This is a genomic window from Spirosoma montaniterrae (genome assembly GCF_001988955.1).
Taxonomy (GTDB): Bacteria; Bacteroidota; Bacteroidia; order Cytophagales; family Spirosomataceae; genus Spirosoma; species Spirosoma montaniterrae.
In genome coordinates, this window is record NZ_CP014263.1 from 5,176,201 (window position 1) to 5,233,871 (window position 57,671).

44 protein-coding genes and 1 pseudogene (1 of these 45 running past the window's edge) are annotated in these 57,671 nt (G+C 53.6%); 33 read left to right on the plus strand and 12 right to left on the minus strand.

The window, feature by feature from the left end; all coding sequences use genetic code 11:
* The 3 genes from AWR27_RS22275 to AWR27_RS22285 all read right to left on the minus strand — a co-directional run.
* Nucleotides 1-397 carry the 5' portion of a 3'-5' exonuclease gene (locus AWR27_RS22275; protein ID WP_077133230.1) on the minus strand. 131 nt of this gene lie to the left of the window's left edge, so 397 of the gene's 528 nt are visible here — the first part of the coding sequence; it begins with the start codon at nucleotides 395-397; its stop codon lies beyond the left edge, outside the window.
* 77 nt (nucleotides 398-474) lie between these two features.
* The gene (locus AWR27_RS22280; RefSeq protein WP_077133231.1) at nucleotides 475-1,968 is read right to left on the minus strand and encodes a S41 family peptidase; all 1,494 of its coding nucleotides are present in this window, start codon (nucleotides 1,966-1,968) and stop codon (nucleotides 475-477) included.
* A 163-nt stretch (nucleotides 1,969-2,131) separates the two neighbouring features.
* Nucleotides 2,132-2,338, minus strand: a complete 207-nt coding sequence (locus AWR27_RS22285) for a hypothetical protein (RefSeq protein WP_077133232.1) — start codon at nucleotides 2,336-2,338, stop codon at nucleotides 2,132-2,134.
* A 170-nt stretch (nucleotides 2,339-2,508) separates the two neighbouring features.
* Between AWR27_RS22285 and AWR27_RS22290 the strand changes: the two genes are divergently transcribed.
* The 9 genes from AWR27_RS22290 (at nucleotide 2,509) to AWR27_RS22330 (ending at nucleotide 10,731) form a co-directional block, all read left to right on the plus strand.
* The gene (locus AWR27_RS22290) at nucleotides 2,509-3,060 is read left to right on the plus strand and encodes a YceD family protein (protein WP_077134150.1); all 552 of its coding nucleotides are present in this window, start codon (nucleotides 2,509-2,511) and stop codon (nucleotides 3,058-3,060) included.
* A 98-nt stretch (nucleotides 3,061-3,158) separates the two neighbouring features.
* Complete coding sequence (rpmF, locus tag AWR27_RS22295; protein ID WP_077133233.1) at nucleotides 3,159-3,353, plus strand: 50S ribosomal protein L32; 195 nt, start codon at nucleotides 3,159-3,161, stop codon at nucleotides 3,351-3,353.
* A 149-nt stretch (nucleotides 3,354-3,502) separates the two neighbouring features.
* A complete protein-coding gene (gene plsX, locus AWR27_RS22300) occupies nucleotides 3,503-4,444 on the plus strand; it encodes a phosphate acyltransferase PlsX (RefSeq protein WP_077133234.1) in 942 nt (313 codons plus the stop codon).
* 95 nt (nucleotides 4,445-4,539) lie between these two features.
* Nucleotides 4,540-5,523 (plus strand): beta-ketoacyl-ACP synthase III, encoded by a 984-nt coding sequence (locus AWR27_RS22305; protein ID WP_077133235.1) that lies wholly within the window; start codon nucleotides 4,540-4,542, stop codon nucleotides 5,521-5,523.
* 155 nt (nucleotides 5,524-5,678) lie between these two features.
* Nucleotides 5,679-6,242 carry an elongation factor P gene (gene efp / locus AWR27_RS22310; RefSeq protein WP_077133236.1) on the plus strand — a complete coding sequence of 188 codons (564 nt, stop codon included), beginning with the start codon at nucleotides 5,679-5,681 and terminating at the stop codon, nucleotides 6,240-6,242.
* 78 nt (nucleotides 6,243-6,320) lie between these two features.
* Nucleotides 6,321-6,806, plus strand: a complete 486-nt coding sequence (gene accB / locus AWR27_RS22315) for an acetyl-CoA carboxylase biotin carboxyl carrier protein (protein ID WP_077133237.1) — start codon at nucleotides 6,321-6,323, stop codon at nucleotides 6,804-6,806.
* A gap of 130 nt (nucleotides 6,807-6,936) precedes the next feature.
* Nucleotides 6,937-8,280: an acetyl-CoA carboxylase biotin carboxylase subunit gene (gene accC / locus AWR27_RS22320; RefSeq protein ID WP_077133238.1), complete on the plus strand. Its 1,344-nt coding sequence runs from the start codon at nucleotides 6,937-6,939 to the stop codon at nucleotides 8,278-8,280.
* A 114-nt stretch (nucleotides 8,281-8,394) separates the two neighbouring features.
* On the plus strand, nucleotides 8,395-9,255 hold the full coding sequence (locus AWR27_RS22325) for an inositol oxygenase family protein (RefSeq protein ID WP_077133239.1): 861 nt from the start codon (nucleotides 8,395-8,397) through the stop codon (nucleotides 9,253-9,255).
* Between the two features lie 96 nt (nucleotides 9,256-9,351).
* Nucleotides 9,352-10,731: a high affinity choline transporter 1 gene (locus AWR27_RS22330; protein WP_077133240.1), complete on the plus strand. Its 1,380-nt coding sequence runs from the start codon at nucleotides 9,352-9,354 to the stop codon at nucleotides 10,729-10,731.
* 8 nt (nucleotides 10,732-10,739) lie between these two features.
* On the opposite strand, the gene AWR27_RS22335 is transcribed toward AWR27_RS22330, so the two are convergent.
* The 4 genes from AWR27_RS22335 to cobA all read right to left on the minus strand — a co-directional run bounded on the left by AWR27_RS22335 (nucleotide 10,740) and on the right by cobA (nucleotide 14,630).
* Entirely contained in the window at nucleotides 10,740-11,198 is a 459-nt protein-coding gene (locus AWR27_RS22335) for an NUDIX domain-containing protein (RefSeq protein ID WP_077133241.1), read from the minus strand.
* Nucleotides 11,199-11,208: 10 nt separating this feature from the next.
* Nucleotides 11,209-12,405, minus strand: a complete 1,197-nt coding sequence (gene lhgO / locus AWR27_RS22340; protein ID WP_077133242.1) for an L-2-hydroxyglutarate oxidase — start codon at nucleotides 12,403-12,405, stop codon at nucleotides 11,209-11,211.
* A 103-nt stretch (nucleotides 12,406-12,508) separates the two neighbouring features.
* A complete protein-coding gene (locus AWR27_RS22345; protein WP_232325903.1) occupies nucleotides 12,509-13,801 on the minus strand; it encodes an anthranilate phosphoribosyltransferase in 1,293 nt (430 codons plus the stop codon).
* Between the two features lie 31 nt (nucleotides 13,802-13,832).
* On the minus strand, nucleotides 13,833-14,630 hold the full coding sequence (cobA, locus tag AWR27_RS22350; protein WP_077133244.1) for a uroporphyrinogen-III C-methyltransferase: 798 nt from the start codon (nucleotides 14,628-14,630) through the stop codon (nucleotides 13,833-13,835).
* A gap of 203 nt (nucleotides 14,631-14,833) precedes the next feature.
* Here cobA and nirB point away from each other — a divergent pair, with 203 nt between their 5' ends.
* From nirB to AWR27_RS22425, 15 genes are all read left to right on the plus strand, one after another.
* Nucleotides 14,834-17,359 (plus strand): nitrite reductase large subunit NirB, encoded by a 2,526-nt coding sequence (nirB, locus tag AWR27_RS22355; RefSeq protein WP_077133245.1) that lies wholly within the window; start codon nucleotides 14,834-14,836, stop codon nucleotides 17,357-17,359.
* Between the two features lie 137 nt (nucleotides 17,360-17,496).
* Entirely contained in the window at nucleotides 17,497-17,841 is a 345-nt protein-coding gene (nirD, locus tag AWR27_RS22360; protein WP_077133246.1) for a nitrite reductase small subunit NirD, read from the plus strand.
* Complete coding sequence (locus tag AWR27_RS22365; protein ID WP_077133247.1) at nucleotides 17,835-19,283, plus strand: ATP-binding protein; 1,449 nt, start codon at nucleotides 17,835-17,837, stop codon at nucleotides 19,281-19,283. The genes nirD and AWR27_RS22365 overlap by 7 nt, the downstream gene beginning before the upstream one ends.
* Before the next feature lie 362 nt (nucleotides 19,284-19,645).
* The gene (locus AWR27_RS22370; protein ID WP_083732942.1) at nucleotides 19,646-21,016 is read left to right on the plus strand and encodes an alginate export family protein; all 1,371 of its coding nucleotides are present in this window, start codon (nucleotides 19,646-19,648) and stop codon (nucleotides 21,014-21,016) included.
* Between the two features lie 5 nt (nucleotides 21,017-21,021).
* Nucleotides 21,022-22,365 carry an MFS transporter gene (locus AWR27_RS22375; RefSeq protein ID WP_083732943.1) on the plus strand — a complete coding sequence of 448 codons (1,344 nt, stop codon included), beginning with the start codon at nucleotides 21,022-21,024 and terminating at the stop codon, nucleotides 22,363-22,365.
* Nucleotides 22,366-22,445: 80 nt separating this feature from the next.
* Complete coding sequence (locus tag AWR27_RS22380) at nucleotides 22,446-25,958, plus strand: nitrate reductase (protein ID WP_077133248.1); 3,513 nt, start codon at nucleotides 22,446-22,448, stop codon at nucleotides 25,956-25,958.
* Nucleotides 25,959-26,006: 48 nt separating this feature from the next.
* Nucleotides 26,007-26,318 carry a type II toxin-antitoxin system HigB family toxin gene (locus tag AWR27_RS22385; protein ID WP_077133249.1) on the plus strand — a complete coding sequence of 104 codons (312 nt, stop codon included), beginning with the start codon at nucleotides 26,007-26,009 and terminating at the stop codon, nucleotides 26,316-26,318.
* Nucleotides 26,315-26,668, plus strand: a complete 354-nt coding sequence (locus tag AWR27_RS22390) for a helix-turn-helix domain-containing protein (protein ID WP_077133250.1) — start codon at nucleotides 26,315-26,317, stop codon at nucleotides 26,666-26,668. Before AWR27_RS22385 ends, AWR27_RS22390 begins: the two co-directional genes overlap by 4 nt.
* Before the next feature lie 141 nt (nucleotides 26,669-26,809).
* The gene (locus AWR27_RS22395; protein WP_077133251.1) at nucleotides 26,810-28,246 is read left to right on the plus strand and encodes a rubredoxin; all 1,437 of its coding nucleotides are present in this window, start codon (nucleotides 26,810-26,812) and stop codon (nucleotides 28,244-28,246) included.
* Nucleotides 28,247-28,274: 28 nt separating this feature from the next.
* Entirely contained in the window at nucleotides 28,275-28,865 is a 591-nt protein-coding gene (locus AWR27_RS22400) for a Crp/Fnr family transcriptional regulator (RefSeq protein WP_077133252.1), read from the plus strand.
* A 64-nt stretch (nucleotides 28,866-28,929) separates the two neighbouring features.
* A complete protein-coding gene (locus tag AWR27_RS22405) occupies nucleotides 28,930-30,006 on the plus strand; it encodes a DUF418 domain-containing protein (protein WP_077134152.1) in 1,077 nt (358 codons plus the stop codon).
* Nucleotides 30,007-30,072: 66 nt separating this feature from the next.
* Nucleotides 30,073-33,075: a PVC-type heme-binding CxxCH protein gene (locus AWR27_RS22410; protein WP_077133253.1), complete on the plus strand. Its 3,003-nt coding sequence runs from the start codon at nucleotides 30,073-30,075 to the stop codon at nucleotides 33,073-33,075.
* A gap of 103 nt (nucleotides 33,076-33,178) precedes the next feature.
* Entirely contained in the window at nucleotides 33,179-36,748 is a 3,570-nt protein-coding gene (locus AWR27_RS22415; RefSeq protein ID WP_077133254.1) for a DEAD/DEAH box helicase, read from the plus strand.
* Nucleotides 36,749-36,765: 17 nt separating this feature from the next.
* Nucleotides 36,766-37,110, plus strand: a complete 345-nt coding sequence (locus tag AWR27_RS22420) for a DUF433 domain-containing protein (RefSeq protein WP_077133255.1) — start codon at nucleotides 36,766-36,768, stop codon at nucleotides 37,108-37,110.
* A gap of 96 nt (nucleotides 37,111-37,206) precedes the next feature.
* Complete coding sequence (locus tag AWR27_RS22425) at nucleotides 37,207-38,334, plus strand: ATP-binding protein (protein WP_077133256.1); 1,128 nt, start codon at nucleotides 37,207-37,209, stop codon at nucleotides 38,332-38,334.
* Between the two features lie 15 nt (nucleotides 38,335-38,349).
* On the opposite strand, the gene AWR27_RS22430 is transcribed toward AWR27_RS22425, so the two are convergent.
* Nucleotides 38,350-40,140 carry an ABC transporter ATP-binding protein gene (locus tag AWR27_RS22430; protein WP_077133257.1) on the minus strand — a complete coding sequence of 597 codons (1,791 nt, stop codon included), beginning with the start codon at nucleotides 40,138-40,140 and terminating at the stop codon, nucleotides 38,350-38,352.
* A gap of 249 nt (nucleotides 40,141-40,389) precedes the next feature.
* On the opposite strand from AWR27_RS22430, the gene fusA reads away from it, so the two are divergent.
* The 4 genes from fusA to AWR27_RS22455 all read left to right on the plus strand — a co-directional run bounded on the left by fusA (nucleotide 40,390) and on the right by AWR27_RS22455 (nucleotide 47,171).
* On the plus strand, nucleotides 40,390-42,510 hold the full coding sequence (fusA, locus tag AWR27_RS22435) for an elongation factor G (protein ID WP_077133258.1): 2,121 nt from the start codon (nucleotides 40,390-40,392) through the stop codon (nucleotides 42,508-42,510).
* A 123-nt stretch (nucleotides 42,511-42,633) separates the two neighbouring features.
* On the plus strand, nucleotides 42,634-43,980 hold the full coding sequence (locus AWR27_RS22440) for a transposase (RefSeq protein ID WP_077130382.1): 1,347 nt from the start codon (nucleotides 42,634-42,636) through the stop codon (nucleotides 43,978-43,980).
* A 66-nt stretch (nucleotides 43,981-44,046) separates the two neighbouring features.
* Entirely contained in the window at nucleotides 44,047-44,292 is a 246-nt protein-coding gene (locus AWR27_RS22445; RefSeq protein WP_077133259.1) for a hypothetical protein, read from the plus strand.
* Nucleotides 44,293-44,720: 428 nt separating this feature from the next.
* The gene (locus AWR27_RS22455; RefSeq protein ID WP_077133261.1) at nucleotides 44,721-47,171 is read left to right on the plus strand and encodes a TonB-dependent receptor domain-containing protein; all 2,451 of its coding nucleotides are present in this window, start codon (nucleotides 44,721-44,723) and stop codon (nucleotides 47,169-47,171) included.
* Nucleotides 47,172-47,211: 40 nt separating this feature from the next.
* Here AWR27_RS22455 and AWR27_RS22460 read toward each other — a convergent pair whose 3' ends face one another.
* From AWR27_RS22460 to AWR27_RS22475, 4 genes are all read right to left on the minus strand, one after another.
* Nucleotides 47,212-48,177, minus strand: a complete 966-nt coding sequence (locus AWR27_RS22460) for a nucleoside hydrolase (RefSeq protein ID WP_077133262.1) — start codon at nucleotides 48,175-48,177, stop codon at nucleotides 47,212-47,214.
* Between the two features lie 75 nt (nucleotides 48,178-48,252).
* Nucleotides 48,253-49,275, minus strand: coding sequence for a phosphotransferase (locus AWR27_RS22465; protein WP_232325904.1), 1,023 nt, complete (start codon nucleotides 49,273-49,275; stop codon nucleotides 48,253-48,255).
* Nucleotides 49,276-49,319: 44 nt separating this feature from the next.
* Nucleotides 49,320-51,608, minus strand: coding sequence for a type IX secretion system anionic LPS delivery protein PorZ (gene porZ, locus AWR27_RS22470; protein ID WP_077133264.1), 2,289 nt, complete (start codon nucleotides 51,606-51,608; stop codon nucleotides 49,320-49,322).
* A 4-nt stretch (nucleotides 51,609-51,612) separates the two neighbouring features.
* Nucleotides 51,613-52,251, minus strand: coding sequence for a thymidine kinase (locus AWR27_RS22475; RefSeq protein WP_077133265.1), 639 nt, complete (start codon nucleotides 52,249-52,251; stop codon nucleotides 51,613-51,615).
* Between the two features lie 124 nt (nucleotides 52,252-52,375).
* On the opposite strand from AWR27_RS22475, the gene AWR27_RS22480 reads away from it, so the two are divergent.
* From AWR27_RS22480 to AWR27_RS22495, 5 genes and pseudogenes are all read left to right on the plus strand, one after another.
* Nucleotides 52,376-53,560, plus strand: coding sequence for a hypothetical protein (locus AWR27_RS22480; protein WP_077133266.1), 1,185 nt, complete (start codon nucleotides 52,376-52,378; stop codon nucleotides 53,558-53,560).
* 111 nt (nucleotides 53,561-53,671) lie between these two features.
* Complete coding sequence (locus tag AWR27_RS22485; protein ID WP_077133267.1) at nucleotides 53,672-55,744, plus strand: ComEA family DNA-binding protein; 2,073 nt, start codon at nucleotides 53,672-53,674, stop codon at nucleotides 55,742-55,744.
* Nucleotides 55,745-55,795: 51 nt separating this feature from the next.
* The gene (locus tag AWR27_RS25865) at nucleotides 55,796-55,963 is read left to right on the plus strand and encodes a hypothetical protein (protein WP_157579289.1); all 168 of its coding nucleotides are present in this window, start codon (nucleotides 55,796-55,798) and stop codon (nucleotides 55,961-55,963) included.
* Nucleotides 55,964-55,971: 8 nt separating this feature from the next.
* A complete protein-coding gene (locus AWR27_RS22490) occupies nucleotides 55,972-56,499 on the plus strand; it encodes a putative polyvalent protein kinase domain-containing protein (RefSeq protein WP_257788529.1) in 528 nt (175 codons plus the stop codon).
* A gap of 69 nt (nucleotides 56,500-56,568) precedes the next feature.
* Nucleotides 56,569-57,650: pseudogene (locus AWR27_RS22495) on the plus strand (AAA family ATPase).
* Nucleotides 57,651-57,671 lie beyond the last annotated feature (21 nt).

A 57,671-nucleotide genomic window follows, 5' to 3' on the forward strand; every position in this document is an offset into this window, starting at 1 on the left:
ACAGCTTGCCTAAACTATACGACGGATAGCCGGGAATCAGCTTCCGGCTGGTGCGAACCGTACACAGCGTTCGACGGTAGAACTCGTGACCGGCCCAGCCTAATTCTTTCTTGATAAAATTGAAGTCGAAGCCAACGTTGTGCGCCACAAACACGGCTCCCTCGCTCAGGCGTAGTACGTCGGGCGCAATATCGGCAAACACGGGCGCATCGGCTACCATCTCGTCAGTAATACCGGTGAGGTGGCGAATAAAAGGCGGAATGGGGCAACCGGGGTTCAGCAGCGAATGAAACGAATCAATCACCTGTTGCCCATCGTGGCGGAACATGGCAATCTCGGTCAGCCGGGTGGGGCCGTTTACGCCCCCAGTAGTTTCAACGTCAACAATACAATACAAAACAGAGAACGGTTATCAGCCAGCAGCCAACAGTTATTTACAATACAAAATAAGCAAAGATTTAGGTTCAATGCTGGTTAATTGCTGATTGCTGACTGCTGACTGTTCGTAGTTGCACGTACTGCTACACCCTGCCGAATAAGCCGGAGGGCATATTCCAGTACATAATCGCGGTTCGTCATCAGGTCGTCGTGTGTGCGCGTAACCACAAAATCCGGCTCGACCGTAAAGCCATTGGCGCGTTCGGCCAGCACGGCATGGGTGAGTTTCTTGAGCGGAATCCGAACCTGAATGCGCGAATTTGGAAGCGTAACGGTTTTGAAATGACCCGCAAAATCGCCCCAGAACGCGCTCCCACTGGCTTCACCCACAAACGTACCTATGCCCGCATCGAGCGTTTTTGCCAGCACCGACGTCGAAGCCGAAAAGGAAGCCCCGTTCATCAGAAAGTACAAATTACCCTGAAAAGCCGTGCGGCTGCGCGGCTGATACTGCCGCCGTCCCGACCGGCTCGCGAAACCACTCGACCCCACCGGCTTATATTGCAGACTAAAATTCAGGGCCGACAATGGATTCCAGCGCGTAATGAGTTCGGCACGGGCGGCTCGTTTCATCTCTTCGTGCTGCATGATTGAAAACCGCTCCGGCATCCAGTAGCGCAGCAGCCGGGCCGAATTGATGACCGCACCCCCGCCATTGCCCTGTACGTCGACAATCAGATTCTGAACGTTTTCGGCTCTCAGTTGCCGAAACGCCCGCCGAAGCCGACGATTGAACGACCACTGAAACAGATCGGTTTTTTTCGGTCCCATAAACGACGATATACGCAGCACGGCGGTGTGGGTCAGCGTATCGACAAGCCGAACCGACAAGTTGGGACGGGTGTCGCGTTCCGTTCCGTAACGGCGGTACATTGTAGTCCGAAAACCATCGAGCGTAGGGCAGCGCAGGCGGGCAGCGTGCGTAGTTGTATCGCCCGGTCGGCGGAAGGTGATAGCAATAGAATCGACAGAACCGTGCCAGGCGGCATAATAATCGGCAAACTGTACCAGACTCCACTGCCGTCGCCCTGTCTGATTGTCGCCGTCTGAGCCGGAGTGATCGACGTTCATAAAATGCTGGTGCAGGTCAGCCACCGTCCGGCCATTAATGGTTAGCAGTTCGGTGCCACGCCGGAGGCTCGTATCGGCAGATACGTTGTGGCTTATGTAATAGCGGTTCTCAACGAGCCGGATATAAAATGGAATAAAGCGCGTGTTTCGGGAGATATAATTTTTCCGGTGGTTCAGGTTCGTATGTCCATCCTTGAGTGCCGAAACGAGTGGGCTGAGGTGGCGGAAAAACGCCAGATAGTCCATCGAAGCCGTCAGTCGGTTATACAGTGAATCGTATAACTGCTCCATCTGAGGCTGTGGCGTATAGTAGCCCATGCCGGGGTGGAGCAAATCAAGCTTACGTTTCAGGAACGTCAGGTCAGTACGGGCCTGCTGAGGGGTCAGGGGTTGGGTCAATGCCGGACAGCGCAGCCCACAAAGCAACAGAAAAACGAGGACGGTTCGGTTAAAATACATTGCTATCAGTCACGGTAAAAAGACTAAACCGGTAGGAATAGCCTTGATTTCGTGAATATAGCATTGGGCGTAACTTAAATCAAGCCAAAATGTTTTACGCAGTCCGAAAATTTTGTAATCGGTAGCACAAGCCGACTATTGTTCAGGTTGTGTAGAGCAAGTTTCATTCGTCTTTCCGATGCGGGATAACCGTCCAGTTTTCTGCGTTGCCGGCGTGTTCTTTAGCTATAGCGGCTGCCACCTCCTCCAGATTCTCTTCATTGGTTGTGAAAAATAAGCTGTGTGGCTGCTCTGTTTGGGTGGTACGCAGTTCATAATATTCGTTGTGGTGCTGAATTGCGTGTTTCTCAACAAGTTGATACTGTGCCATAGAGATACGTGAAGACTAAAAAGTGAACAATGAATAATCAACAATTTTGGCAGGAAAATGGCTACTGTTGCTCATAAGAAGCATTAACTTTTCACTAATTTCCGAATTGCACTTTCCTGATTGACAAACCTTTCGTACCTTTGCGGTCTTATTTTGGAGAGGAATCGATTGTGAACGCGTTACGGGCATACAACATCCATATTGCCGGGCTGGAAAACAAGCAGTACGACTACAGTTTCGAGTCGGGCGATGCGTTTTTTGCGGCTCTGGAGCAGGATTTGATCGAGAAAGGCAACGTACACACGCGGCTGACGCTCGACAAATCGGAAACGATGATCCGGCTCGATTTTCACATTACCGGCACCGTTGAACAAACCTGCGACCGCAGTTTAGACTTGTACGACGAGCCGATTGATACGCGGCAGATGATGTTGCTTAAGTTCAGCGACCACAACGAAGAACTAAGCGACGAAATCGAGCTGATCGAGCGGAACACGGCCACCATCAACGTGGCACGGTATATTTTCGAGTTCATAGGGCTGTCGTTACCGATGAAGCGGCTACACCCGCGTTTTCGCGACGACGAAGCAGAATTCGACAACGACGAACAAAACGGTCGGGTCGTGTACAGTTCGGGCGGTAGTCTGGACGATGTAAACGACGACAAATCGCAGGAAGCAGACCCCCGCTGGGCCGCCCTGCGAAAATTAAGTGATAACTAAGGAAGTTATAGAGTTATAACGTTGTAAGGTTATAAAGTTTCTGGCCGCTACAACAAACTCTACAACGATAGAACTGTACAACTTTACAACTTAAAAAAATGGCACATCCCAAACGGCGTCACTCGAGCACCCGGCGCGACAAACGCAGAACGCACTATAAAGCAACAGCAGTAACGCTCTCGACCGATACCCAAACCGGCGAAGTACATCAGCGGCACCATGCCCACGTTTTCGAAGGGAATCTGTTTTATAAAGGACAGATGATTGTCGAGAATTACGTCAAGACGGTCTAAAAAACAGCGAGTTGTTTAAAGTATTTCGCAAGCGTCTTTTCGGAGATGAACGCGAAATACTTTTTTATTGCCCGTCACCTCTCTATTTTTACGCTTTGTAGTCGCCAGTCAGCCCTGACGGGCGTGAATTGAACACATAGAGTTGATCGATGAAGATTGCAGTAGACGCGATGGGGGGCGATTACGCACCAGATGCAATTGTCGAGGGTGTTGTAATGGCCGCTGCCGGGTTGCCGGAACAAGTGACGATTGTGCTGGTGGGCCGGCAATCTATTGTGCAGGCATTGTTAACTAAGTATGGTGCCGATGCCCGAACGAATATTGAATGCGTTCAGGCTGAAGACATTATCGATATGGGCGAACACCCCACTAAGGCCCTCTCGCAGAAGCCCAATTCCAGTATTGGAGTTGGGTTTAAATTATTGAAAGACAGGCAGGTTCAGGCTTTTTGCAGTGCCGGCAATACCGGTGCCATGCATGTGGGAGCCCTGTTCAGCGTTAAAGCGATTGAGGGCGTTATCCGACCCTGCATCGCCGGATTTGTGCCGCAGATTACCGGGGGTCATGCTGTTATGCTCGACATTGGTGCCAATGCCGACTGCAAACCCGAAATGCTGGCTCAGTTCGGCGAAATCGGGTCAATCTACGCGCAGTATACGTTCGGTATCGACCGGCCCCGCGTGGCTCTGATGAACATCGGCCATGAAGAACAAAAAGGGTCGTTGGTAGCGCAGGCAGCTCATCAGCTTCTTAAAGACAATCGTCGGATTAACTTTATCGGTAATATTGAAGGGGGCGATTTTTTCGCCGGAAAAACCGACGTAATTGTTACGGACGGGTTCACCGGTAACACGCTGTTCAAACTCGGCGAATCGTTTTACGGCCTGGCGAAGGAGCGCGGCATTACCGACGCGTTTATCGATCAAACAAATTACGAGTCTGTTGGCGGAAGCCCCATTCTGGGTGTACATGGCAACGTTATTATAGCCCACGGCATTTCATCACCACTGGCTATTAGAAATATGATCAGTCTGGCGATTCGTCAGGTTGAATCAGACGCATATACCAAAATTGCACAGGCACTGAGTTGACAGTGAACAGGTAGCAACCAACAGCCAACAGTGCATACTGACGCTAATTAACTGTTGGTTGCTCACTGTTCACTGAAAAAAGTACCACCGAAACTATGAGTAAAGCTGCGATCACTGGAGTTCATGGATACGTGCCAGACTACGTGCTGACCAACGCTGAGTTGGAGCGCATGGTAGACACAAACGATGAATGGATTACAACCCGTACTGGCATTAAAGAACGACACATTCTGAAAGGCGAGGGCATGGGGTCGTCGCACATGGGAGCGAAAGCAGTGGCCGGCTTACTCGAAAAGACCAATACACGGGCCGACGAAATCGATCTGCTCATCTGTGCCACCACTACGCCCGATTACGTGTTCCCCTGCACCGCTAATCTGATTTGCGATATGGTTGGCATTCGTAATGTTGGCAGTTTCGATATTCAGGCGGCCTGTTCGGGATTTTTGTATGCGCTGACAGTGGGTTCGCAGTTTGTCGAAACCGGAAAATGCCGTAAAGTGGTTATTGTTGGGGCCGATAAGATGTCGGCTATCGTTGATTATACTGACCGCACAACCTGCATATTGTTTGGCGACGGAGCCGGGGCCGTATTACTCGAATCTGCCGAAGACGGCTACGGCATCATCGACTCACTCATCAAGTCGGACGGCGTTGGGCAGAATCACCTCTTTCAGAAAGCCGGAGGAAGCCGCTATCCGCCTACGCACGAGACTGTTGAAAAACGCTGGCACTACGTCTATCAGGATGGGCCATCGGTGTTCAAATTCGCCGTTAAAAACATGGCCGACGTTTCGGCGGAAATCATGGAACGTAATCAGCTTACGGGCAGTGAGGTAGCCTGGTTAGTGCCGCATCAGGCCAACAAGCGCATTATCGATGCCACTGCCAACCGCATGGGCATTGAGTCTGATAAGGTAATGATGAATATTCATAAGTACGGCAATACCACAGCCGCCACCATTCCGCTATGCCTATACGACTATGAGCCGCAACTGAAAAAGGGCGACAACCTCGTATTGGCCGCATTTGGCGGTGGCTTCACGTGGGGTGCCGCCTACGTGAAGTGGGCTTATTAGTCAGAACCGGGATTAGCCATGATTAACAAGATTAAGCAGGAGCGAGCTGCGCTCGTGACAAATCCTGCTTAATTCTGTAAATCCAGGCTAATCTTGGTTCAGATAACCTTGTTTAATCCTGTTAATGCTGGTAAATCCAGGTTCAGAAACATTTTATGGCAACAACTGCAGACATCCGCAACGGATTAGTCATCAACTACAACAACGATCTTTTTCAGATTACTGAATTTCAGCACGTAAAACCCGGTAAGGGCGCGGCTTTTGTGCGAACAAAACTCAAAAGTCTGACCACAGGCCGGGTTATCGACAATACCTTCAACTCCGGTGTCACGATCTTCCCCGTGCGGGTCGAACGCCGGAAGTTTCAGTTTCTCTACAAAGACGAAGCCGGTTACAACTTCATGGATCAGGAAACTTTCGATCAGATTAACCTCGATGAGAAGCTGGTGGAAGGTGCCGACCTGATGAAAGAAGGGCAGGAAGTAGAAATCGTAATCAACGCCGATACCGAAACGCCCCTCTCGTGCGAATTGCCGCCCTTCGTGGAGTTGGAAGTGACCTATGCCGAGCCGGGCATTAAAGGCGACACTGCCAACAGCCCCAAAAAGCGGGTCGAAGTAGAGTCTGGAGCCAAAATTATGGTGCCCCTATTCATCGACTCGGGCCAGAAAATCCGCGTCGATACCCGCACCCGCGAATACGTAGAACGAGTTAAATAAGTGAAGAATGAAAAGTGAAAAACAAACAGTATGCCTATTCCCACTTTTCACTTTTCACTCTTCATTTTTCACTAAGATATGAGCACACAGGAAATTCAGCAACTAATCGACTTTATCTCGCAGTCGGGTTTAGACGAGGTGAACATTGAAACGACTGATCTGAAAATCAGCGTGAAACGCTACGGTATAGGTGCGCCTGCTGTTGCCCCTGCCGCAACACCCGGTGCGGTCGCTCCAATGCCGGCAGCACCAGCACCTGTTGCACCAGCTCCGCAATCGACAGCCCCGGCAACGCCCGCTCCGACTCCGGCGGCAGCCTCGAACTACGTGACCATTAAATCGCCAATGATTGGTACGTTCTACCGATCATCGAACCCCGAAACGCCATCGTTCGTGGAAGTGGGCGACAATGTTAGCGAAGGTAAGGTGGTGTGTATCATCGAAGCCATGAAACTATTCAACGAAATCGAGTCGGAAGTATCGGGCCGTATCGTGAAAGTGCTGGTCGAAAATGCCACCCCCGTCGAGTACGATCAGCCGCTCTTCCTTGTTGAACCCATCTAACCAATGGTTGAGTGATTGAATGGTTGAATGATTGAATGGTTGAGTGATTGAATGAGTAATGTACGGCCCTCATTCGATCATTCAACCATTCAATCATTCAACCATTCAATCACTCAACCATTCAACTTTTATGTTTAAGAAAATCCTCATCGCTAACCGGGGCGAAATTGCGCTGCGGATTATTCGGACCTGCCGCGAAATGGGCATCCGAACCGTAGCCGTATACTCGACCGCCGACCGCGACAGCCTGCACGTGCGCTTCGCCGACGAGGCTGTTTGTATTGGCCCGCCACCAAGTCGGCAATCGTATCTGAGCATTCCCAGCATTATTTCAGCAGCAGAAGTAACCGGTGCCGATGCCATTCATCCTGGCTACGGTTTTTTGTCGGAAAACGCCGAATTCTCGCAAATCTGTGCTGATTACGGTATTAAGTTTATTGGTGCTACTGCCGAGCAAATTAACGGTATGGGCGACAAGGCTACGGCCAAAGCCACCATGCGGGCTGCGGGTGTTCCGGTTATCCCCGGCTCCGACGGGTTGCTCGAATCGGTTGAACAGGGTAAAAAGCTATCCGCCGAAATGGGCTACCCCGTCATTGTGAAAGCCACGGCGGGCGGGGGCGGTCGAGGCATGCGCATTATTCGCTCGGAAGACGAATTTGAAAAAGCCTGGAACGACGCCCGAACCGAAGCCGGTGCTGCTTTTGGTAATGACGGTCTGTACCTCGAAAAATTCGTAGAAGAGCCGCGTCACATCGAAATCCAGATTGTCGGCGACCAATACGGGCGCGTATGCCACCTCTCGGAACGTGACTGTTCGATTCAGCGTCGGCATCAGAAATTGGTAGAAGAAACGCCTTCGCCGATTGTGTCGGATGCGCTGCGGCAGGAAATGGGCGAAGCAGCTATCAAAGGAGCGCAGGCCATTGGCTATGAAGGTGCAGGAACCATCGAATTTCTGGTCGATAAACACGGGAAGTTCTATTTCATGGAGATGAACACCCGGATTCAGGTTGAACACCCGATTACGGAAGAAGTAACGGATTTTGACCTGATTAAAGAGCAGATTAAAGTAGCGGCTGGCGTTGAGATTTCGGGCCGGAACTACCTGCCCAAAGTGTATGCGATGGAGTGCCGAATCAACGCTGAAGACCCGGCCAACGGCTTCCGGCCATCGCCTGGTAAGATTACGGTATTACACCTGCCCGGCGGTCACGGCGTTCGGATCGACAGCCACGTGTATGCAGGTTACACCATTCCGCCGAATTACGACTCCATGATTGCCAAGATCATTGTGTCGGGCCAATCGCGCGAAGAAGTCATCACACGTATGAAGCGGGCCTTGCAGGAGTTCGTGATCGAAGGCATTAAAACCACGATTCCGTTTCACATCCGGCTTATGGACGACCCTAAATTCAAATCAGGTAAATTCACAACCGCGTTCCTCGATACGTTCGATTTTTCGGGGCTTTAAACGCTGAGAAACAGAGGTCGCGCTGAGAACGCAGAGTTTTGCGCCCGGTACGGTAGAAATCGTATCGGGCTACTTTTTTTGTAGGTTTACGACACGAAACTAAAACGGCTCACTATGAACACGTTCCCTGTTCAAAATCCACTCACCAGCCTCGACGTTTGGGAAGACGACCTGCTGACGCGCTACCCGCAGCCGGAGCATAAGGCGAAGGAAGATTATCGCAACTACGATAACCCGGAGCGCGACACGGTGCGGGAATTCTACCGGCTCAATCATACCTACCAAACGTATGACTTCGTGCGTGAGAAAGAGCGCGAGTTTCTGGCGTTTAACAAGAAAGAACTACCGGTTTGGGGCGCAATGGAGTTCCTGAATACGCTCGTGGACGACTCCGACCCCGATACCGACCTCGACCAGCTACAGCACTTGCTGCAAACCGCCGAAGCCATCCGCGCCGACGGCCATCCCGACTGGTTTGTGCTGACCGGGTTTCTGCACGACATGGGCAAAGTGCTGTGTTTGTTCGGCGAACCGCAGTGGGCCGTTGTGGGCGATACGTTCCCGGTCGGGTGCGCGCATTCGGATAAGATCGTGTACCCCGAATACTTCGCCAATAATCCCGACACCTACGACGAGCGGTATAATACCAAATACGGCGTATATGAGCCAAACTGCGGTCTTCGTAACGTACACATGTCGTGGGGCCACGATGAATATCTGTACCAGATTATGAAGGATTACCTCCCCGAACCGGCTCTGTACATGATGCGTTACCACTCGTTCTACGCCCAGCACCGCGAAGAAGCTTACGACCATCTGATGGACGACCATGACCGGGCCATGTTTGCGTGGGTGCGCAAGTTCAACCCCTACGATTTGTACTCCAAAAGCCCCAAACCGCCCGTAGTGAGCGAGTTGAAACCGTATTACGAAGACCTGATTGCCAAGTATTTACCTGCTACGTTGCGGTTATAAATTTTTAAACGCAGCGGGGCGGAGATTGCGCTGAGACCGCTGAGAAAAAACTCTGTGTTCTCTGTATAACCTCCGCTTCTCTGCGTTTAAAAAGTTATGCTCCTTACTTTTATTGCCCTATACCTGCTCTCAAACATTGCCGTTGGTGTGTGGGCCGCCCGGCGCGTAACGACGTCGCAGGATTTTGTGCTGGCGGGTCGGCAGTTGCCGCTGCTGCTGGCGGCATCGGTCACGTTTGCTACGTGGTTCGGTTCCGAAACGCTGATGGGTGCCCCGGCCATGTTCGTAGAGGGCGGCATTCAGGCAGTGATTGAAGAGCCGTTTGGCTCGGCCTTGTGCCTGTTTCTGGTGGGCGCGTTTTTTACCCGACCACTCTACCGCATGGGCATCACCACCTTCTGCGATTACTTCCGCATCCGGTTTGGGCGGTCGGCAGAGTTGCTGTCGGCGGTGATGGTGATTCCATCGTATTTTAGCTGGATTGCGGCCCAGCTCATTGCTATCGGCATCGTACTGAGCGTTGTTACCGAGGTGCCGCGTGAGTACTGTATTCTGTTCAGTGCGGTGGTCGTGATGGTTTATACATTGCTGGGTGGCATGTGGTCGATTTCCATAACCGACTTTTTCCACAACCTGATTATCGTGCTGGCTCTGGTAGTACTGGGCGTGGGATTGTGGCAGGACGTAGGCGGCTGGGAAACCATTCAGCAGCGCACCCGACCCGGCTTTTTCCGGTTTCTGCCCGAAACCACGCCCAAAGCATGGGTTGAGTACTTCGCGGCCTGGTTCACGATTGGGCTGGGCAGCATTCCGCAACAGGATATTTTTCAGCGCGTGATGGCGGCTAAAACCGAAGATACGTCGGTGAGGGCGTCGTTCCTGGCATCGGGACTATACCTGACCATTGCTATGCTGCCGCTGTTTATTGCCCTGATTGCTACAATGTTGCACCCCGATTTGCCGAAAGATAAGCAGATGATTATTCCGAATATGGTGATGCAGCACGGCAGTTTGCCGCTCCAGATTTTATTTTTCGGTGCCGTATCGTCGGCGATTCTGAGCGTATCGAGCGGGGCGATTCTGGCTCCTGCCACGGTTTTTGGCGAAAATATCGTGAAGTTTTTTCGGCCCGACATTGACGATCCAACGTTGCTACGGACTATCCGCTGGGCTATCGTTGTCATCACAGCCATTTGCGTCTGGATGAGCACCACGCGTGATACCAACATTTTCGACCTCGTGGGTGAATCGTCGGCATTCAGTTTGGTCTCATTGTTTGTGCCGCTTACGGCGGGTATTTACTGGAAACGCGCCAACCTGACCGGTTGCCTGTGGTCAATGGCTGTTGGCTTAAGCGTTTGGCTGCTGTGTATCTGGCTCGATACAGAATATCCGCCGATGATGTGGGGTTTTGCTGCCAGCGCACTGGCGATGGTAGGGGGGAGTTTGGTGGCCGGCGAAAGAGTGAAAGAGTGAAAGAGTTTTCACCCAAAATGCTGCTGCTCAATGCGCCCGACGTAGCCAATGGGTGCAGCACTCCATAAAAACGCAAATCTTTTGATGTGATCCCCCACGTTCGGGTACAGATTCAAACGTTCCAGCCTCTCAGCATTTATCCACTCAATAGCCAAGGCCGAGGTTTCGGCAGGATTTAGCACGGGCGTTCCTTCGCTGATGTCGGCGGCAAAAATCACGTGTAATACGTCTTCTTTCCGTTCTGACAGGAGCATCTCGCCGAAAAAAAGGGCATCCTGAACTGTCACCTCAATCCCCAACTCTTCGCGCAGTTCACGCCTGATGGTTTCGGGCAGAGTTTCACCCCGGTCGCAGTTGCCGCCGGGCAGGGCGTACACGTCATGACCGCCATACTGGTAGTGCATCAGCAAAACTTCGGTCTGGCCGTTGGTAGTGCGCGTGATAAGGGCTGCTGGACGAACTTTCATTGTTTGCCAATCAAAATCTGGCTAAAACTTTCTCAGAAACCGTTTGCCCGATAGATAGCGACGAGGTAGCGGCTGGTGAGGGGGCATTTACGACGTTGATAGCTTTGTCGGATTCGAGAATGGCGAAATCGTCGAGCAGGCCGCCGGTGCGGTCGCAGGCTTGCGCCCGAACGCCCGCGCCCCCGTCTTCGAGGTCGGCTTCCTGAATATCGGGAATCAGTTCCTGCAAGGCTTTCGTAAAAGCGGCTTTTGAGAACGAGCGGTACATCTCGCCCAAGCCCGTTTGCCAGTATTTGGCCGCCACTTTCTGAAAACCCGGCCACGATAACGTCTCGTACATTTCCTTCAGATTGATGTCAGATTTGGTGTAGCCTTCCCGCGCAAAGGCCAGCACGGCGTTCGGGCCAGCTTCTATGCCCCCGTGAATCATACGGGTGAAATGAACGCCCAAAAATGGAAAATTCGGGTCGGGAACGGGATAAATCAGGTTTCTGACCAGATGCTGTTTGTGAGGTTTGATCTTGTAATATTCACCCCGGAATGGCACAATCCTGACGTCGATAGCGTCGCGCTGCGTCAGTTGCGCTATTTTGTCGGAGTACAACCCGGCGCAGTTGACCACAAGCTTTGTTTCGTACCGGTCTTTGTTCGTTACCACAATACTCAGGCTATTGCCCGCCGTAACCTGTTCTACACGTTCGCCGAGCCGCAGTTCGCCACCTGATGCCTGAAATTTCACAGCTATTTTTTCGCAGACCTGCTTATAGTCGATGATGCCCGTTTGCGGCACGAACAAACCCGCCACGCCGTTGACATGCGGCTCGATCTCACGCATTTCGGCCAGCGAAATCCTGCGAATGCCCAACAGCCCGTTGAGTTGGCCACGTTCAAACAGCGTTTCTAACTGTGGTAGCTGATCGGGCTTCGTGGCAACCACAATTTTGCCGCAGCGTTCGTAAGAAATACCCTCTTCGTTGCAAAAATCGAGGAGCATCTGATAGCCCCGAATGCAATTGGTTGCTTTAAGTGAGCCGGGTTTATAGTACAGCCCGGAGTGAATCACGCCCGAATTATGACCGGTTTGGTGGCGGGCAACGGCGGGTTCTTTTTCGATCAGCACCACGCGCAGGGCCGGGCGTTGCTGTTGAAGGTGCAGGGCGGTGGCAAGACCAACAATACCGCCCCCAATAATCACTACGTCTGTCATACGCGGGTTATATACAGGGCAAAAATACGGCTTTCTGTGCGAAGTGCGTTCAACGGTATAAGTAGAAGCAATCGGTTAAGGCCAGTTCACGATTTATCGCCAGTTATTTCAACTGCCCTTCAATCCAGGCTAAGCCACGGCCATAGAGGGCGTGAGCAAACCGAACGCGGTTGTCGAAATCGGCGTCGGGCGTTTCGCCGTAGGTCCAGAACTCGCGGATGAGTTTGGCATTTTGGGCGGCTGTGGGCTGGTGATGCAGCGCGTCGGCGTCGGAGCGGTAGGGGGCAAACGCGGGTAGGTCGCTGTCGAAATGCTGAAAAAACAGGTGCCCACGCGGGGTTCTGACCCCACACAGGATGCCACTCGCCCGGCTGGTCGATGGAGCCAAACTGCCTTCCAGCCCGCGTTTCAGCACCATCACGGCGTCGAAACCAGCCAGCATTGCCAGTTCGGCCATTTTCATCTGGTACGTGATATGAAACACTGACGTCACTAAAATCTGCGCGTGACACGGGTTGAGCACTTTTTCGAGCGTTGCCAGAAAAGGCCGTTTCAGGATAATGCGTCGCCGGTCGACCCAGCGGCTCAGTGCGGGCGACAGTGCTTTCTGGTCGAGTACCCAGCCGTAATTTTCGAGCGGAACGCCCATCTCCTGATTCCCCAGCAAGAATTCGCAGTTCAGGTGCATGTATACGTCCAGCGCGTTGAGCGTAAATTTCGGCCCCCCCGACACGCCCACCAACGACACCGGCCCGTAGCCTTTCTGTAGAAAAAACTTCGCCAGCAGGGGTGTTATCATGTAACTGTTTTCAACGCCATCAAATGGTTCGGTAAGCTGTATCAGCGGGCGGTCGGCACAGCTAATGGTACGGAACGAAGGCGTAAACGTGCGTTCGGCAGCTCGCATAAGCCCCTGATACTCTTCGTTTGTTTCGTGCCGAACGCGCAAAATACTGGCTGCCAGCCCCCGAAATGTCTCGCATGGGCCATTGCCAAACAAATAATCGCCCAATTGCTCGGCTTCACTGACTTGCAGGTTATGACCCCGTACCAGCTTGGTAGCAATAGGATGCATACCCATTGGCAGGTCGGGGCATACTTTATTGATAAAAAACGTAGGATGCGAGAACGCACCTTTGCCAATCACTTCTTCCAGTGTATATTCTTCGGGAGTGGGGCCTTTTGCCAGCAGTGCACCCAGAAACACGCCCCGTTGCAGGGGGTGTGTTTCTGGGGCGGTCAGGGCTTTACGACACTCGGCTAACAGGGCGGGCGGCAGCGGTTTACTGCCGTGCTTGCCAATACCGATGTGTTGGATGCCCCGGCCTAATGGCGTATGAGCAGGCGCGTCTGAAGTCGGGCTGGCGATGGACATGGCAGCAGGTTGAGGGCGCATGAGTATGCATATAAAAGTACGGAAACAATTGCTACCTACTGATAAGCAAGGGAGATGAAATAGCTGCGCCCGAAGCCACTTCAGTTTCCGAGTGCCAGTCAGGGTGCAGACGTACAACTTCGCCAATGACAATAATGGCCGGATTCGTTAGTTTGTGGTTTTCAACAGTCTCAACAACACGATGAGCCGGTGCCAGGGCTACGCGTTCGTCGGCCCAGCTTCCGTTCTGAATTACGGCCACCGGTACATTGGCGCGACCTTGTTCAGTCAACGCAGCCACAATGTCGGGGAGGTGTTTCATACCCATCAGCACCACCAGGGTTGCCGTCGATTGCACCGCCGTGCCAATATCACCCGAAAGCTGATGGTCTTTGGTGGTGCCCGTCAGCACCCAGAACGACTCGCTGATACCCCGGCACGTAAGCGGAATGCCCGCCAACGCCGGCACGGCATAGCTGCTCGATAACCCCGGCACTACGTCGACCGCAACGCCACAATCCTGTGCAAAGGCTAATTCCTCAAAACCCCGCCCAAATACAAAGGGGTCGCCCCCTTTCAGCCGTACTACGTGGCCGTGGCTATGGGCGTACTGCACAATCAGGTGGTTGATGTCAGCTTGGGCAAACTCGCATCGCCCGCGACGCTTGCCCACAAATACGCGTTCGGCAGAGGCAGGCGCGTGTTGGAGCAGGTCGGGATGCACGAGCGCGTCGTATAGTACTACATCCGCTGTTTGCAGGGCACGAACGCCTTTCAGCGTAATTAGCTCCGGGTCGCCAGGACCGGCACCAACCAGCGTAAGCCGGGGATTATCAGAAAAGTTATTCATAGCCTGTTATGAATAGCATGAGTATAAATACTTAAAAAATTTGTTTTATTTGTCAATATTACCAAATAATAAAATAGTTTTACGATGAATTTTGATAATTAAGTTCTGTAAATAGTACTTTTTACAGAATATTATAAAAGTTGCTTGAATAGTGCAAATTGATTGAGCGAATAGTTGTGTTTCACCTGTAATTTTTCCTGACCATGACAAATATCGTGGTAGTGGGCAACGGAATGGTAGGCTACAAGTTCTGTGCCTCGTTGCTGAAACAGACGCAGGAGCAACAGCCCGATGGCGGTCGGCTGCGGCTTACGGTCTTTGGCGAAGAGCCGCGTCCTGCCTACGACCGGGTGCATCTGAGCCGTTATTTTTCGGGAACGCCTGCCGACGAACTGGCGATGGCCCCGGCCACCTGGTATGCCGACAACGGCATCGACCTGCGCACCAGCACGTGCATTACACACATCGACCGCGAAGCCCGCACCGTGACAACGCATACGGGCGAGGTGGTGAATTACGATGCACTCGTGCTGGCAACGGGTTCTGCTCCGTTTGTGCCGCCCGTGACCGGGGTGCAGAAAGACGGTATCTTCGTATACCGAACCATTGAAGACCTCGAAGCTATGACAGCCTGGGGTAATCGTGCAACAAAAGCCGTGGTAATTGGCGGTGGTTTACTGGGGCTTGAAGCCGCCAAAGCCGCGCTCGATATGGGTCTGGAAACGCACGTAGTAGAGTTTGCCCCCCGGCTTATGCCCCGCCAACTCGATGCCGCCGGGGGCGAAATGCTCCGACGCAAAATAGAATCCCTTGGTATCGGTATCCATCTCAATAAAAATACCGCCGAGTTCTTAGGTTATGATTGCGTAACGGGCCTGCGCTTTGCCGATGACAGTGTGCTGGAAACCGACATGGTTGTTATTTCGGCGGGCATCAAACCCCGCGACGAACTGGCCCGACAAAGCGGCCTGGCCGTTGGTCCGCGCGGGGGCATCGTTGTGAACGATTACCTGCAAACGTCAGACCCCAACATTTTCGCCATTGGCGAGTGCGCCCTGCACAACAGCATGATTTACGGGCTGGTAGCACCGGGCTACGACATGGCGACTGTGGTGGCAAGGCAGTTGACATCAGGCCGGGGTGGAGTGAAATTTACCGGCTTTGATCTCTCGACCAAACTCAAGCTTATCGGCGTTGACGTGGCAAGCTTCGGCGATCCATTCTGCGAACAGACGCCCCACCGAACGCTGTTGTTCGAGGATATGCTGACGGGCGTTTACAAACGACTGAACATCAGCCCCGACGGAAAACAGTTGCTGGGTGGTATTCTGGTGGGCGAAGCGGAGTCATACAATATGCTGTTGCAAGCCTGCAAAAACCGCGTGGTTTTGCCCGAAACGCCCGAAGACCTGTTGATGCCACCGCGCAAAGGCGATAGCACCCCGGCGTTGGCGGGGGTAATGAGCCTGCCCGATGAAGCCATTATCTGCTCGTGCGAAGGTATATCGAAAGCTATCGTCTGTACCGCCGTGACCGGGCAGGAACTGACCGACGTGGCCGCTCTAAAAAAATGTACGAAGGCCGGAACCGGCTGCGGGGGCTGCATACCAATGCTCAACGACCTGATTTCGGAAACGCTGAAAGAACAGGGCAAATTTGTGCGGAAGGTACTCTGCGAACACTTCGACCACACCCGGCAGGAACTCTACGACCTCGTTCGTATCAACGGCGAAACGACCTACGCCGACGTATTGGCCCACTACGGCCACGGAACCGGCTGCGAGGTGTGCAAGCCCGCCGTAGCCTCAATTCTGGCGAGCATTCACAACGATTTGATTGCCCGACAGGCAACTGTTCAGGATACCAACGACCGCTTTCTGGCGAATATTCAGCGGGGTGGCACGTATTCGGTGGTGCCGCGCGTGGCCGGGGGCGAAATCACCGCCGATAAGCTCATTGCGCTGGGCGTAGTTGCCAGGAAATATGACCTGTATTGCAAAATCACGGGTGGGCAGCGCATCGATTTATTCGGGGCGCGGGTCGATCAGTTACCGCTGATTTGGGACGAACTGATTGCTGCTGGTTTCGAGAGCGGTCATGCCTACGGAAAAGCCCTGCGAACGGTGAAAAGCTGCGTGGGTAGCGCGTGGTGCCGGTTCGGTGTGCAGGATTCGGTTGGGTTTGCCATCGAAATCGAAGAGCGGTACAAAGGGCTGCGGGCACCGCACAAGCTGAAAGGGGGCGTGTCGGGGTGTGTGCGCGAATGTGCCGAAGCGCAGAGCAAAGATTTCGGCATTATCGCCACCGAAAAAGGTTGGAATTTGTATGTCTGCGGCAATGGTGGGGCCAAACCTCAGCACGCCCAACTGCTGGCGTCGGACATTGACCGCGAAACCTGCATCCGCTACCTCGACTGTTTTCTGATGTTCTATGTCAAAACCGCCGAACCGTTGACCCGCACCGCCACCTGGCTCAACAAACTCGAAGGCGGTATGGCCTACCTCAAAAGCGTGGTCATCGACGATGTGCTGGGCCTGAACGCGCAGTTTGAGGCCGACATGCAGCACGTCGTGAATACGTACCAATGCGAATGGAAATCAGTAGTGGACAACGACACCCTGCGGAGCCAATACCGCCACTTCGTCAACACCAGCGATACCGACGACACCCTTGCCTTCGTGACCAACGAACGCGGACAAAAGCAACCCACAAACTGGTTGAATGATTGAATGATAGAATGATTGAATGATTGAATGGGGTGCTGAGGTAGTAGCCCTCATTCAATCATTCTATCACTCAACCACTCAATCACTCAATCACTCAATCATTCAATCACTCAATCATTCAATCACTCAACCTCCCGGCCATGATTACTTCTCAAACACTCACTTGGCACGCGGCTGCGCCGGTGGCTTCGTTTCCTGCCGATGGCGGGGCTTGCGTGAAAATTGGACACCGGCAAATTGCGGTGTTCAATTTTGCGGCAACGGGCGCGTGGTATGCGTGCCAGAATCAGTGTCCGCATAGGATGCAGATGATTCTGTCGCGTGGGCTGACCGGCGACCATAAAGGCGAGCCAAAAGTGGCCTGTCCGTATCACAAAAAGACGTTTTCGCTCTGTACCGGCGAAAACCTCAACGGCGACGATTATCAAATTGAGGTCTATCCGGTAAAAATTGAGAACGGAATGGTGTATATTGGGTTATGCTAACCCGTCGCTATACACAACGGTACATTTTGGCCCTCTCGCTGGTGGCGGGGCTGACTATTTTTGGGCAGGTGCTGGTGCAGAGACAATTGCGCGATCAGACCAGCGACTCGTATTTGGTGAACTATGCCGGGCGACAACGGTTCCAGAGCCAGCAGATTGTAAAGACTGTACTGTTGCTGACCGATGGGAGCGGCTTGAGACCAGCGTCGGCTGTGCGGGCCGAACTGACACCTGTGCTGGCCCGGTGGGAACGATACCATCGGGAATTGAAAAGCGGCAACCTGACCGACCTGGGCCTTCGGCGAACGAACAGCGACAGCATCCGGGCCATGTTTGCCCGACTCGACCCGCATTTCAGATTGATTCAACAACATACGCATCGGCTGCTGCATCTGACCGACCAACCGGCAGGGGCAGCCGATGCCGTGCGGGCGAGTGTGCGGGTCATACTGGCGAACGAACAGCCATTTCTGCTAAAAATGGACGCCATTGTGCGCCAGTACGCCCACGAAGCCGAAACAAAAGTAGAGCGGCTGCGGGGCATTGAACTGGTACTTATGATTGTTACACTGTTTGTGTTGTTGCTTGAAGCGTTGCTGATTTTTTTGCCAGGCGTTCGGATTTTACGCTCAACTATTGGTCAACTCACGGATTCTGAGCGCGAAACCCGGCGCGTGAACGACGAACTGCGTTACGCCAATGAGTATTTGCAGGTGACGCAGAAACAGTTGTTGCAGGAAACGGACCTGCGGCATCAGCAGCGGCTCAACGAGCAGCGCATTCGGCTGGCATCGGTGGTTCAGGGGCAGGAAAACGAACGTAAACGACTCTCGCGCGAACTTCATGATGGCATCGGGCAGATGCTCACAGGACTGAAACTATTAGTCGAGAATATTCGCTCCATCGATCAACTGACTGATAAAGATCAAAGTACGTTTGCGAACCTGAAAACATTGCTGGTACGTACTATTCAGGAAACGCGTACCGTCTCCAATAACCTTATGCCGCCCGTGCTGAGCGATTTTGGACTGGTGTCGGCTTTGCGGTTGTTGATCGACCAGCAGTGTGAGCAAACGCCGGCCACGGTTCAGCTCGATACTACCCTGACGACTGAACGGTATGGTCCCGCCGTTGAAATCGGCCTGTACCGAATTGTGCAGGAAGCCGTGAATAACGCGGTAAAGCACGCAAATGCCAGCTACATCAGCGTGCGGCTCGATCAACGGAATGGTCGGCTGTCGCTACGAATTACTGACGATGGCTGTGGTCTGGGCAAACACACGTCTACAGACGCCACGCAGGGTATGCACAACATGCGCGAACGCGCCCGGCTGCTCGATGGTACGTTCCGCATTACCAGTCAGGCCGGAACACGTATAGTTGTCAGCGTTCCAATTCGTAGTTTGTCGACCAGTAATGTAGCAACGCAGGTAATGATGTAATAAACCTACTTTTTATAAAATCACAATATTTTTTGAATTATACCTACATTTTAAATCCTATTTTCAGGAATTTGCCAATTTATCTTCTGAAATAAGGTAAAAAAGCAAGCTTTTTTTTGGTAAATAAGAATTTATACTTAATTTTATATCGTTAGAAAATGAGTAATAATACTCAGTAATATTACTCGGATGAATGCATTGATTGCCCGGTTATTTGCATTGGCGGATGCAGAGTAATTGGTAATAGTGACTGTAGTTCGGCTGGCGGGTTGGGCTATAGAAACAAAAAGTCCCGACAGGATGGCGGTCCCGGCGGGGCAGGTTCAAGTTCATTGTGTTTCACCTTAAACCATGTCAAATGTATGAATTTTTTCATACGGCGCAAAACGTTTCTAAGGTTTTGCGCCTTAGCGGTTCTTTATTCGACTGCCGCTGAAGCACAAGTCTCGTTGAGCGGGCAACTCCGAACCCGCACCGAATACCGTAATGGGCAGGGTACTTTGCTGGCGAACGACGCTCCATCTGCCTTTTTTACCTCCCAGCGAACGCGAATTAGTGCAGCTTATGCGGCCTATCGAATCAAGGCATTTGTTACTGTGCAGGACGTGCGCGTATGGGGGCAGGATGCCTCAACCATCAATCGCACCACCAACGCCGATCTGAACGGCCTGATGCTGCACGAAGCCTGGGGCGAAATCAGTCTGCTCGACACCAATCAGACCAAGTCTGGCAACGAGTTTTTGCTGAAAATAGGTCGGCAGGAATTGGTGTACGACGATGTTCGGCTGCTCGGTAATCTCGACTGGCTGCAACAGGCCCGGCGGCACGACATGGCCCTGCTCAAGTATGCCGCAAAAGGCTGGATGCTCCACGCGGGCATAGCGTATAATCAGAACCGTGAGCAAAAGTCCGGCACCATTTACAACGGCGTTCCGGCGGCTTATCCGGCTGGCACCAACGGCATCGGCACGGCCTACAAATCGCTTCAATTTGTATATCTGGGCCGTAAGTTCAACGGAGGTACAGCGTCGTTTCTGGTCATCAAGGACGATTTCAACCAGTTTACCACCAGCCCCGCATCGGGAACCGTAGCGGCTACGAAAACCTACACCGATGGTGTCTGGAGCCGGGTTACGCTGGGCAGCTACGTGAACGCTACGCTGAAGAAACTGACGCTGAAAGGTGAAGCGTACTACCAAACGGGCCGCGACCCAGCCGGGCGTATGCTGTCGGCCTATCTGCTGTCGGGGGCATTGACCTACGCAACGGGCCGGAAAACAGCGATTACCATTGGTGAAGACTACACAAGCGGCAATGAACCGGGCGTTGCTACGGCTACCAATCGCCGTTTCGACCCGCTTTATGGTACGCCACACAAACACTGGGGGCTGATGGATTACTTCTACGTAGCCGATGGGTTTGGCATCGGCGGTTTGTCGGATTTTTACGTTAAAGGTCGCTGGAAACCGCTCGATAAACTGACCGTAACGGCTGATTTTCATCAGTTTGCCAGTACCAATACCGTTTTGGCCGCCGACAAAACGCCGTTGAATAAACCCTCGTTCGGGCAGGAGTTCGACCTCGTGGGTCAGTACGCGCTCACGAAACAAATCGGGCTGGAGGGCGGATACTGCGTCTTTAACGCGACCGACGCCCTGGCTGCTGCCAAAGCCATCTCGAACGCTCAGAAAATGAATACGTGGGGTTACCTGATGGTGAATCTAAAATTCTAACAACCATGAAACTTGCTAAACTCGATATTTTCTCATTTCAGGGCGTACAGATGCGCACCTTCCACGTTACGTGGCTCACGTTTTTTGTTTGCTTCTTTGGCTGGTTTGGCATTGCGCCCCTGATGCCGGTCATCCGCGAAGACCTCGGCCTGACCAAGCCGCAGATTGGCAACGCCATTATTGCGGCTGTATCGATGACCGTATTTGCGCGGCTGCTGATTGGGCGGCTTTGCGACACCATCGGCCCGCGCCTGACCTACACCTGGCTGCTGGTATTGGGTGCCATTCCGGTGATGGGTATTGGACTGGTACACAGCTACGAGGGGTTTCTGTGGTTCCGGCTGGCAATTGGCGTTATCGGCGCGTCGTTCGTGATTACGCAGTTTCACACCTCGGCCATGTTTGCCGACAACATCAAAGGTACGGCCAACGCCGTGGCAGGGGGCTGGGGCAACCTCGGCGGGGGCATTACCAACATGGTTATGCCGCTGATTCTGGCGGGCATTGTGGGCCTGGGCTACACCAAACCCGAAGCCTGGCGGCTGGCAATGCTGGTGCCGGGCCTGCTGATGCTCGCGATGGCTTATGTGTATTTCCGGTACACGAAAGATACGCCCGAAGGCAATTATGGCGAAAACGGAGTAGAAGCACCCGCAAACAGTAAATCGAACGTGTCGTTCTGGAAAGCCGCTGCCGACTGGCGGGTGTGGGCCTTATTTCTGGCCTACGGAGCCTGCTTCGGTATCGAAATCACCTTCGACGGCGTGGCCGCGCTGTACTTCACCGATATGTTTAAGCTCGACCTGAAAACGGCGGGTCTGTTGGCTGGAATCTTCGGTTTTATGAACATTTTCGCCCGTGCCGTTGGGGGTATCGTAGCCGACAAAGTTGGGGCCACATACGGAATGCGTGGTAAAGGAATTCTGTTGGCGGGCGTGTTACTGCTCGAGGGGCTGGGCATTATGCTGTTCTCACAAACGGGCAGCATCGCACTGGCGATTGTGGCTATGCTGGGTTTCGCCATGTTCCTGAAAATGGCAAACGGAGCCACATACGCCATTGTGCCGTTCATCAACCGCAAAGCCGTAGGTGTGGTCAGTGGCATCGTAGGCGCAGGCGGCAACGTAGGTGGAGTGCTGGCCGGATTCCTGTTCAAATCCGAAAGCATCAGCTACGGGCAGGCATTTCTGTACATCGGCATTGCCGTTTCGGTGGTAGCCTGTGTAGTAGCCCTAACAGGTTTTGAAACCCACGTAGAGACGCAAGATTTTGCGTCTCCTGACCGGATGGCTCTTGACCGGATGGCCCCAGATGTTGCGTCTCCCGACCGGATGGCAATGACTGAATAACCCGGTTGTATTACCGCGATTGAGACGCAAAGGATTGCTGCGATTGAGACGCAAAATCTTGCGTCTCTACACATAAAAAAATGACAACCAAATCAACCTGTTCGTATTGTGGTGTTGGCTGTGGGGTGCTGGTGCATCGGGAAAAAAGCGGCCAATTGCGCGTGGAGGGCGATCCGGCTCATCCCGGTAGCAAGGGTATGCTTTGCTCGAAAGGCATGAACCTGCACTATACCGTGATGGACCAGACCGACCGGCTGCTGTATCCGCAGATGCGCTACAGCCGCAGTATGCCCCTCGAACGGGTATCATGGAACGACGCGCTCGACCGGGCGGCTGCCGTGTTCCGGTCGCTCATCACCAAATATGGACCCGATTCGGTGGGGTTTTATGCGTCGGGGCAGTGTTTGACCGAAGAATATTACGTTATCAACAAGCTTGTAAAGGGCTTTTTGGGAACGAATAATGTAGATACCAACTCGCGGCTGTGCATGTCGTCGGCGGTAGTGGGCTACAAACAGGCGTTGGGCGAAGATTCGGTGCCATGCAGCTACGACGACATCGATCTGGCCGATACGCTCTTAGTCGCGGGTGCGAATCCGGCCTGGTGCCACCCCATCATTTTTCGGCGGGTAGAAGCCCGCAAAGCCTCGTTTCCTGATTTCAAACTGATCGTAGTTGACCCGCGCCGGACGCAAACAGCGGCCATGGCCGATCTGCATCTGCAAATCAAACCCGGCACCGACAGTACGCTCTATCACGCCATCGCACGCGGCCTGATTGACCGGGGGCTGATTGACCGCGATTTCATTGAGAATCATACCGAAGGCTTCGCTGCGTTCGACGCGCAGGTACACAAACGGACGCTGAAAGAAGCGGCTCAGCTATGCGGCATTTCGCCCGATGATCTGCGCTGGACTATCGAATACATTGGCCGCTCGAAAGGATTCATGAGCATGTGGGCGATGGGCCTGAATCAGAGCGTAGTGGGCGTAAACAAGAACCTTTCTCTTTTAAACCTTTCCCTGATTACGGGGCAGATTGGCAGGCCCGGCGCGGGGCCACTTTCGCTTACGGGGCAACCTAACGCGATGGGCGGTCGTGAAACGGGCGGCATGGCAAACCTGCTGCCCGCCCACCGCGACCTGAACAATCCGCAGCACCGGCAGGAAGTAGCCGATTTTTGGAAAGTAGAAAGCCTTTCGGCGAAACCCGGCTATGCGGCTACGGAAATGTTCGACGCGCTCCGCGATGGACGTATGAAAGCGGTCTGGATCGTGACGACAAATCCGATGGTGAGCCTGCCCAATTCGAGAGCCGTAGAAGAAGCACTCCAAAACGCCCGGTTCGTGGTGGTGCAGGACATTTCGGGCCGGAGCGATACCGTAGCCTATGCCGACCTGGTGCTGCCTGCGGCTATGTGGGGCGAAAAAGCGGGTACGATGACCAATTCTGAACGGCGCATTTCGTATCTGAACAAATTTGCTGAACCACCCGGCGAAGCCCGCCCCGACGCCGACATTATCATCGACTTTGCCCGGCGCATGGGCTTTGGCGAAGCGTTCGCGTACCAGAACGTTGCAGAAATCTACGACGAACACGTTCGGCTAACGAAAGGCACCCGCATCGACATATCGGGCCTCAGTCATGCCCGGTTGCAGTCGGAAGGTACGTTTCAGTGGCCCGTGCCGACGCCCGACTCGATGGGTACGAAACGCCTGTTTGCCGACAGTCAGTTTTACACGCCAAGCCGCAAAGCCCAGATTAAAACCGTGCCCGACGAAAATGGCTCGGAGCCAACCACGCCCGATTTTCCATTGGTTCTGACAACGGGCCGCATCCGCGACCAATGGCATACGATGACTCGCACGGGCAAGGTCGCTAAATTGAACAACCATATTCCTAAACCCTTTTTAGAAATTCACCCGAAAGATGCCGAAGAACGCGGCATTGCTGAAAACGACCCCGTTGTAGTGACAGGTCGCCGGGGAGAGCGGTCCGTCGATACGGTACGCGTAAACGCCAAACTCACCAAAGACATTCGGCGGGGCGTGGTGTTTCTGCCCATGCACTGGGGCAAACTGTTGGGCCAAACCAATGCCCGCGCCAACAACCTGACCCAATCGCTCATCGACCCCGTCTCGAAAGAACCTGACTTTAAATTTTCGGCGGTGCAGGTAGCGCGGGCCGAGCAGCCGCCCCGTAAAATCGTGGTGATAGGAGCCGGAGCGGCTGCCACACGGTTTGTACAGATGTATCGAGGGGTAGGGTCGGTTCACGTCTTCAGCAAGGAAGTTACGCCGTTCTACAACCGCGTGTTGCTGCCCGATTACGTCAGTGGCGTAAAAACGTGGGAAAATCTAATCAAACTAACCCCCGAAGCCGCTATTGATCTTGGCGTTCATCTCCATGCAGGTGTCACAATCACCGCTATCGACCGCGACGCCAGAACCGTTACCGACGACCGGGGCCTAACGCATTCGTATGATGTGCTGCTGCTGACCCCCGGCTCGCGGGCATTTATGCCGCGCGAATACCAAACTAAGCTCGCAGGCGTGCTAACCATGCGTACCCGGCAGGATGCCGATGCACTGCTGCGAAGACTTCAGCCGGGCGACCCCTGCGTAATTGTGGGCGGGGGGCTGCTGGGGCTTGAACTGGCTGCGTCGCTGCGGGAGATTAGTGTAGGTGTGCTAGTGATTCAGCGTGAAAACCGACTGATGACAAGACAGTTAGACGAAGTGGCGTCAGAATTGTTGCACCAGGAACTGACCGACCGGGGCGTGGAGATTCTGTACAACGAAAGCATCCGGTATTACGTCGATAATGGCACAGACGTTACCGGCGTTCACCTTGCCAACGGGCAAACCATTCCGGCACGGGCGGTGGTGTTTGCCATTGGTACACAGCCCAATACCGAATTAGCGCGGGCCTGCGGCCTGACCGTAAACCGGGGCGTGGTGGTAAACGAGTTTCTGCAAACGTCGGATCCAGACATTTTCGCGGCTGGCGAAGTGGCCGAACTAAACGGCAATCTGTGGGGTATTACCGCAGCCGCCGAAGAACAGGCCGACGTTATTGCCCGCTACCTTCAAGGCGACCGCGTAACGGCCTATACCGGCTCACTGTCGATGAATATTTTGAAGATGGAAGGGCTACATCTGTGTTCGCTGGGCCTGCCCGAAGCCCCTCAAACCGCCAATGCAGGCGAATACGAAGAGGTTGTATTTATTGATAAAGCCAAACGGTATTATAAAAAATGTATTATCTACCGCGACCGGCTGGTGGGGGCCATCCTGATGGGCGACAAAGCCGAGTTTCTCGAATACAAAGACCTGATTCAGAGCCGCACCGAACTCTCAGACCGGCGGTTGTCGTTGCTGCGGTCGGGGGCTGCACCGAAGCCGGTTCTGGGGAAATTAGTGTGCTCGTGCAACGGCGTGGGTGAGGGCAATTTGCAGGAAGCCATCCGCGCCGGAGTCAACGAATTGGGTAAGCTATGCCAGAGCACTGGCGCAGGCACCGGCTGCGGAAGCTGCCGCCCCGAAGTGAAGGCTATTTTGGAGCGGGCGGGGAGAAAAGTAGCCGTGTTATGATTGTCAAAACAAAAAGTTTACTTTTGGTAAACTTGCTTAATTGGATTGATGTTTAACATTATTACCCGTCGTACACTGAATGAGTACAGAACGCAGTACCCAGAAGCTGCACAAGCATTACAAAAATGGTATGTTGATATGAAAGCTGCACGCTTTGGTTCCATGAATGAATTAAAAGCCGTTTATGGAAACGCGAGTGTGATTGCTGATAACCGGGTGGTGTTTAATATTCATGGAAACAAGTATAGGCTGATAGTGCGTATCAATTTTCAGTTCAAAGGGGTGCAAATAAAATGGTTTGGGCCGCATGCTGAGTATGATATGATTGATGCCGCAACCATAAGCTATAAAGACCAATGACGATTAAAATAATTAAGAACGAGGCAGAATACGACCAGGCACTTGATCGGGCTGATGCCATTTTCGACGCTCGTCCCGGTACGCCCGAAGGCGACGAACTGGAACTACTACTACTGGTGATCAAAGCTTACGAAGATGAACATCACCCGGTTCCGCCACCCGACCCTATCGACGCTATCAAGCTGACAATGGAAGAACAGGGCATCAAAGCGGCTGAACTGACGCAGCGAATGGGCGTGAGCAAAAGTTACGTGTCGCAGCTACTCAGCCGTCGTAAACCCCTCACAGCGTCGATGATGCGCTTGTTACACAGGCAATTAGGTATTCCGGCTGAGATTTTGTTGGGCTAATTAGGTAATTATGTCATCGTTCCTGCTCCGATACCCCGTTCAATTGTTTGTGTCTCTGGCTGGAGTAATCGTGCTGACCGAGTGGCTCATCATACAGAGTCAGGCATTTGCGCGGAGGCCCACAGTTAAGTGCTCACTGATATGCTTCAACTCTTAACCCACGGCGGCCACATAGCCCCCAACGACCTTCGGCAAGTGGCGGGCTGGGCGGCAGCCTACGGCCTGACGAGCGTAGAAATCAGCAACCGGCAAAGCGTGTTGCTGGGGCCACTCGAACCAATTGGCAAAGAAGACCTGAATCAGCAGATTCAGACGCTCGGTTTGGCAACTGACCTGACGCAGCCGCAGGCACACAACATCGTGTCGTCATTGCCTGCCACCGACGTGTTTCCTGATACGCCCTGGCTTACGGCGGGCGTTTATCTCGACGTGCTGGCGCAGTTCAGCACCCCACCCCACCTGAAAGTAAACCTCATCGACCCGGCGCAGTCGCTGGTGTCGCCGTTTACGGGTAACATCAATTTTGTGGCCTCGCCGGAGCCAAACTTCTGGTATGCATTTTTGCGACCTTCGGGCAGCGTTCGGCGGTATCAATGGCCTATTCTGATTGATAGTGAATCGATTGGAGCGTTTGTGCAGGTTGTTGAACAACATTATTTTGCCCACACTGCCGATACGGGCGCACGGGCCACGCTCGACACGTTTTACCGGGCTGTGATGGCTGATTTTCAGGGCCGAACGCGCCGGGTCACGCACGATCTTGCCCTGCCCGATGCCCACACGCCCGTGTACGAAGGCTTTCACCAGACCCGAACCGGCAACTACTGGCTGGGACTATACCGAAAAAACTATGCCTTCCCGCTCGAATTTATAGCGGCCCTCTGCGACCTCTGCCGCGATACACGCGTCGGTAAGCTGTATCTGACGCCGTACAAAACGCTGCTTATCAAAGACATCCGCGAAGCTGACCGCCCGGCCTGGGAACGGCTCCTGGGGCGGTTTGGTATCCGAACCAATCTGCCCGCCTGGCATCTCAACTGGCATTTGCCCAACGCCAGCGAACAGGCCGTTCAGGTACGAAATCAGCTTCTTTATCAAGTAGATGAAGCCGATATCCGCACCGACGCGCTCAGTTTTGCTATCGACGTGCCGTTTTCGGAAGCGGCAGCGTCGGTGGTAGTACACCGCAACCGAGACGCTGAACTGGGTCTGTCGGCCACTTTCGATGTGTATCAGCGAGCCAGCTACTCAGCTACCAACGCGCAATACGTGCTATTTGCCAAACGTCAGCCGATGGCCCGGTTGGGCGAGAGCATCCGGCAACTCGCGGTGGCGTATTATGAACGCTTGTCGACGCCCGACGTATCTCTGCCCGACAGCCCTTCTGGTCCGTTGGCAGAACAGCCGAAGTATCTCGTGCATCAATGCCCGAATTGCCTGAGCCGTTACGATGCCCGCTACGGCGAACCTCATCGGGGCATTGCAGCAGGCACCGCGTTCGATGAACTGGCTACGTACATGTGCGAGGTATGCGAACAGGAGAAAGCTGGGTTTGTGGAGAGGTGGTCGATCACGTAACTTTAGGGGTGGAACACTGGATTGAGCAATGCTACCAAACCACGTCGCCCGAATCGAAGGATTGATCGCCAGCCTGACCCTCGACGTTCAGCAGGCACTGGCAGACGTAACAACCCGACAGACGTTCGTAAAAGGCGATTACCTGCTCTGTCAGGGCGATATTTGCCGATACAGCTATTGGATTGAATCGGGGCTGGCTCAAAAATATTACCTCGTCGATGGGCAGCAACTGACAACGGAAATCTATTTTCCCGATGACATAGCCTTGTCGATGACCAGCTACGCGACGCAGACGCCCAGCCGGGAGGTTATCCAGGTTTTAGCACCTACAACCGCACTGCGGACGGATTACCGCGCCTTTCAGACGTTGAAAGCGACGTTTCCCGTTCTTGTTGAACTCGATTTATTGCTGACTGAATACTATGCTATTTGGCAGGAAGAGCGTATTCGGCAATTTAGAACGCTTAACGCTACCCAACGCTACGAATTGCTGCTGACGACACATGCAGACTGGGTGCAGTGCCTGTCGCTGACGCACATTGCCTCCTACCTCGGCGTATCGCGCGAAACCCTCAGCCGAATCCGGGCCAATTATAAAACGACTGCGCGTCGAATGTGATGTACATCAAAGCAAAGGGCGTGGGCTACCGATAGTTTTGCGGCTCACGTTTGTATCATTCACTATGTCGCATCGCGTTGTTGGCTTCGACCTTGCTCGTGCTTATGCCATTCTGGGCATGTTTATCGTCAATTTTAACACTGTTTTCGGTTCGCACAAAGCCAATACCGGCTTAGGCTGGTTCCTGAATCTGTTTAACGGCAACTCCAGTACGTTGTTTGTGATTCTGGCCGGCATGGGCGTATCGCTGATGACCAACCGCCCCCACTACACCCCGACCGAGCAGGCGGTTCTTCGGCAGAGAGTGATGCGCCGGTCGTGGTTTTTATTCGTTGCTGGGTTGTTATTATATACGTGGTGGCCCGCCGACATTCTGCATTTCTACGGTGGTTATATGCACATAGCCGCGCTGTTGCTATTTGTACCCAAACGGAACTACCTCTATCTGGCTCTGACAAGCATCACCCTATTTCATATACTGTTGATTATCATTCCGTTTGAGACGGGCTGGAACTTCGATACGCTAACCTACGCTGATTTTTGGACGCCTGCCGGATTTGTACGGAACACGTTTTACAACGGCTGGAATCCTATTTTTCCGTGGCTGGCCTATTTTATGCTTGGTATGTGGCTGGGTCGGCTCAACTGGCAGCAACCACGCACCCGGTGGTGGGTGCTGGGCATGGGCGCAGGGGTGCTGGTGGTGGTTGAGGGAATACAGGCATTGGCGGCTACGGGCGTATTCGGGCCTGATCTGACCTTCTATCTGACCGCCGATTACCTGCCTCCTTTTCTGCCATTCATGCTCGCCACAGCCAGTTTCGCCCTTATTCTGATTGTCGTTTGCCTGACCCTCGGCGACCGCTTTGCACATACACGGGTTGTTCGGGCACTGTCGCTGATGGGTCAGATGACCCTCACGCATTACGTCGTTCATCTCACCCTCGGCTTTTTGCTGTTTGTGGGGCTAACGGGGCACTCGTACACTGGCACCATAACGGCTCAGCCGCCCGAACCGCCCGCGCTGGTGCTGGGGTTTGCCCTCGGATTTTACGGGCTGAGTGCGCTGTTTAGTCTGTTCTGGAGCCGCCGATTTGTACATGGGCCGCTGGAAACGCTGATGCGAAAAATAGCAGGCTGATTTTTGCCAAACATTGATATAAATCAGACGGTTAGCTACATTTAGTGCGCCAAGTTTGGTTTCGCTATGTCGCTACGTTACCTGCCTTTCCTCGCCCTGCTGTTTGCCACCTGTCGGCCCGCGTCGCAGCCGCCAACGCCTTCGCCCGAACACCAGAAAGCTCTCGACCAGTTTCAACTGATGGATGGCTTCCGCATCGAACTGGTAGCTGCCGAACCGCTCGTAACTGACCCTGTGGCAATGGAAATCGACGAAAACGGGCAGTTGTTTGTGGTTGAAATGCCCGGCTACCCGCTCGACCTGAGCCGCAGTGGACGCATCAAACTCCTCACCGACACCAACAATGACGGTTATCCCGACAAAAGCCAAATCTGGGCCGACAGCCTGACACTGCCCACCGGCCTGATGCGCTGGCGAAACGGCCTGATTGTGACCGACGCGCCCGACGTGCTCTATATCGAAGATACCAACGGGGATGGACGCGCCGACCGGCGGCAGGTGTTGCTTACGGGGTTTGCCCGCTCCAATCCACAGCACAACCTTAACAGCCCGGTTTTTGGCCCCGACAACTGGATTTACGTAGCGCATGAAGGAGCCATTACGCCCTTTGTGTACAAAAAAGAATTTGGCGATGAGGGTAGCCCCATCCGATTTCCGGGTGGTTCGTCATTACGAGGGGCGGGGGCCACGTCATTGCCGAAGAACGCCGACGGGCGCAACGTTCGTTTCCGGCCCGATACCTACCAACTCGAAGAGCTTTCGGGCGAGACGCAGTACGGGCAAACGTTTGACCCGTGGGGGCATCACCTGCTGACGAGTAATGCCAACCACCTGTTTCATGAAGTACTGGCGTCGCGCTACATCCGGCAAAACCCGAACCTGCTCGTGCCCGATGCCACCCAGAACATCCCCGACCACGGCGACGCGGCTGAGGTTTATCCCACCACCGAAAACCCGAACCACCAACTGCTGACCGACAAGGGCGTAATTACGTCGTCGTGTGGCGTAACGTGGTACAACGGCGGGGCTTTTGGTAAGGCGTTCGACCGCGTGACGTTTATTGGCGAACCGTCGCACAATCTTGTTCATGCCGATGTCATCGAAGATAACGGCGCGAGTTTTGTGGCAAAACGCCTGCTCGAAAAACGCGAGTTTCTGACCTCGAAAGATGCCTGGTTCCGGCCCGTCAACTTTTACGTTGGACCAGATGGTGCGTTGTATGTTGTTGACTACTATCGGCAAAGCATCGAACACCCGGAGTGGATGTCGGACGAAATGGCGAAGTCGGGCGTGTTGTATAACGGCAAAGACAAAGGCCGCATCTACCGCATCGTACCTGAAAACGGCCTGCCCATGAACTGGCTCGGTCAACTCGATTTAGGGAAGAAAACCACCGCCGAACTCGTCGCACTGCTCGATCAGCCCAACGGCTGGACCCGCCGAACGGCGCAGCGGCTGCTGTATCAGCGCAACGACCGGGCCGGTATCGAACCACTTCGCAACCTGATTGCCAACGCCGAACGGCCCGAAGCCAACGTGCCAGCTTTATGGTTATTGCGAAATCTGAACGCGCTTGATGCCGAAACGCTCCGGCTGGCCCTGCGCAACCCGGTAGCAGGCGTGCGCGAAACGGCCATCCGCGTGGCCGAAGACGCCAATAACCCGGCTCTGCTATCGGCCCTGCTACCGCTGGCAAGTGACACCGACGCTAAAGTACGCTATCAACTGCTTTGTACGCTGGGCCGAAGCAACGACTCCCGCGCTGAAGAGGCCCGGTTAGCCATTCTGAAACGCGGCATCGATGACCCCTGGGTAGGTCCGGCGGCATTGGCGGGCGCATCGGGCCGCGAAATGGCACTCTACAACGTAGCAAAACAGGCTTTTGGCGCGAAACCGTCCAATGCAAAGCAAACGTTTTTTGCCTACATCGGTGCAACGCTCGGCAACCGGGCGCAGCCTGCCGAAGTGGCCCAGCTATTCCGCCCCGATGCACAGGCCGACTGGTGTCGGGTGGCGGCTTTGTCGGGATTGGCACGGCTGTGGCAGCACCGGGGCGTTACGGTACAACTTTCCAACACCGACCGGCTGGCTCTGTTGCCCAACCTTAACGGCCCGGTGCCACCGGATAGCTGGCAAACTCAACTCGATTTGCTGCGGTTAGTGGGCTTGCCGAAAACCAGTTCAACCGTGACCGATGTAGCGAAGCAGGCTGCTCAGATAGCGACCAATGCCCGGCAGGACGTAGCCCGCAGGTCGGCGGCTGTACAGTTGCTGGCCCTGTACAAACCGGCGGCTTACGAAAAACTGCTGGCTGAATTGACCGTACAAAAAGGGCCGGAGCCGTTGCGGTTGGCGGCTTTCCAGTCGCTGAGCCGCTCGGCCAGTCGGCGGGCCTGTACGCTGGCACTTGCCGACTGGGCCGCGCTGACGCCCACCCTCCGGCGCACAGCCATCGATGCGTTTATGGATCAGCCCGACCAGATTCTGGCTCTGCTGGCGGCCATCGACCGGCAGCAAATTCAGCGCACCGATCTCGACTGGCACCAACAGGTGCATTTGATGAACTACGACGACAACCGCATTCGCACCGAAGCCCGCCGACTCCTGGCCGCTGACGAAGACCGGCAGGTAGTGCTGGCGAAATACCAGCCCGCTTTGGTGAAAACGGGTCAGGCAACGAGTGGGAAAACCGTTTTTCAGCGGGTGTGCAGTAGCTGTCATCAACTCAACGGACAGGGCGTGGCGTTCGGGCCTGACCTGACAACCTTGCGCAACCGCAATCCGCAGAGCATCATGACCGAAATTCTGCACCCTAACCATTCCATCGCCGACGGCTATGATTTCTACACGGCCACCCTGCGCAATGGGCAGGTCGTGTCGGGGATTCTGGCCCGCGAAACCAGCACCACGCTGACATTGCGCGGGCCGGGCGGAACCGAAACCGTTGTGTCACGCACCGACGTTTCGCGCCTTGACAAATCGAAACAATCGGCCATGCCAGTGGGACTCGAAGCGCAGATCAGCCTTCAGCAAATGGCCGATTTACTGGCATACATACGCGGAAAGTAGGGCTGCCCGGTCCTACATTTCGCTGTATCTTTAACGCAAACGCGAATTTTTACGCTCCGTTTACGTTACTACAAACGTTCCTAACAACTTTTTCGCACGAATTATGGCCGAACGCATCAGCTACGGCAAAACCTGGTGGGGGCAGCAATGGCTCAATGCACTGTCTCAGATTGACGAAGCCAACCGACTACCGCGTGGTAAGACTTACGCCAACAAAGGGGCGGTTCAGAATCTGAAAATCGAGAATAATCAGATCAGCGCGTCGGTGCGGGGCACGGCTCCCCGGCCTTACCGCGTGAAACTAACTGTGCCGCTGTTTACGAAACAGGAGCGCGATTGGCTGCTGACCGAAGTACAGGAAAATCCGGCTATTCTGGCGCAGCTTCTCAACCGTCAACTACCCGAAGAGTTGGTGCAGTTTGCCCAGAAACGCGGCATTCGGCTGTTCCCCCACTCGTTCGATGACCTCGGCATGGGCTGCTCGTGTCCCGACTTCGCCATTCCGTGCAAACACCTTGCGGCAGTGGTGTACGTCATCGCCAACGAAATTGACCGCAATCCGTTTTTAGTGTTTTTGTTGAAAGGGCTTGATATTCTCGATGAACTGAAAAGTCAGCAGGCCGACGTACTCAGCGGGGGCATGGAAACGGTGCTGCTTCTACGTGAACTTGGCACCGACGACCTGCCCGACGATGAAGACTGGACACCCGACGACGATGCCCGCGCCCAACTCGACTTTGCTACCATTCCGCCCCTTGCCGACCAACTCCTGCACCTGCTTCAGCCCGAAACAACGTTCACCAAAAGTGATTTTATGAAGTCACTCAGTCGGGCGTATAAACTCTTCGGTAGTGCCGACGTCCGGCCCGTCAAACGTTCGCCTACGGTGTACACGAATGGGCGTATCGCCAAACCTGCGCCTGCCGAAATCAGCCATCCCGACCCCAGCGACAGTATTGAATTGCAGTTAGACGAGCTGATGGAGATTAAGAAGGTCGGCGTTTTTACCGAACATGGCGAACAGCGCAACTTCGCTGATTATGACCTGACCGACCTGACCAAGTGGCTCGATACGCTTACCGAGGCCGATTTCGCCGAAATGAGCGATTCGGTGCGGGGGCTATATTTAGCCTACCAGTTTTCGGCGGCTTTGCTGCGCCGGGGGGCTGTGGTGCCGCAGTTGCTTTGTCTGGGTCTGAAAGAAGATCAGTATCGGGTGCGGTGGTTGCCCGCGATGCTCAACGAGGCCGTTCAGAAACAGACGGATTTGCTGGCCGCGCAACTGCCGCCGTTGCTGCTAACCCTGCGCTGGCAGAAAGAATGGCTGGCTCTGCCCGGTCGCGAACAGGTGCTGATGCTCTGTTCGCTGCTCATGCGCCCGACCATCCACGACACCACTATCGAACTCTGGGAACGCTGGCCGCTCGAAGATGCCGACCGGCTCTTTTTCGGCGTCGAAACCATTCGCTTTGAAGGGTTCGGCAAGCGCGAAATGCCGCTGGCAATGCAGCTTTGGCTGAACGACTTCTTCCTGAGCCACAAGCGATTCGTGCCAATTCTGGTGGTAGAAGACAGCGAACTCGGAGACGAGTTTCGCATGAGTTTACTCGTGCGCGACCGCGAAGCGTCGGCCACGTCGGCGGTGCCGCTGACGGAGGTGTTGACGCAAAAGCAATACGCGTCTATTCGCATGGCCGTTTTGCAGGACATGCTCGTACTGTCGCGGCACTTCCCCGACCTGACCCAACTGACCAAAGCCGACGGAGCGGCCCACCTGTTCTACAAACCCGACGCATTCGTGAAAATTCTGCTCGAAACGCTGCCCCGGATGCAGTTGCTCGGCATTGCGCTCTGGTTACCCAAGTCGCTGCAACATTGGGTGCGGCCCCATATCGGCGGACGGCTGAAGGCCAAAGTCACGGCCAGCAATGCGTTTATGAAATTAGACGATATGCTGTCGTTCGACTGGCAGGTGGCTCTCGGCGATCAGATGGTAAACGTGTCGGAGTTTGAACAGTTGGTGAATCGCCGGACAGGCTTAGTCAAGATCAAAGACCAATACGTGCTGCTCGACCCGAACGACCTCGCCAAACTCAAAAAGCAACTCGAAACCCCGCCCGAACTAACGGGTGCCGAACTGCTGAAAGCCGCTTTGGCCGAAGAGTACAAGGGCAACCGCGTCGGCATCTCGCCCGACGTGTACGAACTAATCCGTCAGTTCACCGACGCGCAGGCGCAACCCTTGCCCAGCGCGCTCAACGCGCAGCTTCGGCCCTATCAGCAACGCGGCTACGACTGGCTTATCAAGAATACCGCGCTCGGCATGGGTAGCCTGCTGGCCGACGATATGGGTTTGGGTAAAACCCTGCAAGTCATTGCGTTACTGCTTAAATTCAAACAGGAAGGCCGGTTTGGGAAACAGAAAGGATTGGTTGTTTTGCCCACTACGCTATTGACTAACTGGCAGAAAGAAATAGCCAAATTCGCCCCCGATCTGATTCCGTATATCTACCACGGGCCGGGCCGCAAACTGCCCGGCGAGTCTAAGCCCGGCGACTACGACCTGCTGCTGACGACTTACGGCGTAGTACGAACCGACCTCGACAAGCTGAAAAAACAGACGTGGGCCGTGTTAATCATTGACGAGGCCCAGAACATTAAAAATAGCGATACCGAACAAACGAAGGCTGTAAAATCTCTGAAAGCAACTATTCGGATTGCCCTGAGCGGCACACCCGTCGAAAACCGGCTGTCGGAGTTCTGGAGCATTATGGACTTCGTGAACAAAGGCTACCTGGGCGGCCTGACGAAGTTCAACGAAGAGTTTGGCAAGCCCATTCAGCAGGAACGTGACCACCAGAAACTCGATTTGTTTCGGCGCGTCACCAGCCCGTTTCTGCTCCGGCGCGTAAAAACCGACAAAACCATCATCAGTGACCTGCCCGACAAAATTGAGAACAACCAGTTTTGTGCGCTCACGTCGGAGCAGGCGGCTTTGTACGAGAGCGTGGTGCAGGAGAGCATCCGGGCCATCGAAGAAAAAGACGGTATTGCCCGGCGCGGGCTGGTGCTGAAACTGATGACCGCCCTCAAACAAATCGGCAACCACCCGCATCAATATTTGAAAGAAGGAAATGCAAGCCCCGCGCTGTCGGGTAAGGCCACGTTGCTGCTCAACCTGCTCGAAACCATCTACGCCAGCCACGAAAAAGTCCTGATTTTCACGCAGTACCACGAAATGGGTGTGTTGTTGCAACAGTTTATTCAACAGGCGTTTGGGCACCAGCCGCTCTTTCTGCACGGCGGTTCGTCGCGCCCCGAACGCGACCGCATGGTCGAACAATTTCAGAAAAACCGTTCCGACCACACATTTATTCTGTCGCTGAAAGCGGGCGGCACCGGCCTGAACCTGACCCAGGCCAACCACGTCATCCACTACGATTTGTGGTGGAACCCGGCTGTTGAAGCGCAGGCCACCGACCGGGCGTTTCGCATCGGCCAAACCAAAAACGTGCTGGTTTATCGGCTGATGAATCAGGGTACGCTCGAAGAGAAAATCGACGCCATGATTCGCAGCAAAAAAGAACTCGCCGACCTCAGCGTGAAAACCGGCGAAACCTGGATCGGTGATCTGAACGACGAGGAGTTGAAAGAGTTGGTAAGTTTGGGGTAATGTAATATCTTTCAACTATGACCACAGGTGTTTTGGAGACTGAAAAGCTTTTGAGCCGACTGTCAAGGGCTGAGAAAGCACAGATTTTGCAATGGATTGTGCAGGATTTGGGCGATGCTTTTCCTGGCATCGAGCGTCAGCCGGGTGTGTTGGGCGGGGCGGCCTGTGTGGTACGAACGCGCATACCCGTCTGGTTGCTTGAACAGACGCGCCGATTAGGTGCTTCGGATGCCGATTTGTTGCTGGCTTACCCCTCGCTCCGCGCTGCTGACTTGGCAAACGCGTGGGCGTATGTGCGTTCGCACGTAGCAGAAATTGACGCGGCCATTACACAAAACGGATCTAAAGTGACGACGAACTGAAAGAGTTGGTAAGTTTGGGGTAAACTGCAAACTGCGTGGGTTTAGCCATTGAATTTAGCTAAATTTGTTGGTTAAATCCACGCAATTTGCAAAACAATGATTGAACGCGCTATTCGCCCCCACCTTGAAGCACACTTACGTTCTAATAAGGTTCTTGTTTTAACGGGAGCCAGACGGGTCGGTAAAACTGTTTTGCTGAATCAGTTGGCCGATGCTTTCGACGGGCCAAAGATGATGCTGAACGGCGACGACCTCAGCACTGCCGAACTCCTCAACGACCGGCGCGTAGCTTCGTATCGACGCTGGTTAGGAACTACTGAACTGCTGCTGATTGATGAAGCGCAGGTTATACCCGATGTGGGCCGGGCACTGAAGCTGCTTATCGATTCGTTCCCTAATCTGACCATTGTTGCCACTGGCTCATCGGCGTTTGACCTGACGAACCGCACGGGCGAACCGCTCGTGGGGCGACAGTTGCTGTATACACTTTACCCGTTGTCTCAACTGGAACTGTCGGCTACGGAAACGTATCCGCAAACCCGCGACCGGCTGACCGACCGGCTTATTTTTGGCAGTTATCCCGACATTGTTCGGGCCGAACACATACCCGACCGTGTTGATTATTTAAAAGGGCTGGTTTCGTCTTATCTGCTGAAAGACATTTTATTGTTTGAACAAATCCGAAACGCCCAAAAAATGCTCCAGTTGCTGCAATTGGTGGCTTATCAGGTCGGTAACGAAGTATCGAACGACGAACTGAGTCGGCAATTGCAGATTGATCGGAGTACAGTAGTGCGCTATTTAGACTTGTTTACGAAGGTATTCATTTTGTTTCGCTTAGGTGGTTACAGCAACAATCTGCGGAAAGAAGTAACGAAATCCGCTAAGTGGTATTTCTTTGATAACGGCATCCGAAACGCGCTCATCAACAACTTTTCGTTGCCAAATCAACGGAACGACATCGGCGCGTTATGGGAAAATTATATAATCGCTGAACGATTGAAACGAAACGCCTATCAGCGCAGCCAGGCCGTTCCTTACTTCTGGCGTACCTACGACCAACAGGAACTTGACTGGCTCGAGGAAGAAAATGGGCAGTTGGCAGGTTATGAAATCAAGTGGCACACGAACCCCGTTCGATATCCAAAAGCCTTTCGGACGGCTTACCCGGAAGCATTGTTACAAACCATAAACCCAAATACCTATCTGGACTTTATAGCATAAAGATTCACGATACATCTATATCTCCGCACCCTCTGGTGTTTGCAGCACGTCTTTCTGATGCGCCCACATTTCCTGGAAAACAGCACTGCGCTGCCGCAATTCGACAAATGAACCTTCGTCTACGACGTGGCCTTTGTCGAGGATGTATACGTAGTCGAACAGGGGCAGCAGGTGGAGCCGGTGGAGAGTCGAAACGATGGCTTTGTCGGTGAATTCGCGCAGGAGGGCGTGGTAAATCAGTAACTCGGTTTTGGGGTCGACGCTGCTCGTAGGCTCGTCCAGCAGCACAACATCACTACTGCGGGCGGCCAGAATGCCCCGCGCCAACGCCAGCCGTTGCCGCTGCCCGCCCGATAGGTTCACGCCTTTCTCCTGAATGTTGGTCTCCAGCCCGTTGGGCAAATGCCTGGCTACGTCGGCGAATTGGGCCATATCGCAGGCTTTCCAGACGTCGGCTTCGGGGAAGGGCAGACCGAGGGTGATGTTGTAGGCAATGGTGTTCTCGAAAATCTCCGGCTCCTGCGGAAACAGCGTCACCGTGTTGGCTACCGCCCGCAGCGAATCATACGAACGCCCATCGGCCTGCATCACCAATCCCGGCTCAGTCGGATATAATCCGCGCAAGAGGGTCAGCAGCGTACTTTTGCCCGACCCACTTTCGCCGATAAAGGCTACGCGCTTGCCCCGGTCGAGCCGAATCTGCACGTCGCGCAAGGTCGTTGTCGGATGGGCTGTGACGCCGACAGGGCGATTGTGTGAGAAATTTAAATGACTGATTTGTACGGTTTTCCAGTTGTTGGGCAGGTGTTCTAACTCGGCGCGTTCGTGACCGGCGTAAGCCTGGCCGATGCTGCGGGCCGTTTGCACGTCGGTATTGAACCGCACAACCTGCGTGTACTGATACGCCACGTCGTGAAAAACGCTCGTGAACTGATTCACGTAGCCCAGCAACGTAACTAAGCCGCCTACCAGAAACACCTTGCCCGGCTCGTAATGCTGATACACATAGCCCGTTGCCATCACCAAATAAATGAGTGCTACCAGCATACTTGCCACAAACCACTTCCATTCGTTGATGCGTACCTGCCGCATAAACGGCTGAAAAACAGCCGCTACTTTACTTGCCAGCCCGCCCTGAATCTGGTTTTCGAGCCGAAGTGTAATCACTGTGATAATATTCGACAGGCTATCGAACAGCGTTGACGACACGGTGTGTTCGCGTTCGTTGGTTTCGTCTAACGCTTTGATAAAAGGCCGGTCGAAACGCAGAATAACCCAGACCGTCAGTACGCCCAACGCCAGCCCCGCCAGTCCGAACACGGGCGAGAAATAGAGCATGGCTCCAAACGAAAACAGCAGTTTCATCAGCGCGTGCAGATAGATAAACCCATCCTGGAAGAAATCCTTGAGTGCTTCGTACGCTTTGCGGATGCGGTTGATAGTGGCCCCGCTGTGGTGGTCTTTGTGCCAGCCAACGGGCAGGTGCAGCGTTTGGTGAAACAGTTCGTCGAGGTAGTTGCGGCTGAGGTTGAAGGCCAGCCGACGCTCCATTATCCGCGCCGGGCCATGAAACGCCCACTCGCCGAGTTCCAGTGCCACGTAGCCGCCCGCATAGAGCCATACGAACCGCAGAATATCGGTATTGGCCTGCTGAAGCTGACCAACGAACCAGCCAAACAGCAATGGATGCATGGCCGATACAACGTTTGCCAGAACAAACAGCAAATAAATCAGCACATACTGCCGCTTCTCGTGCCGTGCATAGTGCCAGGCCGTGCGTAGTAGCGACAGATAAGGATTGTTCATACAGTTGGTTACAGTGTGGGTACGAACTAAAAATTATACCCTATTGCAAAGGTAGTGTTATTGCCCTTGTTTTTGAACAAAACCAAGATGCAACGGCCAGAAATGTCTGTAAAAACAGTGACTTGTATTGGTTTTCCGATTGACTTTCAGTAATTTTGCGACCTGATTTGAGGGGGTGCCGTTTGGGGCGAACTTAGCGGTGCCTGTTGCCTGTTATTGAATTACATAACTTTTGTATAAAACAAGCTAATGGCTCGCGATTTATCGTTCACGAGAAACATCGGTATCGCTGCTCACATTGATGCGGGCAAGACGACAACAACCGAACGTATCCTTTATTACGCTGGCGTAAGCCACAAAATCGGTGAGGTACACGACGGTGCCGCCACCATGGACTGGATGGAGCAGGAGCAGGAGCGTGGTATTACCATTACCTCGGCTGCTACTACTGTTGACTGGACCTACCGCGACCAGAAATACCACATCAACATCATCGATACCCCCGGCCACGTTGACTTCACAGTTGAGGTAAACCGTTCGCTGCGCGTTCTCGACGGACTGGTATTTCTGTTCTCTGCCGTTGATGGCGTTGAGCCGCAGTCAGAAACCAACTGGCGCCTGGCTAACAACTATAACGTTGCCCGCTTAGGCTTCGTAAACAAAATGGACCGGTCGGGTGCCGATTTCCTGAACGTGTGTAAGCAGGTGAAGGAAATGCTCGGTTCGTATGCTGTGCCCCTTCAGTTGCCCATCGGCGAAGAAGACAATTTCAAAGGCGTAGTTGACTTGGTGAACTTCCGGGGTATTGTCTGGAACGAGTCGGATAAAGGCATGACCTTTACCGAAGTCCCCATTCCCGACGATATGCTGGATGAAGCAACCGAATGGCGCGAAAAACTCCTCGAAGCCGTTGCCGAATTCGACGACAGCCTGATGGAGAAATACTTTGAAGACCCTGAATCTATCTCGGAAGACGAAATTCTGGCGGCCCTGCGGAAAGCAACCATCGCCATGAAAATCGTTCCGATGCTGTGCGGTTCGTCGTTCAAAAACAAAGGCGTGCAAACCATGCTCGACTATGTGATGGCCCTGCTGCCTTCACCGATGGACAAGGAGAGCATCAAAGGTACCAACCCGAACACGGGCGAAGAAATTTCGCGTAAACCCAGTGTTAGCGAGCCATTTGCGGCTTTGGCGTTCAAAATTGCCACTGACCCCTACGTGGGCCGCTTGTGCTTCATTCGCTCGTACTCAGGTACGCTGGAGTCAGGCTCGTATGTTCTGAACAACCGGTCGGGCAACAAAGAGCGTATCTCGCGGATTTTCCAGATGCACGCCAACAAGCAAAACCAGATCGAGCGTCTGGAAGCGGGCGACATTGGTGCTGTGGTTGGTTTCAAAGACATCAAAACCGGCGATACGCTGTCGGATGAGAAGAACCCGATTGTACTGGAGTCGATGGTATTCCCCGACCCCGTTATCGGTTATGCTATCGAGCCGAAGAAAACGGCTGACCAGGATAACTTCTCGAAGGCTATCGGTAAACTGATCGAAGAAGACCCAACCCTGAAAGTTGAGTCGAACGAAGAAACCGGTCAGACCATCATCCGGGGTATGGGTGAGCTTCACCTCGAAATTATCATCGACCGGATGCGTCGGGAGTTCAAGGTAGAAGTAAACCAGGGTGCGCCACAGGTTGCCTACAAAGAGGTGCTAACCAAGCAGGTAGAGGGACACCGTGAAGTATACAAGAAGCAAACGGGTGGTCGCGGTAAATTTGCCGACATCGTGTTTGACCTCGGTCCCCGCGATCCTGAAGAAGACGGTTCGGTTAAGCCGGGTCTGCAATTCGTGAATGCTATTGTGGGTGGTGTGATTCCGAAAGAATTCATCCAGCCGGTTGCTAAAGGTTTTGAAGAGTCGCTGAAAAACGGCCCGTTGGCTGGCTTCCCGCTCGAAAGCATGAAAGTGCGGCTGTTCCACGGTTCGTACCACGACGTTGACTCCGATTCGTTGTCGTTTGAACTGGCGGCCCGGATTGGCTTCAAAGAAGCCGCTCGTCAGGCTGGTCCGAAACTGCTCGAACCAATTATGGCCGTTGAAGTACTGACGCCGGAAGAATACACCGGTCCGATCACGGGCGACCTAAACCGCCGTCGGGGCGTGATGAAAGGCATGGACTCGAAGGCCGGTTCGCAGGTTATCAAAGCCGACGTACCGCTGTCTGAACTGTTCGGCTACGTGACGGACCTCCGCACGATGTCGTCGGGTCGGGCTACGGCTAACCTGACGTTCTCGCACTACGAAATCGTGCCGCAGAACATTGCCGACACGGTAGTAGCGAAAGAAAAAGGTACAATAAAGGCGTAATTGCCTGAACAAATAGATACCAACATGAGTCATCCCGAATTTTAGGGACACTCTGAAAAAAGAACCTCCTTTCTTAGCTTTGAGCATCACCACAACGCCAAAGCCAGAAAGGAGGTCTTTTTTATGGCAACGCCATGCACACAAAATAACAATACGACGCGCGTAAAGTCAACCGCGAATGACTTTCTACAAGCCCGAATACAGCACTATCTCCAACCCATTCAAGACCAGCTACTCCAGCAAATCGACAAGCGACTCGTAGCTACCTTTGCGACCTTGTTTAGCAGCATTCTGCTCTTTCGTAACACGAAGATGGGACTGCTACTGAGTGAGTTAGGAGGCTATATCGCTGGGCATGCCCACGCCCCGGCAGGTACCAAACGCCTAAGCAACCTCTTACGATGCGCCTATTGGGACGCTGCTGTTATCGAGGAGTTTTTCTGGGCCAAGACCCAACGACGCATTGCCCAACTGGCGACTATGGGCAAACGGCCTTTGCTGGTGTGGGATGATAGTCGCATCGAGAAGCCAGAAAGTTGGTTTGTCGAAGGACTTTGTTCAGTCGAAAGTAGCAAGGGGAAACGACTCACCAAGATCAAGAAAGGCTTCTACAAGCCCCCTTCAGCCCGCATCTGCGTGCCGGGCTTTCACTGGACGGGTGTATTACTGGCCGCGCTGGGCGAAACACCCAGTGTGTGCCAGATGAGTTGGTGGACGACGCGGGGCAAGCATAAAGAGGTGGGTACCAACATCATGTTCCGTCTGCTTAGGCAGTTACAGGCCCATCTGCCAGCTTCCGTGCTGCATGTGCTGGATCGGGGCTATGCCAGTAGCTGGACGATTGAGTGGATGAGCCACTTCAAACAGGACTTTCTGGTGCGCTGGAAAAAGAATCACCTACTGACTCACGGCGAAAAAGGCACCAAACAGACCCATCTGCTGGCCCGTAGTTGTGCGCCCCAGAGCCGTAAGCTCCTGCGCGACAAGGAACGTAAGATTACCAAACAGGTCAGTGTGGGTTGGCTGGCCGTTCGTCATGCGGAGCATGAGCTATTGCCTTTATGGTTGCTGGTGGTCCGGGATCGCAGGCATCAGCAACCGCCCATGTACCTGCTCACATCCGTACCCGTCCGGGATGTGCATCAGGCTTGGCTACTGGTACACAGTTACATGCACCGTTGGCAGATTGAACAGGCTTTTCGAGCGGGCAAGGCCGAGTTCGGCCTGGAGTCGCCCCGGCTGTGGTTCTGGGAGAACCGGCTAAAGCTGTTGGGCATAGTCAGTTTAGTGTATGACTTTCTGTTATCGCTGTTACGCCACTGGCCGGATTGGATACCCCTATTTTTGAAACGGTGGGTACCCCGAACAGGCAATCGGCACCGATGCTCGTCGGTGCCGATTTACAGACTGCGGTTAGCCATCTCAAACGCTTTAATGGTGGCCTTCGCCCTCACTCAAAATTCGGGATGACTCATGTTTATGTTTTGAACTTTTGCGCTCGGCTGTGTAGTTTAGCAGGAGTAAAATTCAATAGCGATGAACGTTCAGTATATTTCTAATCAGCAGGGTAAGCGCACGGCGGTGGTGGTGCCGATTAAGGAATGGAATAAAATAAAAAAGAAGCTGGATTTGCCCGACGATGAATCCGTTGCTGACGAAGACGTACAGTTGACGAAAGAGCAGCTAATCGCTGATGTGAAAGAGGCTTTGGAAGAGGTAAAATTGCACAAGCAGGGGAAAATTAAGTTGCAGTCATTAGACGAATTCTTGAATGAATTATAGAGTTATTACCTCAGATTCGTTTCGGCGTAAAGCGAAACCGTTAGCTAAAAAGTATCCCTCGCTAAAATCAGAGTTAGCTAAGTTAGGTAAAACGATTGCTGAAAACCCAACCCAGGGTACTGCGCTTGGTAGGAGTTGCTACATAATTTGGTTATCTATCAAAACAAGCGGGGCGGTGCCCGCGTGATTACTTATAAAGGAAACTGTTAAATATTCATAATAATCAAATAGTGATACTTTAGTTATCCATCGCTCCGCCATATTTGTCTCATCATCTGTTATCACTTTTCCTGAAAGTTAATTTTTCTTAACCGTGTTTTATATACGAATTTTTTCGTACATCTTTACTACGAAATGTTTCGTATGCAACGAACGTATCTCAAGTTGCATCTACTGGTTACGCGCTAAACCTATCTTTTCGCGATTTCATGAAAAAGCTTTTCTTCTTCATTTGTCTGCTGGCACTCCCTGGACTATTATGGGGGCAAATCAACCCAGCAACGGGCCGTATCAGCGGCACTATCATCGACTCGCTCGGTGCGAAACCTGTGCCGTTTGCGACGGTAGCCCTGCAATTGCCAGACGGCAAAGTAATGATGGGGAAAACAACCACAGAAGCGGGTACGTTTCTGTTTGATAATGTTGCCAATGGCACTTATCAATTGGCTCTTTCGTTGGTTGGCTATCAGGCCAAAACGCTCAAAAACATCATATTAACTACCGATAAACCAGCCTTCGACGCAGGTACTATCCAGCTATCAGCCGATGCCAAAACGCTGAACGAAGTAAACGTAGCCGGTCAGAAATCGCTGGTAGAAGACAAAGGCGACCGCCTGGTGTATAATGCTGAAAAAGACATCAGCAACGCGGGCGGCACCGCCGTAGACGTGTTGCGAAAAGTGCCGACGCTCACGGTCGATCTGAATGGTAACGTGACGATGCGTGGTAATAGCAATCTGAAGGTCCTGATTAACGGCAAACCGTCGGCGATGATGGCGCGAAACTTAGCCGACGCGCTTCGGCAAATGCCCGCCAACACTATAAAGTCGGTAGAAGTTATCACCAGTCCGGGCGCGAAGTACGATGCTGAAGGGGCTGCCGGGGTCATCAACATTATTACCAAAAAGGCATTGCAGGGCTTCAACGGATCGGTAAACGCCACAGGGGGTAATTTCAATAATTCGGTGGGCACAAACCTGAATCTGAAAAAGAAGAAAGTTGGCGTTTCGTTATCGGCCAATATGTATAACTACCGCAACATTGCCGAAAGCATTTCGCGCCGAACCAGTTTGCAGGCCGGCGTACCCACCAGTTTGCTAACGCAGCAAAACGAGCAGGATAACTGGGGCGTGGGTGGTTATGGCGAAATGAGTGCCGACTACGATTTCGACAGCACGAGCCGACTCAACTTCGCGGCCAACGTCTGGGGTGGGAATTTCCCGAACAATTCAGTATCCGTAGTTCGGTTAACCGACCCGGCAGGGGTTGAGCGTCAGGCGTTTCGCAACGATATTCGGTTCCGTAATCCGTATGGCAACGGGCAACTGGATTTGGGCTATACCAAGACGTTTAAAAAGCCCGAAGGCGCGTCAGCTAACCGGGAGTTTTCGCTGCTGACGCAGTATAGCCGAATGCCCGACAACTATTTCTACGATACCGACCGCTACGCCATCACAGGTGAACTGCTCATTTACCGCGAACGCAGCACCAACTACAGCCGTAACAAAGAATATACCATACAGGCCGATTATACACACCCGCTTGCCGTGCGCGGCCCCAACGACACGGCTACGTACACAATTGAACTCGGCGCGAAAACCATTCTGCGCGACATTGGCAGCGAGTTTCGGGTCGACCAATCTGCCGATGGGCAGGGACCGTTTGTGCCGAACCCGGCCCTCTCCAACGATTTTGCTTACACGCAGGTGATTTATTCGGGTTATACCTCGCTGCGGATGGAAACCAAACGCGGCTGGACGCTGAACGCCGGGGCGCGGCTGGAACATACGGGTATTCGGGCCAATTTCATCACAACTGATACGCGTTTCACAACCGATTATCAGAACCTGATTCCGAGCGTAACGGTATCGAAGAAAGTAAAAGAGAACACGCTGAAAATCAGTTATACGCAACGCATCACGCGCCCGCTCATCTGGTATCTGAATCCGTGGGTAAACGCGGCTGACCCGCAGAACATTCAGGTGGGCAATCCCTTTCTGAATCCTGAATTGACGCACAGTACGGAGTTCTCGCACAGTTTATCGACCAAAAAAGGACTGTCTGTAAACTCGTCGCTCTACTGGCGGCAGACCGATAACGCGATAGAATACCTCGCGACGGTGGATGCCAACGGTGTTTCGACCAATAGTCCGCAAAATATTGCCCAGCGTAAAGCCTTCGGTCTGAACGTGAACCTGTCGGGGCAACCCAACAAAAACTGGAACCTGAGCGGGGGAATCGACGGGCGATACGTGTATCTGAATAGCCCGACGCTGCAACAAAGCAATAGCGGCTTGATTGGGAATTTCAATCTGAACAGTACCTACAAACTCCCCAAAAATTACACGCTTCAGGTGAACGGTAACTACGGAACCGGCTGGGTGTCGCTGCAGGGTACGTCGACGGGCTGGTTATGGTACGGTATTTCGGGCAAGCGCGAGTTCTGGGATAAAAAAGCCAGCCTGACACTTGCCCTGAATAACCCATTCGCCCGGAGTTTTACGCAAACTAACCGGCAGGAAGCTCCCACGTTTGTGGCTGAGAGCCAGTGGACAATCATCAACCGTTCGGCTCGCCTGACGTTTGAGTGGCGATTCGGGCAGATGACCGCCGGGGGCAAACAAAGCAAAAAAATCAGCAACGACGACCGGGGGCGTTAACTTCCATAAGGGGACGACTTAAGTCGCCCGCTTACGGAAGTTAACGTTTCTGGGCCGATGCCCGCTTCAAATCCTCAAGCAAAATCTCTTCAAAGCCGGGCAGGGTTTTGTAAGCATAGACGGCCCGCCATTTTGTGTCTTTGTAGTCATACGACACTTCCAGATACGGCTTATCGCCGGGCGCACCGGCATCGTTTCGGCGGGTGTTGATGCGTACCGGAATGTCGCGGTAGTATTTGAAATAGTTGGGGTGGGTGAGGTAGCCGAGGGGCGTGGTGTCCCACGGTACAAACCCGTCGACGCCGAACAGTTGCTGGTTAAACCGCATCCAGGGACGCAGGTGGTCGTACACCCATTGATCGGCGGTATGTTTATTGTTCAGAAAGTCGATGTCTGTATCGCCCAGCAGCATATACACGCTACATTCGTAACCCGACAGTACCACCCGAATGCCCGCATCGAACAGCACCCGAAACGCATCGGGGTTCATCTCGAAATTGTAATCGCCCACACTCAGTTTTTCTAAGCCCGGCTTAAACGGTAGCCCCGGCGTTCGGCCCGCGCAGACAACTACTTCCTCAATCTGTGGAATCAGTTCGGGATGGTTTTTTACTACTGTAGCCACGTTCGTGACGGGGCCGATTGCCAGAATGGGCAGTTTTTCGGTTCGTAACGCAGCCGCCAACGCCCGGCTGGCATCTGTTTCGGTGCCGATGTCTTTGGCCGTCTCCGAGCCGCGATACAGCGGAATAGTGCGCCCGGTGCGGTTATACCAGCCGAGTAATTTCTGTGTCACGTCGTAGCCATACTGACCGGGTGCCACCGTGCTGATGCCCACCAGGTCAATTTTGTCGGGATGTTGCAAAGCCATGATGAGTGCGATGGCATCATCGACTTCGCGGGGCGTTTTGTCTTTCATACCGATCATAATATCGGTATCGAACCATACCCGGCGTGGCTGGGCAATGGCGAACGTTGAGAGCAGGAGCAGAAATAGAATTTTCATACAGTAACGCGGGTGGAAACCCGCCCGGCTTAGAAAGCTTTTTGACTGATTTATCAAGGCGGGTTTCCACCCGCGTTACAAAGATGAATGCGCTTTTTTGAGCAGTGCCTGCTTTGTTTCGAGCGATAAACTGAGCGGCAACTGCGCCAGGCCGATGAGCCGACGCATAATTTCGACACCGGTAAATTGTTGCCGCAGGCGGTCGTCAAAACCAGCCGGGCGTTCGTAGGCGGTCAGTACGGCGTCGATGAGGCTTGCTGGCTGTTCGGCCATCATCAGGTGGGCAATCAGTACGCCAAGATCAAATTCGGCAGGGCCATAGAAGCAAAATTCAGGGTCGATAATCTTCGTGCCGGTAGCCGTCTGGAGCCAGCTACCGGGGTAAAAATCACCGTGGAGCAGCGTCTGACCGTCAGCTAAATACGTGTCGCCCAGGGCCGCTACGGTTTGTTTCAGGTCGGCGTTGCGTTTGTAGGACATGGCTACTGTCTGCAAACCAGGCTGGATGCTGTCGAGATCGAAACCGTTGTCTTCCAGAAACGGGTAGTTAAAAATATGCTCGTGATTTAAGGATCGCATGGCCCGATTCGCAAAATTCGGGTCGGGTGCAGGGGCGCTGAAATGGCCGTGCAAGGCCGATAGATAGGCCGCTAAATCGCGGGCTTCAACCTCGCTGAGCTCGCGGTCGGGTTGGTACAAAAACGTGTAGTCACTGGCCGTACCGAGGTCTTCGATTAGTAAAATATTAGTTGCTTCGTCTATATCCAGCAGTCGTGGCATTCGTTCCGATACGGCCCGAACGCCCTGTGTTCGCTGGTAAAAACGGCCTTCGATAACGGCCCGGTCGGCGGGGGCGGCAATGGTTGGGTATTTTTCGACATAACCACGCGATTGCTTGATAATCAGCGTTCGGTCGGCGTGGTTTGGGGCGGTAATACGTAGCCGGAGGGTGTAATTCATGTTTCCTTCGCCCGGCTTCTCACTATGCGTAATGGTCTCGTTAAGGGCGAGCTGATTGCGTTCTCGCAGGTACTGCTGAATCTGCGCTGGTTGTTGACTATCTAACTGCATGAATTGTGTTGGTGATCGGATAAACATACGTTGGCTTTGCCCTCGTGGATTGGTGGAATGCGCCTGGCAACCTACCGCACGACGGCTAATTTTCCGGCTAAACCTTCGGTGCCATCTGCCGTAATGACTACAATCAAATAGATTCCGGTTTGCGCGGATCGACCCCGATAATCGCGTAAATCCCACGAGGCTGTGCCGCCCTGCGAACGGGTTTCGTACACGAGCGTACCGCCTGCATCCAGAATCTTGACGGTTGCGTTTTCAGTCAGGCCGTTAATGCCAACCGTACCCGTAAAATCGGGCCGGACAGGGTTCGGGAAGATGGTTAACCCCGTGAGCGTTTCGGCGGGTTCGGTGGCCGCTCCGCCGTAAGAAACCAACGCCATTGGCTGATTGGATGCGCCGGTTTGCACGAAAACGCGCCCACTAACGGGTTCAATAGCAATGCTTTGCACGAGGTTGTTCGGCAACGGGCTATTACCCGACGTGAACGTTTCCAGCAACTGCGACCCATCGGGCGAGACTACATACAGACCGCTGCGGGTGCCAATCCATTTACGATTTCCCCCGTCAACGGCCAACGCTGTGATTTGCTCATTCGCCAGCAGCCGACGCTGGTTCAGCAACGGCGGCTGCGCATCGACTGCGCCCCGAAAAACATCAGCCGGGTTGTCGAACACCGTTGGGCCGAGGTCGGTGCCAACCCAAATGGCTCCCGTTCGGTCTTTTACCAGACTCCGAACGCTATTGGTTGGTAAAGCACCTTCGCCCGTAAGCGTAGTCAGAAACCGGCTGCGGTTGGTCTGCGGGTCGAATACCAGCAGGCCGCTGCCCGCCTGAAGCCGGAGCCACAAAAAGCCATTATCATCGGGTACAACCTGCTCGATACTTGGTTGCCGAATAGCCGGAAATGATTGAAACGTACCATCAGGTCGGCGCACGTGCAAATTGGCCTGTGGCGTGTTACTATTGGTAGTTATCCACAAATTACCGTCAAAATCAGTGGATAAGTCGGTAATTCGTGGACTAATAGCGGGCGGGAGCAGAGCGAACTGCCCTCCCTGTTGAGCATCGTAACTGGCTAATCCGCTGCCAAAACTTGCTGTGTATAAACGCTGCCCTCCTTGCAAGTAGGTAGCTGCGTTAGAGCCGATGTTCGACCCCGTAATTCGTTGCCATTGACCGTCGGGCAGGTTAAGTTGGTCGGCGGTTGGGCCATCCGCTCGTATCAACGTAGCATCCTGCGGTCCGTTGGGCAGGGCCACCAGCGTATTCGAATAGGCGTACAGCCGCGCAAAACCATCGCGGCTGGGGCCTGCCGGAGCAATTGGTACGTTTAGTGTCCCGACGATGGATAAAACGCCGGTTTGCGCGTCGGCGGCCCAGGTTTGGCCTCCGTCGATAACCAGTTCACGCGGGTCGCTTAGCAGGGGTGCCGTTTGCAGACCCGCTCCCGGCAGTGTCAGACTGCGCTCGGTGGTAACAATCAACCCTGATGGAGCCGAAAACACCCTGACCAGACCGTTGGTTAACGGCTGCGTCAGAACCCACCGTCCGGGCTGTCGCTCAAAAATGCCCTGACCGTTTACGCTGGCTATTAACCGCCCCCGGTCGGTGGCAATAGATTCGGACCGTTGCGCTGGACCCGCCAGGGTGCGCCAGTTGGCCGGGTCGGCAATATTTACGTTGGGCGCAAACCGAACGGCCTGAATCCGTCGCTCAAACAGGGTGGGTTGCAGGGCTTCGGTAAGCGCGTATAGGCTATCGCTGGTTACGGCGGTTTGCAGAATGGGCAGGGGCGAACCATCGGGTCGGCGGCTGAAATACGTATCGCGGATTTCGCTGCGCACCACGTCGAACACGACCAGCCCAAAATCGGTGCTCAGATACGCATTGTTGCCAATCCGCAGAATGTGATTGATGCTCCGCGATGCGGGCAGATTTGGAGCCGTTGCAATCGTGCTAACGGTCTGCACCGCGCCGGGTTCGTTTTCCGGCGTAATCGTCAGTAAATCAATAGTGCCCGACCGATACGCAATCAGCAGCCGTTGCTGATCGGGCAGAAACAATAGTCGGCTGATACCCACATCGCTCAGGCCGCCTGGCTCTTTACGTAGTGTGGTAATCTCGCGGGTTGTTTTGTCGAAGTAAAAAAAGCCGTTCTGTGTTGCGGCATACACCTTATTGCCTACTACCGCTACCGACCGCCCCGACCGATAACTGGCGTGCGATTGCCAGGCGTTTAGCTGCGCGTGAGTGGTGAAAAATGAAAAGTGAAAAATGAAAAGTGAGAGGGTCGCGTTCAGGGCGAAAACTTTGCGCCACATCGCCAAAATGAACAACCATTTTTCACTTTTCATTTCTTCATTTTTCACTTATCACTCCCTTCACATCTTCATACGCCCACTCTTTTTGCCCGGCTGCGTCGCCGAGGTTGAAGCACCGGCGGCAGCGAGCTTCGTAGCTGTCGGTTTCGCCCAGCAGAACGCGTTCCTGCGATGGCACGAGCCGGTACGAATAATGCGCAATGTCGCCACAAACCACGCAGATGGCATGGACTTTGGTCACGTATTCGGCAATGCTCATCAACTGCGGCATGCAACCAAACGGCTGACCGGCAAAATCCATATCCAGACCGGCTACAATAACGCGTTGCCCCTGATTGGCTAAGGCATCGCAAACGGCAACGATCTCTTTATCGAAAAATTGGGCTTCATCAATGCCAACTACGTCGCAATCGCCCGCCATTGCCAGGATTTGGCCCGCTGTTTGCACGGGGGTCGATGGAATCGAGAGCGAACTGTGCGAAACTATGTCGGCGTCGTGATACCGGGTGTCGATAGTCGGTTTGAAAATGCGGACATTGAGCCGGGCAATGCGGGCGCGGGTAAGCCGCCGAATCAGTTCTTCGGTTTTACCCGAAAACATCGACCCGCAGATCACTTCGATCCAGCCGGTTCGCAGGTGGGGCGGTTCGCGTCGTCGGGTAGGTTCAATAAACATAAGTTGTATAATTATGGCCGTTGGCTTGAATTCTGGCACAAAGGCCACTTTTTTTCGCTTTCTTACAACATAAAAGCGGACTTGGAACAAAAACGATATATTTACAAAAGAAAGGCTTTTCCCGATGTCGAACAAGTTTAACGCCAACGCGCTTAACGAATACAGCAAGTCGTATGCCCGCCGAATTGCTGCCGACTTTTTTCATCAACATACCACCATCAGCGGCCAGCAAATTCTGACGCTGACGCCCATCAGTCAGATTAACCTGTTCGTCATCAGTAGTTTGTCGGATAAATGGCGGGCCGATGCCGAGAAGTTTCGGAGTCCATATTTTGACTTCACGAACACCGAGGTGCAGGAAGCGTTACAGCATTTTATGAATGTGGTATCGCAACACATTTCGGTTCGGCGCGAACACCTCGAACCGCTCCTTGCCGATGCAACCCGGCAGACAATCGTCATGATTTTCGACCCGCGTGCGTACTTCGACGATCTGCTGCGCGGCCAGCCCGATTTTATGGTGACAGCCGATGCCATCAAGCAGATTACCCGATACACGCGCATCAATCAGTTTATTCCGAAACACATCGCGCAACGCATGAACGGAAAATCGTTCGTGTACGTGAATCAGGCAATTGGCTACCTGGACGAAGCACTGACGCAGCATGGGCATCAACTCGAACATTACGACGGGTTTGTGGCACAATTCTCGGAGAAAGTGCCGATGGATGTACCGGCTTTGCTGCGAAACCACGTACCCGATGGGATTCGTACTGCCCCGGCCCGGTCGTTTTTCGATACGGCTGCCGAACCAGCCGTTCCGCCTGCCCCATTAGTGCCTGCCGACGCCGTTCCAGATTCGGTTGCTCCTGCCATTCCGCCCCAGGCCGATCCAACGTTGCCCCCCAGTTTGCCCGCTGAGGCCGAAGCATCAGGCGGGCCGCTGTTTCTGGGCGATGCGCCGGGCGTTGAACCCGTTGCACCTATTGCCCAGCCGTCGCAAATAGAAACGGGCAACTTGTCTTTGCCCGTAACGGATAGCTTGTCTGTGGCTGAAACCTTTACCCGCGCACCCATCGAGAGCGTGGCCCGCAGCATCTCGCTGAACCAGAAATTTCGGTTTATTAACCAGCTTTTCAACGGCAATTCGAGTGCCTACAATCAGGCCATCGAAGAGATCGATTCGCTCGATACCTACGGGCAGGCCCTCGACCTGATTTCCTACCGCTATGCCTCGCAATACCTCTGGGACATGAGCAGCGACGAAGTCAGCGAATTAGTGGAGATACTGAAGCGTCGATTTGCGTGACTATCCGTACTGTGATTCGTCGGATTGTTCTGACTGACTCTGATTATTTCGCCTTCGGCGATAAATCAGTGAAATCAACGTCAGCCAATCTAATCCGACGAATCATAGTCTATGAAGCACCTCTACCCGCCGTTTCTTGCTTTTCTGTTCAGTACTACCCTTACGGTTGCCCAGCCGACGTCCACGCAGCGCGAAGCCGATTTAAGCCGATTTTTGCAGGATTTGTTTCCCGTACAAACGGAAGGCATCGACTACCAAGCCGTATTCGACGTGCTGACACAACTCTACGCCAGCCCGCTCGACCTGAACACCGCCACCCGCGACGAACTCGAAACTACTTACATCCTCTCGGAGCGGCAACTAACCAATCTGCTTGCCTACCGCGCCGAACTGGGCAATTTGCTGTCGATCTACGAACTACAGGCTGTTCCAGACTTTGACCTGAATACCATTCGGCGGTTGCGTCCGTTCGTGACGGTAGCCAGTGGGCCGCGCCTGTTTGGTGCCCTGCCTACGCCCACCGACAACTATTTGCTGGTTCGTTACGAACGCATTCTTGAAGAACAGGTCGGGTTTTCGGAAGCCGCACCGAACAAAAGCGGCAAACTGCCAACCCGCTACAACGGAGGGCCGGGGCAGTTGTTTGTACGCTATCGGTACAGCCGCCCGCGCCAGTTTAGCTTCGGGCTAACGTTCGAGAAAGACCCCGGCGAAACATGGGTGTGGCAACCCGCCAATCGTCGGTACGGGGCCGATTTTGTTTCGTTTCATGTGCAGTTGCAAAACCGGGGTCGCTGGCGTAATGTGCTGCTGGGCGATTACCAGATGCAGGCAGGGCAGGGATTAGTGCTATCGGCGGGGTTTGCATTGGGTAAAAATGCCGAAACCGTGCAAACCGTTCGGCGACCCACGCTGGGCGCACGGGCCTACACGTCGCTCATGGAATCGGGCTTTTTTCGCGGGGCTACGGCCACCTACGCCATCCACCAAAACCTTGACCTCACACTATTGGCATCCCACGTCCGGCGCGATGCGAACACCGCCGATGATACCATTGCTACGTCGCTGCAAACATCGGGCCTGCATCGAACGCCGTCAGAGTTAGACGACCGGGGTAGTTTGGCTGAAACCAATCTGGGAGCACATTTGCTGTATCACCCGCGTCAGCAGGTGCAGTTCGGGCTAACGATGCTACGAACGACCTACGACAAATTTTTCCAGCGTCGCGCCCTGACCTACAACAATTACGAGTTTACAGGGCGGCAAAATCTGGTCATCGGGCTACACGGCGGCTATGTCTGGCGCAACTGGAATTTTTTTGGCGAAGTGGCCCGCAGCAGCGGTTCCCGAACCAACAGTGGCGGCATCGGGGCCGTGGGCGGAGCCTTAGCCAGCCTTACCAAACGGCTCGACATGGCTGTGGTATTCCGGCATTACGACCGAAACTTCCACAGCTTCTACGCCAACGCGTTCAGCGAAGGAAGTCGCAACATAAACGAAACCGGTGCGTATCTGGGCCTGAAATACAGCGTTTATCGCAAACTGACGCTTAGCAGTTTCATAGATTTCTACCGCTTCCCGTGGTGGAAATATTTAGTCGATAAACCGTCTGCCGGGTTCGATTATCTGGTACAGGCTCGCTACATGCCTAACCGACAGACGGCCTTTAGCTTTATTTTTCACGATGAACGCAAGGAGAAGAATTTGCCCGGCAGCAAAACCACCCCCCGCGAAGTAGTGGGCACCACGCGCCGGAACGTGGCTTTGAACGCCGATTACAAACCTATGCGGAGTTTGTCGATGCGGTCGCGGGTGCAGTGGGGGAGTTTTCAATACGCCGGGCGTGCGGCCTCTAATGGCTTCGTGCTGGTGCAGGACGCTACGCTCGACTACCGACGCTGGAGCCTGAGCGGACGCGTGGCCCTGTTCGGCACCGACGATTACGACAGTCGGCTGTATGTGTACGAGCGCGACGTGCTTTATGCCTTCTCGTTTCCGGCTTACTTCAACCGGGGCGTCCGGCATTATTTGCTGGTCCAGCACGACCTCAATAAACACCTAACCCTTTGGCTCCGCTGGGCCAGAACTGACCTCACTAATCAGGAAACTGTCGGCTCCGACCTCGACCAGATCAATGCACCCCACAAAACTGAAGTGAAGCTGCAAGCCCGCTGGCGGTTTTGACGGCAGACCATTTTAAAATTATTACTTTTACGAAAATGACCGAGTATTCCGATGAAGAAGGCCAACGAAATCGAATTGAACGACTTCCACAAAGCGCGGAACAAGCGATTGACCAAGAAAATCTCCGAGCAGCCCTCGATGTCGCAAGAAGAGTTCATCGAGCAAACCCGTCGTTTAGCCCGGCAATCCAGCCAGAATCTGGTGAAATCTGGCAGTTAAGCGAAGAGATAAAACTTCGCGAAGCTGAAGCTCTATATGCCTGGGCTGTTGCAACAAATCAGTTGTTCGATGCCGACGACTTCACGCGTCGCTGGTTCGCATCGGGTTGCGTGAAAGGCGGTGAAAATCAGGTTGTTTATGAAGGGGGTGATTTTGTGCTGAAGCGCAATAACCTCGCGTTTCATACCAGCTATCTCGAATATTTCGAGCGGTTGGTGCTGCATAATTGGCTGTTTCCTGATACGGAATACCATTTTATCGGGCTAATGCTGGTTGTTGAATCAGACGACGAGTTGCCGCAACTCCGGCCTGTTGTATCGCAGAAGGCGTTGCGTGCCGTTCGGGGTGCCACGCGCGACGAGGTGGCGGCCCTGATGGCGCAACTGGGCTTCTCGCGCCGATACGAAGACAACTACGCCAACGCCGACCACACGCTGTTTATCGAAGACCTGCACGATCAAAACGTACTGGTCGATGCTACTGGCGACCTGCTCATTTTCGACCCGGTCATTTACCTTACCAAACCGGGCGCATGAGGTTGGCGCAAAAAGCGGTCGAAATGGCTAACTTGCGCCCAACAGCACCGCCCAAACCCGCGAATTGCCATGCTCAAGCGCGTATCCATCCAGAACTTCAAGAGCCTCAAAGACGTCACGCTCGACCTCCAGAAAGTCAATCTGCTCATCGGCCCGAACAATTCGGGGAAGACGAATCTTTTGAAGGCGTTGGCGTATTTTGTAAGAGATAATACTAATCAGGATGAACCTGATTATGAGCGTTTTGTCTTCAAGCAACTAAGAGGAAACGAGATAAAGCTTGAACTGTTATATGATCTTAGTACACAAAGTTATGAAAGAGGATTTGTTTGTATTGTTACAGGTAAAGGTTCGATACAGAAAGCTGAGTTAAGAGGGAGGGTACTGGGACTTTTTTGCATTTTGATCCTCGAAAAATGAAAGAAAAGGTTGGACCTCTCATCATCTATAAGCCTGACCCAAATAAGCTCACCCAACCCGGCCCGGTTGGAACGGGCGAGGAAATGGTAAGTGCCGATTGTTCTAATCTGGTTGGTTTTCTTGATTTAATGCTGGGTAAGTACCGAAAAGCAGTTTTTAACCGCACGGAGTCAGATTTGAGCAAGTGCATTCCAGAGTTTGACGAGATTAATTTAGAAGATGCCCCGCCGACGGATGAACTTAAAAAGCTGTACGGAGACAAATCTTTCAAACGTATCGGCCTAACGAACAGCAAACAAGGCGTAACCTACTGGGCCGATGAACTTTCCGAAGGAACTCTCTATTTTCTCGCGCTTCTTTGCATCATCAACCAGCCTAATCCGCCAAAACTGCTGCTGCTCGAAGAGCCGGAAAAAGGCATTCACCCGCGCCGGATTCGGGAGGTGATGGATTTCATCCGTCGGTTAGTGGCTGAGAAGGATATCCAGGTCATTATGACTACCCACAGCCCGCTGTTGCTGGATGAGTTTGCGGAGTCGCCGGAGAGTGTTTTTGTTTTTGATAAAGACGCAGAAGGCGCGACCATCGTAAAGAATCTGCAACGTGACGTTATCGAACCGGCCAATCAGGAAAATGAACGATTGGGAATTCCGCCCGTGCCCTACACAGAAGCATTGGGTGAATATTGGACTATTGGCTTTTTAGGCGGTGTGCCCCATGAGACGAATTAAGTACGGCTTCTATGGAGAAGA

Bases quoted from the DNA above. Each gene is read 5' to 3' on its own strand.
- AWR27_RS22280 (WP_077133231.1), bottom strand. From the start codon at position 1,968: ATGTATTTTAACCGAACCGTCCTCGTTTTTCTGTTGCTTTGTGGGCTG.
- AWR27_RS22285 (WP_077133232.1), bottom strand. From the start codon at position 2,338: ATGGCACAGTATCAACTTGTTGAGAAACACGCAATTCAGCACCACAAC.
- rpmF (WP_077133233.1), top strand. From the start codon at position 3,159: ATGGCACATCCCAAACGGCGTCACTCGAGCACCCGGCGCGACAAACGC.
- plsX (WP_077133234.1), top strand. From the start codon at position 3,503: ATGAAGATTGCAGTAGACGCGATGGGGGGCGATTACGCACCAGATGCA.
- AWR27_RS22305 (WP_077133235.1), top strand. From the start codon at position 4,540: ATGAGTAAAGCTGCGATCACTGGAGTTCATGGATACGTGCCAGACTAC.
- efp (WP_077133236.1), top strand. From the start codon at position 5,679: ATGGCAACAACTGCAGACATCCGCAACGGATTAGTCATCAACTACAAC.
- accB (WP_077133237.1), top strand. From the start codon at position 6,321: ATGAGCACACAGGAAATTCAGCAACTAATCGACTTTATCTCGCAGTCG.
- accC (WP_077133238.1), top strand. From the start codon at position 6,937: ATGTTTAAGAAAATCCTCATCGCTAACCGGGGCGAAATTGCGCTGCGG.
- AWR27_RS22325 (WP_077133239.1), top strand. From the start codon at position 8,395: ATGAACACGTTCCCTGTTCAAAATCCACTCACCAGCCTCGACGTTTGG.
- AWR27_RS22330 (WP_077133240.1), top strand. From the start codon at position 9,352: ATGCTCCTTACTTTTATTGCCCTATACCTGCTCTCAAACATTGCCGTT.
- AWR27_RS22335 (WP_077133241.1), bottom strand. From the start codon at position 11,198: ATGAAAGTTCGTCCAGCAGCCCTTATCACGCGCACTACCAACGGCCAG.
- lhgO (WP_077133242.1), bottom strand. From the start codon at position 12,405: ATGACAGACGTAGTGATTATTGGGGGCGGTATTGTTGGTCTTGCCACC.
- AWR27_RS22345 (WP_232325903.1), bottom strand. From the start codon at position 13,801: ATGCGCCCTCAACCTGCTGCCATGTCCATCGCCAGCCCGACTTCAGAC.
- cobA (WP_077133244.1), bottom strand. From the start codon at position 14,630: ATGAATAACTTTTCTGATAATCCCCGGCTTACGCTGGTTGGTGCCGGT.
- nirB (WP_077133245.1), top strand. From the start codon at position 14,834: ATGACAAATATCGTGGTAGTGGGCAACGGAATGGTAGGCTACAAGTTC.
- nirD (WP_077133246.1), top strand. From the start codon at position 17,497: ATGATTACTTCTCAAACACTCACTTGGCACGCGGCTGCGCCGGTGGCT.
- AWR27_RS22365 (WP_077133247.1), top strand. From the start codon at position 17,835: ATGCTAACCCGTCGCTATACACAACGGTACATTTTGGCCCTCTCGCTG.
- AWR27_RS22370 (WP_083732942.1), top strand. From the start codon at position 19,646: ATGAATTTTTTCATACGGCGCAAAACGTTTCTAAGGTTTTGCGCCTTA.
- AWR27_RS22375 (WP_083732943.1), top strand. From the start codon at position 21,022: ATGAAACTTGCTAAACTCGATATTTTCTCATTTCAGGGCGTACAGATG.
- AWR27_RS22380 (WP_077133248.1), top strand. From the start codon at position 22,446: ATGACAACCAAATCAACCTGTTCGTATTGTGGTGTTGGCTGTGGGGTG.
- AWR27_RS22385 (WP_077133249.1), top strand. From the start codon at position 26,007: ATGTTTAACATTATTACCCGTCGTACACTGAATGAGTACAGAACGCAG.
- AWR27_RS22390 (WP_077133250.1), top strand. From the start codon at position 26,315: ATGACGATTAAAATAATTAAGAACGAGGCAGAATACGACCAGGCACTT.
- AWR27_RS22395 (WP_077133251.1), top strand. From the start codon at position 26,810: ATGCTTCAACTCTTAACCCACGGCGGCCACATAGCCCCCAACGACCTT.
- AWR27_RS22400 (WP_077133252.1), top strand. From the start codon at position 28,275: ATGCTACCAAACCACGTCGCCCGAATCGAAGGATTGATCGCCAGCCTG.
- AWR27_RS22405 (WP_077134152.1), top strand. From the start codon at position 28,930: ATGTCGCATCGCGTTGTTGGCTTCGACCTTGCTCGTGCTTATGCCATT.
- AWR27_RS22410 (WP_077133253.1), top strand. From the start codon at position 30,073: ATGTCGCTACGTTACCTGCCTTTCCTCGCCCTGCTGTTTGCCACCTGT.
- AWR27_RS22415 (WP_077133254.1), top strand. From the start codon at position 33,179: ATGGCCGAACGCATCAGCTACGGCAAAACCTGGTGGGGGCAGCAATGG.
- AWR27_RS22420 (WP_077133255.1), top strand. From the start codon at position 36,766: ATGACCACAGGTGTTTTGGAGACTGAAAAGCTTTTGAGCCGACTGTCA.
- AWR27_RS22425 (WP_077133256.1), top strand. From the start codon at position 37,207: ATGATTGAACGCGCTATTCGCCCCCACCTTGAAGCACACTTACGTTCT.
- AWR27_RS22430 (WP_077133257.1), bottom strand. From the start codon at position 40,140: ATGAACAATCCTTATCTGTCGCTACTACGCACGGCCTGGCACTATGCA.
- fusA (WP_077133258.1), top strand. From the start codon at position 40,390: ATGGCTCGCGATTTATCGTTCACGAGAAACATCGGTATCGCTGCTCAC.
- AWR27_RS22440 (WP_077130382.1), top strand. From the start codon at position 42,634: ATGGCAACGCCATGCACACAAAATAACAATACGACGCGCGTAAAGTCA.
- AWR27_RS22445 (WP_077133259.1), top strand. From the start codon at position 44,047: ATGAACGTTCAGTATATTTCTAATCAGCAGGGTAAGCGCACGGCGGTG.
- AWR27_RS22455 (WP_077133261.1), top strand. From the start codon at position 44,721: ATGAAAAAGCTTTTCTTCTTCATTTGTCTGCTGGCACTCCCTGGACTA.
- AWR27_RS22460 (WP_077133262.1), bottom strand. From the start codon at position 48,177: ATGAAAATTCTATTTCTGCTCCTGCTCTCAACGTTCGCCATTGCCCAG.
- AWR27_RS22465 (WP_232325904.1), bottom strand. From the start codon at position 49,275: ATGTTTATCCGATCACCAACACAATTCATGCAGTTAGATAGTCAACAA.
- porZ (WP_077133264.1), bottom strand. From the start codon at position 51,608: ATGAAAAGTGAAAAATGGTTGTTCATTTTGGCGATGTGGCGCAAAGTT.
- AWR27_RS22475 (WP_077133265.1), bottom strand. From the start codon at position 52,251: ATGTTTATTGAACCTACCCGACGACGCGAACCGCCCCACCTGCGAACC.
- AWR27_RS22480 (WP_077133266.1), top strand. From the start codon at position 52,376: ATGTCGAACAAGTTTAACGCCAACGCGCTTAACGAATACAGCAAGTCG.
- AWR27_RS22485 (WP_077133267.1), top strand. From the start codon at position 53,672: ATGAAGCACCTCTACCCGCCGTTTCTTGCTTTTCTGTTCAGTACTACC.
- AWR27_RS25865 (WP_157579289.1), top strand. From the start codon at position 55,796: ATGAAGAAGGCCAACGAAATCGAATTGAACGACTTCCACAAAGCGCGG.